Origin of the sequence: Pigmentiphaga litoralis (assembly GCF_014651835.1) — a bacterium.
GTDB classification, from domain to species: domain Bacteria; phylum Pseudomonadota; class Gammaproteobacteria; order Burkholderiales; family Burkholderiaceae_B; genus Pigmentiphaga; species Pigmentiphaga litoralis.
In genome coordinates this window covers 1,653,566-1,711,236 of the sequence record NZ_BMXQ01000001.1, presented here as the reverse complement: position 1 = coordinate 1,711,236, position 57,671 = coordinate 1,653,566, and the positions used below count along the sequence as shown (strand labels likewise).

At 65.3% G+C, this 57,671-nt stretch carries 47 protein-coding genes (2 of these 47 running past the window's edge); 34 read left to right on the top strand and 13 right to left on the bottom strand.

From position 1 onward, the window contains the following. On the top strand, positions 1 to 655 hold the end of the coding sequence (locus IE116_RS07565) for an HDOD domain-containing protein (protein ID WP_189611212.1). 821 nt of this gene lie to the left of the window's left edge; only the last 655 of its 1,476 coding nucleotides appear in the window; the start codon falls outside the window, past its left edge; its stop codon occupies positions 653 to 655. 69 nt (positions 656 to 724) lie between these two features. Here IE116_RS07565 and IE116_RS07560 read toward each other — a convergent pair whose 3' ends face one another. Together IE116_RS07560 and IE116_RS07555 are read right to left on the bottom strand one after the other, a co-directional pair. Further along, entirely contained in the window at positions 725 to 1,732 is a 1,008-nt protein-coding gene (locus IE116_RS07560) for a response regulator (RefSeq protein ID WP_189611211.1), read from the bottom strand. Continuing rightward, positions 1,732 to 5,448, bottom strand: a complete 3,717-nt coding sequence (locus IE116_RS07555) for a PAS domain S-box protein (protein WP_189611209.1) — start codon at positions 5,446 to 5,448, stop codon at positions 1,732 to 1,734. Before IE116_RS07555 ends, IE116_RS07560 begins: the two co-directional genes overlap by 1 nt. Before the next feature lie 333 nt (positions 5,449 to 5,781). On the opposite strand from IE116_RS07555, the gene IE116_RS07550 reads away from it, so the two are divergent. From IE116_RS07550 to IE116_RS07525, 6 genes are all read left to right on the top strand, one after another. Beyond that, positions 5,782 to 6,933 (top strand): ABC transporter substrate-binding protein, encoded by a 1,152-nt coding sequence (locus IE116_RS07550; RefSeq protein WP_189611207.1) that lies wholly within the window; start codon positions 5,782 to 5,784, stop codon positions 6,931 to 6,933. 131 nt (positions 6,934 to 7,064) lie between these two features. Beyond that, positions 7,065 to 7,946 carry a branched-chain amino acid ABC transporter permease gene (locus tag IE116_RS07545; protein ID WP_189611205.1) on the top strand — a complete coding sequence of 294 codons (882 nt, stop codon included), beginning with the start codon at positions 7,065 to 7,067 and terminating at the stop codon, positions 7,944 to 7,946. Positions 7,947 to 7,961: 15 nt separating this feature from the next. Further along, positions 7,962 to 8,831, top strand: coding sequence for a branched-chain amino acid ABC transporter permease (locus IE116_RS07540; RefSeq protein WP_189611203.1), 870 nt, complete (start codon positions 7,962 to 7,964; stop codon positions 8,829 to 8,831). Position 8,832: 1 nt separating this feature from the next. After that, entirely contained in the window at positions 8,833 to 9,621 is a 789-nt protein-coding gene (locus IE116_RS07535; RefSeq protein ID WP_189611201.1) for an ABC transporter ATP-binding protein, read from the top strand. Then, positions 9,618 to 10,331 carry an ABC transporter ATP-binding protein gene (locus IE116_RS07530; protein WP_189611199.1) on the top strand — a complete coding sequence of 238 codons (714 nt, stop codon included), beginning with the start codon at positions 9,618 to 9,620 and terminating at the stop codon, positions 10,329 to 10,331. Before IE116_RS07535 ends, IE116_RS07530 begins: the two co-directional genes overlap by 4 nt. 241 nt (positions 10,332 to 10,572) lie before the next feature. Beyond that, complete coding sequence (locus IE116_RS07525; RefSeq protein ID WP_229828044.1) at positions 10,573 to 11,250, top strand: histone; 678 nt, start codon at positions 10,573 to 10,575, stop codon at positions 11,248 to 11,250. 76 nt (positions 11,251 to 11,326) lie between these two features. Here the strand turns inward: IE116_RS07525 and IE116_RS07520 are convergent, their stop codons facing one another. Then, a complete protein-coding gene (locus IE116_RS07520) occupies positions 11,327 to 12,226 on the bottom strand; it encodes a LysR family transcriptional regulator (protein ID WP_189611197.1) in 900 nt (299 codons plus the stop codon). Between the two features lie 117 nt (positions 12,227 to 12,343). On the opposite strand from IE116_RS07520, the gene IE116_RS07515 reads away from it, so the two are divergent. From IE116_RS07515 to IE116_RS07480, 8 genes are all read left to right on the top strand, one after another. Beyond that, positions 12,344 to 13,207 (top strand): HTD2 family dehydratase, encoded by an 864-nt coding sequence (locus IE116_RS07515; RefSeq protein ID WP_229828043.1) that lies wholly within the window; start codon positions 12,344 to 12,346, stop codon positions 13,205 to 13,207. Positions 13,208 to 13,217: 10 nt separating this feature from the next. Continuing rightward, the gene (locus IE116_RS07510; protein WP_189611195.1) at positions 13,218 to 14,381 is read left to right on the top strand and encodes an acyl-CoA dehydrogenase family protein; all 1,164 of its coding nucleotides are present in this window, start codon (positions 13,218 to 13,220) and stop codon (positions 14,379 to 14,381) included. Between the two features lie 15 nt (positions 14,382 to 14,396). Next, positions 14,397 to 15,797 (top strand): MmgE/PrpD family protein, encoded by a 1,401-nt coding sequence (locus tag IE116_RS07505; RefSeq protein WP_189611193.1) that lies wholly within the window; start codon positions 14,397 to 14,399, stop codon positions 15,795 to 15,797. Beyond that, complete coding sequence (locus tag IE116_RS07500) at positions 15,794 to 17,122, top strand: CaiB/BaiF CoA transferase family protein (protein ID WP_373302963.1); 1,329 nt, start codon at positions 15,794 to 15,796, stop codon at positions 17,120 to 17,122. Before IE116_RS07505 ends, IE116_RS07500 begins: the two co-directional genes overlap by 4 nt. Positions 17,123 to 17,126: 4 nt before the next feature. Next, entirely contained in the window at positions 17,127 to 18,008 is an 882-nt protein-coding gene (locus IE116_RS07495) for an HpcH/HpaI aldolase/citrate lyase family protein (protein WP_189611191.1), read from the top strand. A 184-nt stretch (positions 18,009 to 18,192) separates the two neighbouring features. Beyond that, positions 18,193 to 19,164: a tripartite tricarboxylate transporter substrate-binding protein gene (locus IE116_RS07490; protein WP_189611189.1), complete on the top strand. Its 972-nt coding sequence runs from the start codon at positions 18,193 to 18,195 to the stop codon at positions 19,162 to 19,164. Between the two features lie 386 nt (positions 19,165 to 19,550). After that, on the top strand, positions 19,551 to 20,279 hold the full coding sequence (locus IE116_RS07485) for a TerC family protein (protein WP_189611187.1): 729 nt from the start codon (positions 19,551 to 19,553) through the stop codon (positions 20,277 to 20,279). Between the two features lie 511 nt (positions 20,280 to 20,790). Continuing rightward, positions 20,791 to 22,200, top strand: coding sequence for an MFS transporter (locus IE116_RS07480; RefSeq protein WP_189611185.1), 1,410 nt, complete (start codon positions 20,791 to 20,793; stop codon positions 22,198 to 22,200). Between the two features lie 190 nt (positions 22,201 to 22,390). Here the strand turns inward: IE116_RS07480 and IE116_RS07475 are convergent, their stop codons facing one another. The 3 genes from IE116_RS07475 to IE116_RS07465 form a co-directional block, all read right to left on the bottom strand. After that, positions 22,391 to 23,290: a recombination-associated protein RdgC gene (locus IE116_RS07475; protein ID WP_189611184.1), complete on the bottom strand. Its 900-nt coding sequence runs from the start codon at positions 23,288 to 23,290 to the stop codon at positions 22,391 to 22,393. Between the two features lie 135 nt (positions 23,291 to 23,425). After that, positions 23,426 to 24,472, bottom strand: coding sequence for a nickel/cobalt transporter (locus tag IE116_RS07470; RefSeq protein ID WP_189611182.1), 1,047 nt, complete (start codon positions 24,470 to 24,472; stop codon positions 23,426 to 23,428). Beyond that, positions 24,463 to 25,113 carry a DUF1007 family protein gene (locus tag IE116_RS07465; protein ID WP_189611180.1) on the bottom strand — a complete coding sequence of 217 codons (651 nt, stop codon included), beginning with the start codon at positions 25,111 to 25,113 and terminating at the stop codon, positions 24,463 to 24,465. Before IE116_RS07465 ends, IE116_RS07470 begins: the two co-directional genes overlap by 10 nt. A 320-nt stretch (positions 25,114 to 25,433) precedes the next feature. On the opposite strand from IE116_RS07465, the gene IE116_RS07460 reads away from it, so the two are divergent. From IE116_RS07460 to IE116_RS07450, 3 genes are all read left to right on the top strand, one after another. Further along, entirely contained in the window at positions 25,434 to 26,135 is a 702-nt protein-coding gene (locus IE116_RS07460) for a metal ABC transporter ATP-binding protein (RefSeq protein ID WP_189611178.1), read from the top strand. Beyond that, positions 26,132 to 26,986 (top strand): metal ABC transporter permease, encoded by an 855-nt coding sequence (locus IE116_RS07455; protein WP_189611176.1) that lies wholly within the window; start codon positions 26,132 to 26,134, stop codon positions 26,984 to 26,986. Before IE116_RS07460 ends, IE116_RS07455 begins: the two co-directional genes overlap by 4 nt. 65 nt (positions 26,987 to 27,051) lie before the next feature. Further along, on the top strand, positions 27,052 to 28,032 hold the full coding sequence (locus tag IE116_RS07450; protein ID WP_189611174.1) for a metal ABC transporter solute-binding protein, Zn/Mn family: 981 nt from the start codon (positions 27,052 to 27,054) through the stop codon (positions 28,030 to 28,032). Positions 28,033 to 28,039: 7 nt separating this feature from the next. Here IE116_RS07450 and IE116_RS07445 read toward each other — a convergent pair whose 3' ends face one another. Beyond that, positions 28,040 to 28,759 carry a lytic transglycosylase domain-containing protein gene (locus IE116_RS07445; protein ID WP_189611172.1) on the bottom strand — a complete coding sequence of 240 codons (720 nt, stop codon included), beginning with the start codon at positions 28,757 to 28,759 and terminating at the stop codon, positions 28,040 to 28,042. Between the two features lie 307 nt (positions 28,760 to 29,066). Then, positions 29,067 to 30,155: an extracellular catalytic domain type 1 short-chain-length polyhydroxyalkanoate depolymerase gene (locus IE116_RS07440; RefSeq protein WP_229828042.1), complete on the bottom strand. Its 1,089-nt coding sequence runs from the start codon at positions 30,153 to 30,155 to the stop codon at positions 29,067 to 29,069. A 271-nt stretch (positions 30,156 to 30,426) separates the two neighbouring features. Between IE116_RS07440 and IE116_RS07435 the strand changes: the two genes are divergently transcribed. The 7 genes from IE116_RS07435 to IE116_RS07405 all read left to right on the top strand — a co-directional run bounded on the left by IE116_RS07435 (position 30,427) and on the right by IE116_RS07405 (position 36,358). Then, positions 30,427 to 30,642, top strand: a complete 216-nt coding sequence (locus tag IE116_RS07435; RefSeq protein WP_189611170.1) for a dodecin — start codon at positions 30,427 to 30,429, stop codon at positions 30,640 to 30,642. Positions 30,643 to 30,772: 130 nt separating this feature from the next. After that, positions 30,773 to 31,192 carry a response regulator gene (locus tag IE116_RS07430; protein WP_189611168.1) on the top strand — a complete coding sequence of 140 codons (420 nt, stop codon included), beginning with the start codon at positions 30,773 to 30,775 and terminating at the stop codon, positions 31,190 to 31,192. 188 nt (positions 31,193 to 31,380) lie between these two features. After that, complete coding sequence (locus IE116_RS07425) at positions 31,381 to 32,019, top strand: PepSY-associated TM helix domain-containing protein (protein ID WP_189611167.1); 639 nt, start codon at positions 31,381 to 31,383, stop codon at positions 32,017 to 32,019. Positions 32,020 to 32,029: 10 nt separating this feature from the next. Further along, a complete protein-coding gene (locus IE116_RS07420; RefSeq protein ID WP_189611165.1) occupies positions 32,030 to 32,542 on the top strand; it encodes a DUF2271 domain-containing protein in 513 nt (170 codons plus the stop codon). Between the two features lie 91 nt (positions 32,543 to 32,633). Beyond that, positions 32,634 to 33,455: a DUF4198 domain-containing protein gene (locus IE116_RS07415; RefSeq protein WP_189611162.1), complete on the top strand. Its 822-nt coding sequence runs from the start codon at positions 32,634 to 32,636 to the stop codon at positions 33,453 to 33,455. A 57-nt stretch (positions 33,456 to 33,512) separates the two neighbouring features. Continuing rightward, complete coding sequence (locus IE116_RS07410) at positions 33,513 to 34,595, top strand: FAD:protein FMN transferase (RefSeq protein ID WP_189611160.1); 1,083 nt, start codon at positions 33,513 to 33,515, stop codon at positions 34,593 to 34,595. Positions 34,596 to 34,765: 170 nt separating this feature from the next. Beyond that, entirely contained in the window at positions 34,766 to 36,358 is a 1,593-nt protein-coding gene (locus tag IE116_RS07405; protein ID WP_229828041.1) for a sulfite reductase subunit alpha, read from the top strand. A gap of 37 nt (positions 36,359 to 36,395) precedes the next feature. Here IE116_RS07405 and IE116_RS07400 read toward each other — a convergent pair whose 3' ends face one another. From IE116_RS07400 to IE116_RS07385, 4 genes are all read right to left on the bottom strand, one after another. Then, the gene (locus tag IE116_RS07400; RefSeq protein ID WP_189611156.1) at positions 36,396 to 36,842 is read right to left on the bottom strand and encodes a hypothetical protein; all 447 of its coding nucleotides are present in this window, start codon (positions 36,840 to 36,842) and stop codon (positions 36,396 to 36,398) included. 102 nt (positions 36,843 to 36,944) lie between these two features. Beyond that, the gene (locus tag IE116_RS07395) at positions 36,945 to 37,664 is read right to left on the bottom strand and encodes a GntR family transcriptional regulator (RefSeq protein ID WP_189611153.1); all 720 of its coding nucleotides are present in this window, start codon (positions 37,662 to 37,664) and stop codon (positions 36,945 to 36,947) included. A 5-nt stretch (positions 37,665 to 37,669) separates the two neighbouring features. Next, entirely contained in the window at positions 37,670 to 39,061 is a 1,392-nt protein-coding gene (locus tag IE116_RS07390; RefSeq protein ID WP_189611151.1) for an AtzE family amidohydrolase, read from the bottom strand. After that, on the bottom strand, positions 39,058 to 39,237 hold the full coding sequence (locus IE116_RS07385) for a DUF4089 domain-containing protein (RefSeq protein WP_179586592.1): 180 nt from the start codon (positions 39,235 to 39,237) through the stop codon (positions 39,058 to 39,060). The genes IE116_RS07390 and IE116_RS07385 overlap by 4 nt, the downstream gene beginning before the upstream one ends. A gap of 348 nt (positions 39,238 to 39,585) precedes the next feature. Here IE116_RS07385 and IE116_RS07380 point away from each other — a divergent pair, with 348 nt between their 5' ends. Further along, a complete protein-coding gene (locus IE116_RS07380; protein WP_179586594.1) occupies positions 39,586 to 39,741 on the top strand; it encodes a DUF3309 family protein in 156 nt (51 codons plus the stop codon). Positions 39,742 to 39,880: 139 nt separating this feature from the next. Here the strand turns inward: IE116_RS07380 and IE116_RS07375 are convergent, their stop codons facing one another. Next, positions 39,881 to 40,279 carry an ankyrin repeat domain-containing protein gene (locus tag IE116_RS07375; RefSeq protein ID WP_189611149.1) on the bottom strand — a complete coding sequence of 133 codons (399 nt, stop codon included), beginning with the start codon at positions 40,277 to 40,279 and terminating at the stop codon, positions 39,881 to 39,883. Between the two features lie 304 nt (positions 40,280 to 40,583). Between IE116_RS07375 and IE116_RS07370 the strand changes: the two genes are divergently transcribed. The 8 genes from IE116_RS07370 to malQ all read left to right on the top strand — a co-directional run. Beyond that, a complete protein-coding gene (locus IE116_RS07370; protein ID WP_189611146.1) occupies positions 40,584 to 42,755 on the top strand; it encodes a VTT domain-containing protein in 2,172 nt (723 codons plus the stop codon). Between the two features lie 478 nt (positions 42,756 to 43,233). Further along, positions 43,234 to 44,796 carry a glycogen synthase GlgA gene (gene glgA / locus IE116_RS07365; RefSeq protein WP_229828040.1) on the top strand — a complete coding sequence of 521 codons (1,563 nt, stop codon included), beginning with the start codon at positions 43,234 to 43,236 and terminating at the stop codon, positions 44,794 to 44,796. A 38-nt stretch (positions 44,797 to 44,834) separates the two neighbouring features. Then, entirely contained in the window at positions 44,835 to 48,038 is a 3,204-nt protein-coding gene (locus tag IE116_RS07360; protein WP_229828039.1) for an alpha-1,4-glucan--maltose-1-phosphate maltosyltransferase, read from the top strand. 80 nt (positions 48,039 to 48,118) lie between these two features. Further along, positions 48,119 to 51,478: a maltose alpha-D-glucosyltransferase gene (treS, locus tag IE116_RS07355; RefSeq protein WP_189611140.1), complete on the top strand. Its 3,360-nt coding sequence runs from the start codon at positions 48,119 to 48,121 to the stop codon at positions 51,476 to 51,478. Further along, entirely contained in the window at positions 51,465 to 53,672 is a 2,208-nt protein-coding gene (gene glgB, locus IE116_RS07350) for a 1,4-alpha-glucan branching protein GlgB (protein ID WP_189611138.1), read from the top strand. The genes treS and glgB overlap by 14 nt, the downstream gene beginning before the upstream one ends. 4 nt (positions 53,673 to 53,676) lie before the next feature. Then, positions 53,677 to 55,779, top strand: a complete 2,103-nt coding sequence (gene glgX, locus IE116_RS07345; RefSeq protein ID WP_189611136.1) for a glycogen debranching protein GlgX — start codon at positions 53,677 to 53,679, stop codon at positions 55,777 to 55,779. 10 nt (positions 55,780 to 55,789) lie between these two features. After that, positions 55,790 to 57,622 carry a malto-oligosyltrehalose trehalohydrolase gene (gene treZ / locus IE116_RS07340; protein ID WP_189611133.1) on the top strand — a complete coding sequence of 611 codons (1,833 nt, stop codon included), beginning with the start codon at positions 55,790 to 55,792 and terminating at the stop codon, positions 57,620 to 57,622. Continuing rightward, positions 57,619 to 57,671 carry the start of a 4-alpha-glucanotransferase gene (gene malQ, locus IE116_RS07335; protein ID WP_189611131.1) on the top strand. The gene runs 2,083 nt beyond the window's last position, so only the first 53 of its 2,136 coding nucleotides appear in the window; the start codon lies at positions 57,619 to 57,621; its stop codon lies beyond the right edge, outside the window. The genes treZ and malQ overlap by 4 nt, the downstream gene beginning before the upstream one ends.

Sequence of the window (57,671 nt, the reverse complement as noted above, 5' to 3'; positions counted from 1 at the left end):
GTCGGTGCCGCCGTCGGTGCTGATGGACATCGTCACCGGCATGGAACGCGAGCAGGAAAGCCAGCAGTTCATCAAGGAAATCGACGAACTGCGCATGCAGTCGGCGCTGGCCGAAGGCGACGCCGAGCAGAATATTCGCTTTGGCCTGGACGACCTGCGCTCGCTGCCGTCTGAAAACGCGCTGGCGCCGGTATTGAGCATGGCGTCCGAAACGGTGCTGGCCAGCCTGCGGCTGTCACGCACCATCGTGTTCGTACGTGATGCCCGCAGCAATGTGTTCCAGGCCAGGATGGGCCTGGGCCCGCATACCAACGATCTGCTGCCCGCCCTGCGCTTTGATGAATCGTTTTCGGTGGATGTGTTCCACCTGGCAATCAGCAATTCGATCGGGATCTTCATCGAGAACGCGCGCGACCCGAAATTCAGCGCGCACATTCCGCCCTGGTTCAAGCGCCTGCTGCCCGACGCCGAAGCCTTCGTGCTGTTGCCGGTCGTGACCGACAACCATCCGGTGGCGCTGATCTACGGTGACTGGAACAAGGTGGACGAGGTCCGCAAGATCCTGCCGCATGAAATGAAGGCGCTCAACGAACTGGCCAATGAGTTGGGCCGGTTTTTCCGACACGCATCGACGGGCGTGGTGGCGCCGCTCTAATTCCTGCACCGCTGCGATGGCGACGCAGCCGTGATGACTGCGCCGCCGTGATCGCCGTGCCTTGGCCGATCACGCCACCGGCGACGGCTCCGGCCACTGCCGCATCACTTCCCTGACCTGATCCAGACAGCCGATGAACAGGTCGACCAGCGCCGGGTCGAAATGCCTGCCGCGCTGGTCCATTAGATACGCCACCGCATCCGCCTCGCTCCACGCTGCCTTGTACGGCCGTACTGTCGTCAGGGCATCGAACACATCCGCAATGGCCGCAATGCGTCCTTCCAGGGGAATCGCCTCGCCCTGCAGGCCGGCCGGATAGCCGCTGCCATCCCATTTTTCATGGTGCGTCAGTGCAATGCGCGCGGCGGTGGCCAGCAGTCCGTGTGTGTGTTCGCCGATGATCTGGCCCCCGATGCGCACGTGGTCGCGCATCACCTTCAGTTCATCCGGATTCAAGGGGCCGGGTTTCTGCAGGATCGCATCCGGAATCCCGATCTTGCCGACGTCGTGCATCGGCGCGGCGTGCAGGATATCTTCGGCCTGTTGCGCGTCGAGTCCGGCGGCCAGCGCCAGGAGGCGTGAATAGTGGCTCATGCGGATCACGTGCATGCCGGTCTCGTTGTCCTTGTATTCGGCGGCCAGGCCCAGGCGCTGCACGATCTGCAGGCGCGTGTCCTTCAATTGCTGGACCTGCACCAGGGACAGGTGCGTGCGCACGCGGGCTTTCAGGATGGGCGCGCTGACCGGCTTGGTGATGTAGTCGACCGCCCCTGCGTCAAAGCCTTCCAGCTCGTCGTCGGAATCGGCCAGCGCGGTCACGAAGATGACCGGCACGTCTTTCAACGCGGGCAACGCCTTCAGCTGGCGGCAGACGGCGTAGCCGGTCACGCCAGGCATCATCACGTCGAGCAGGATCAGGTCGGGCCGCTGTTGCTGCGCCAGTTCCAGGGCGCGCACCCCGTCTTTCGCGAACACGAGCCGGTAGTCGGCCTGCAGGATCTGCCGCAGCAGATGCAGGTTGGTGGCCTCGTCGTCGACGGCCAGAATCAACGGCGCATGGCTTGCAGGAGCGGGCATCAGGAGGCGTCCTCGTGCGGAGCGGAAAGGCGTTCAAGCAGTGCGTCCAGTTCTGCGGCTGCCGATGCAAAGTCGAAGTTGTCGGTCAGGTAATGCAGCCGTGCCAGCGCGTCGCGGTCCACGTGCCCGGCGATCAGTGTCATCAGGCCCTCCAGATGCGCGGCGTCGAGCTGGCCGCGCCGCATGCCGGCCGACAGGGTCTTGACCAGACCGGTCACGCGCGGCAGGTCGAGCGGCGCGGCGGGGTCGGCAGGAACAGACTTCCGCGCGCGTTCGGCCTCGGCAAGTGTGTCCTGAATTGCCAGCAGGGCGGCATCGAGTTGCGTGGGCAGGTCGGCAAGCGCCGCGCTGGCCCGGGCCTCGTCGCCATCGGCAATGGCTTCATCGATGCCCTGCAGCAGCGCCGCCAGGCGATCCAGACCCAGGTTGGCCGCCAGGCCGCGTATGCGGTGAGCGAGGGCGCGCAGGCCAGGCCGATCCTGCCGCTGGTGCAGGTCGGCAAGCGTCGTGGCAAGGCCGCGCTGTTCGTTGGCAAAGCGGCGCAGCGTACGGCGGTAGAAGGCTTCCTGGCCGGTCCAGCGGGCGATGCCGGCGGAGGTGTCGAGCACCGCAGGTTCGGGCGAGCGTGGCGGCAGCGCGGCGACGCGTGCCGGGTTCAGGCGCAGCAGGCGGGCGATTTCCATCGATAGCGTGTGGAAATCGATGGGCTTGGATGCAAAGCCGTCCATGCCCGCCTTGCGTGCCGCGTCGCGGTCGGCGTCCATGACGCTGGCGGTCAGCGCGATCACCGGGGTGGCAGGTTCGCCTGCCAGCGCCTGCTCGATCCGGAGCCGCCGCGTGGCTTCCAGGCCATCCATGCCAGGCATCTGCACGTCCATCAGGATGACGTCGTAGTGCTCGCGGGTTGCGAGCCGCACGGCCTCCAGGCCGTCGCTGGCAGTGGCGACCGTGTGGCCCTGGTCTTCCAGCAGCAGGGCCAGCAATTCCAGGTTCTGCGGTACGTCGTCGGCCAGCAGGATACGCAAGGCCGGCAGGGCCACCGCGCGCCGGGGCGCGCTGAAGGGCGTCGCGTCTTCCGCCACGGCGGTCAGCGGCAGCCAGACGTGAAAGGTGCTGCCGATATCGACCGTGCTGTCGACCGAGATCCTGCCGCCCATGAGTTCCACCAGTTGTTTACTGATCGTCGTGCCCAGCCCCGTGCCGCCAAAGCGCCGGCTCATGGACGCATCGGCCTGCGTGAACGGATCGAAAATGGCGTCGAGCCGGTGGGCGGGAATGCCGATGCCCGTGTCCTTCACCTGAAAATGCAGCATGTCGCCTGCGGCTTGCACCGACAGCGTGACGCTTCCCCTGGCAGTAAATTTGATCGCGTTGCCAAGCAGATTGGTCAGCACCTGCCGCACCCGCAGTTCGTCGCCCAGGAAAACGCCGGGCAGGCTGTCGTCATAGCGAATGTGCAGCGACAGGCCCTTGTCGCGCGCCGATGCGCCCATGGTGGACGACAGCTCGTCGATCAGGCTGAGCAGGTTGAATTCGTTCGATTCCAGATCGACCAGGCCGCGATCGAGCTTGGCGGTGTCCAGGATTTCGTTCAGCAGCCGCAGCAGCGATCGCGCCGAATTGCGCACCGTGTCCAGGTGACGCCGCTGTTCGGCGTCCAGGCGTCCCTGCAGCAGCACGTCGGTAAAGCCCAGCACCGCGTTCATGGGGGTGCGGATTTCGTGACTCATGTTGGCCAGGAAAGCGGTGCGCGCCGCGGCCGCCAGCTCGGCCTGTTCCTTGGCGTCGCGCAGCGCGGCTTCCATCCGTTTGCGTTCACTGATGTCGCGCGAGATCTTGGACGCACCGATGATGCGGTTGCGGTCGTCCAGAATCGGCGAAATGGTCGCCGACACATCGATCAGGTGGCCGTTTTTGTGCCGCCGCACGGTCTCAAAATGATGCACGCGCTCGCCGCGCGCGATGCGGGCCAGGATCAGCGGCTCTTCGTCCAGGCGATCCGGTGGAAACAGGATCTGCATGGACTGGCCGATCACTTCGTCGGCCGTGAAACCGAACAGCAGTTGCGCGCCGCGATTCCACGTCGTGATGATGCCGCTCAAGTCCTTGCTCATGATGGCGTCTTCGGACGACGCCACGATCGCGCGGAAGCGGTGCACATCGAAATCGGCCGCCTTGCGCGCGGTCACGTCCAGGATCACGCCATCGAGCCGCCGTGGCGCGCCCGGGATATCGTCCGGCACGGCGCTGCCGTTTTCCCACATCCAGCGCCATTCGCCATTGCGGTGGCGCAGGCGGTATTCCACCTGAAAGGGCTGCCCGTCGGCCACGGCGCGCCTGACGTCGGCATCCACGTGCGCAACGTCGTCCGGATGGATCAGGTCGCCGAAACGCACGCGCGGCGGGGTCGACAGAAAGTCGGCCGCCGCGTACCCGGTCAGGCGTTCCACACTTTCGCTGATGAACACCATCGGGTAGCTCGCGGTGGCCAGGCTGCGGTACGCGATGCCAGGCAGATTGCCGATCAGGGACCGGAACTGCTGCTCGCTGGAGCGCAACGCGCGTTCGATGTCCTTGCGGGCGGAAATGTCGGTCACGAAGGCCACGAACAGATCACGACCGCCCACGTGGGTGTGCCCGATCGCCAGCCGGATCGGCAGGCGCGAGCCGTCCTTGCGTTCGGCCATCACCTCGCGGCCGTTCACGCTTTCTGGCAGCCGCCCGCGCAGCGCGCGCCCCAGGTAGTCGGCCAGTTCGGCGCGGTAGGGACCGGCGATCAGGCGTTCGGCTGGCTGGCCAAGGATCTCGTCGCGGGTCCACAGGAACAGGCGTTCGGCCGACGGGTTGAAGGCGTCGATCGTGCCGTCGGCGGCAATGGTAATGACACCGTCGATGGCGGTGTCGAGCAGGGCGCGCTGGCGCGCTTCGTTGTCGCGCAGTTCGTTGAACAGCTCGCGGTAGCGCAGAAAGCCGTTGATCGCGATGACCAGCGACGTAAAGGCGAGGGTGGCCAGCGCGACGGCAACGGCCAGGAAGGCCGCGTTGGACGGGCCGCCGGCGCCGACCGCGTGGGCGGGCATCCCGATCCGCGCCGCGCCCATGCCCAGGTAGTGGGTGACCGACACCGTGATTCCCATGGCGACCGCGCTGACCAGGCGCCGCCAGCCCGTTGGCAGCTGCTTGGCCTGGCGCAGGCGGCCAGGCACCCACAGGGCGACCGTCGCCAATCCAACCGCAACCAGCGCGGACAGCGCGACCCCGCCCGGGTGGTAGTGCACGTCCCCTGCTACCTGCATGGCCGCCATGCCGGTGTAATGCATGCCGGCAATGCCCAGGCCGACCACGGCGCCGCCCAGCAGCAGCCGGACAGCACCCGGCCGTGGGATATGGACGATGGCCATCGCCGCAGCGGCCGCCACCAGGCCGGGCAGCAGGGACGCCGCCGTCATCCCTACGGAATAGGTGGCGGCGCTGCCGGTCTGCGATGCCAGCATGCCGACGAAGTGCATCGCCCAGATGCCGCCCCCGAGCGCAATGCTGCCGGCCGCAAAACCGAGCGCCCGCGTGACGGGTTCACGCGCCCGCTCGATGGATCCGGCATTGAGCAGCGCCGTCCACGCAGCAAAGACGGCCAGAAGTACCGACAGCAGGACAAGCGCGGGGTCGTAGTGGCCGAGGGAAACGTTCAGGGGAGCGACAAGGGCGGAAGAAGGCATGGCAGTGTGCACAGGCCGCGCAAGCTGGGGCCGTCGGAATTCGGTTGGTGAGCACACAGTGCCGTGTTCGCGCCGATTCTATCAGCGTCGGCTTGGCGAAAGCCTGCATTTTCCCTGGGGCGTCGGCCAGCGTGCCGAATGCGTGGCACAAGCGCCACGCCGCAGTGTCCGCGCAGACGCTTCGTGAACGGGATAGGGTCGTGCCGGTGGTGGCGCATCCGGACAGCCGCTAGAATATGCGGCCAGGCTGACGCCCCACGCATGGGCGGGTTGCGCAGGTGACACCAAGACACCTGGCAACGACGCAGCCGATGCCTACAAGGACAACAGAGCATGAATCCAATTTTCAACAAGTCGCTCGTGGCGCTGGCCGCCCTGGGCGTGGTGTCGTTTGCGCACGCAGCCGAAGTCAAGATCGGTGTCGCGGCGGCCCTGTCGGGCGGCGCCGGCCAGTACGGCAATGCCATCCGCAACGGCTTCCAGCTCGCCGCTGAAGAAGTCAACGCCAAGGGCGGCGTGAATGGCAACACCATCAAGCTGGTGATCGAAGACGAACAGGGCAAGAAAGAAGAAGCCATCAACGTCTTCAAGAAACTGATTTTCCAGGACAAGGTCCTGATGGTGTTTGGCCCGACGCTGTCCAATTCCGCCCAGGCCGCCGACCCGATCGCCCAGGGCGCCAAGACCCCGGTGTTCGGCACCTCGAATACGGCCGACGGCATCACGTCCATCGGTGACTACGTGTTCCGCAATTCGGTGACGGAAGCCGACGTGCTGCCGGAAACCATCAAGGTCGCCGCGCGCCATGCCAACATCAAGAAGGTCGCCGTGCTGTACGGCAATGACGACGTCTTCACCAAGAGCGGCTACGACAACTTCAAGAAGGCCCTGGAAGACCTGAAGATCCCGGTCACCACGACCGAAACCTTCGCCAAGGGCGACGTGGACTTCAAGGCCCAGCTCACCAAGATCAAGGCCTCGAACCCCGACGCCATCGTGCTGTCGGCGCTGATCGCCGAAGGCGGCCCGATCATGGTCGCCGCGCGCCAACTGGGCATCAACGTGCCCTTCATTGGCGGCAACGGCATGAACTCGGTCCGGATCTTCGATCTGGCCAAGGAAAAGTCGGATGGCCTGTGGGTCGGCAGCCCGTGGTCGATCGAAAACCAGACCGCCGAAAACACGCGTTTCATTGCCGCCTACAAGGCCAAGTACAATGCGGCGCCTGACCAGTTCGCCGCCCAGGCCTACGATGCGTTCTATATCGTGACCCAGGCGCTCGGCAAGGTCTCGCTGACCGGCAAGCTGGAAGCCGACCGCAAGGCGCTGCACGACGCGCTGCCGGCCGTGAAGTGGAGCGGCGCGACCGGTTCCTTCAGCTTCCGCCAGGCGGCGGGCAAGGGCGGCAAGCCGGCTGGCTATGACGCCGTGCAGACCCCCATCGTGATGAGCACGAAGGGCGGCAAGTACGTGATCGAGAAGTAAAACCGAAAGACGCACTACACGCTGTCGCGGCGCTGCCGCGGTATTCCCAGGGGCGTGGAGCCTGGCTCCGCGCCCCTGACGTTTTCTGACGGCACGTTGTGTCGCCGTCCCTTTCAGGCTGGAAATTTGTCATGCTGGAACAGCAACTCGTCAACGCGCTTTCGCTTGGCTGCGTTTACGCCCTGTTCGCGCTCGGCTTCACCCTTGTCTTCGGGGTGCTGGGCGTCATCAACCTGTCGCACGGCGCGGTCTTCATGGCCGGCGCCTATATCGCGCTGCAACTGGTGCTCAAGCTCGATGCACCGCTGTGGCTCGCGGTCGTGGCATCCGCCGTGGGCAGCGGGATCCTGGGCATGCTGATCGACGTGCTGGTGCTCAAGCGCCTGCGCAAGCGCAATGCGCCTCACCTGATTCCCATGATCGCCACCATCGGCGTGGCGATCGTCCTCAACAACGGCATGCAGGGCGTGTTCGGCGCCGAGACGATCCGCTTCCCGGCCGGCATCACGCCCGACGACGCGCTCGAAATCGGCGGCATGCACGTCACCGTCATGGAACTGACCATCATCTTCGTGTCCTTCGCGCTCATGGCGGCGCTGATGTACACGATGAAAAAGACGCAGCTGGGCCGCGCGCTGCGGGCGATCGCCGAGTCGCCCAAGGCAGCGTCGCTTCTGGGCATCAACGTCGAAGGCCTGTTCCTGCTGACGTCTTTCGTGGCGGCGGCGCTGGGCGGCATTGCCGGCGTGCTGATCGGCCTTTATTCGAACGCGGTGTTCCCGCTGATGGGCCAGCCCATGCTGCACAAGGGCATCGCGGTCATCATCCTGGGCGGCATGGGCGACATTCGCGGCGCGATGATCGGCGGTCTGTTCCTGGGTTTTGCCGAAGTGCTGTCGGTGGCGTACGTGGGATCCACGATGCGCGACGCCGTGGCTTTCGGTCTGTTGTTCCTGATCCTGCTCGTCCGTCCGCAAGGCCTGTTCGGCAAAGTGCTGGAACGCAAGGCATAAAAGGGTAAAGAAGACATGGAGTGGTTTGACAATTTCTGGTCGGTGTACAGCAACCTGGTGCTCAGCCTGGGGACCAACGCGTTGCTGGCGCTGTCCATCTGGCTGACGCTGGCCTGCGGCATGCTGGCAATGGCCAATGCGGCTTTCATGGGTATCGGCGCCTACACGGCCGCGATCCTGACGATGAACTACGAGGTGTCGTTCCCTGTTGCGCTGCTGGGCGGCATGGCGGCGCCCATGCTGGTGGCGTTCATCATCGGCAAGCCCACGCTAAGGCTGTCGGGCGTGTACCTGGCCATGGCCACGCTGGGCTTCGGTGAAGTCGTGCGCGTGTTCATCCTGAACACAGAATCCTGGACCGGCGGCGCGCTGGGCCTGAACGGCATTCCTCAGCAGACGCAGTGGTGGCATGTCGGCCTGGCCGTCCTGCTGACCCTGGTGCTGCTGTATCGCCTGCGCCGCTCCAAGATCGGCCGAGCGTTCGAGGCCATCAAGGAAGACGAGACGGCGGCGGGCCTGATGGGCGTCGACGTCAACAACACCAAGCTGCTGGCCTTCGTGCTGGGCGCGCTGCTGGCGGGCCTGGCGGGCGCGCTCAACGCGCACCTGACCTTCTTCATCGGTCCCAACGAATACGGCTTTGACCGCGGCGTGGAAATCCTGACCATGACCATCCTGGGCGGCATCGGCAGCATCGCCGGTCCGGTCGTCGGCAGCATGATTTTGACCGTGCTGCCCGAAATGCTTCGCGCCTTCAACGACTTCCGCCTCGTCATCAACGGCCTGATCCTGATCCTGATCGTGCTGTTCCTGCCCAAGGGCATCTGGGACCCGACGCGCATGCGCCGCTGGTTCGGACGCAGCCGGCAGCCGGGGGGACACTGACATGCTGCAACTTTCCTCCATCTCGAAAAGCTTCGGCGGACTGCACGTGCTGCAGGACGTCAACATCACCGTCCCGCAGGGCACGATCTTTGGCCTGATCGGCCCGAACGGCGCCGGCAAGACGACCGTGTTCAACCTGATCACCGGGCTGCTGCCGCCTACCGGGGGCAGCCTGACGTTCAACGGCGAGAGCCTGGTGGGCATCAAGCCGCACCAGATCACCCGCCGCGGCATCGCGCGCACCTTCCAGAACATCCGCATCTTCAAGGAGATGACGCTGCTGGAAAACGTGGTCGTGGGCATGCACCGTCATTTGAACTACGGACCGGCCGGCCTGATCCTGAGCCTGCCCGGCTTCCGTGCGCAGGAAAAGCGCGCGCGTGAACGGGCGCATGAACTGCTGTCGTGGGTCAAGCTGGACCACAAGGCCAACGACATTGCCGACAACCTGTCGTACGGCGATCAGCGCAAGCTGGAACTGGCGCGCGCGCTGGCGACCGAACCCAAGCTGCTGTTGCTCGACGAACCCGTGGCCGGCATGAACACCGGCGAAAAAGTCGATCTCATGAGCGAGATCGAGAACATCAAGGCACGTGGTTACACGATCTTCATGATCGAGCACGACATGCGTTTCGTGATGGGCCTGTGCGATCGCATCGCGGTGCTCAACTTCGGCCGCATCATTGCCGAAGGCGAACCGGACGAGATCCGCCGCAACCCCATGGTGATCGAAGCGTATCTCGGCACCGACGACGACGAGACACCCGCCAACGAAGAGGTGCTTCCATGAGTACGCTGATGAACGTGTCGGGCCTGAAGGTTGCCTATGGACACATCGAGGCGGTCAAGGGCATCGACTTCGAACTGCGCGAAGGCGAGATCACGACGCTGGTCGGCTCCAATGGCGCGGGCAAGTCGACCACGCTGCTCTCGCTCTCGGGCCTGGTCAAGAAAAGTGCCGGCAGCATCGTGTTCGACGGTGAAGACCTTGGCAAGCTGTCGCCCCACAAGATCGTGCAGCGCGGCGTCGTGCAGGTGGCCGAAGGCCGCGCAATCCTGACGACCATGACCGTGCGCGAGAACCTGGAGCTGGGTGCGTACACCCGCAAGGATCGCAGCTCGGTCGGCAGCGATCTCGAGCATGTGTTCCATCTGTTTCCGCGACTGAAAGAGCGGCTCGATGGCATGGCCGGCAATCTGTCGGGCGGCGAACAGCAGATGCTTGCGATCGGCCGCGCGCTCATGGCCAAGCCGCGTCTGCTGTTGCTCGATGAACCGTCGATGGGTCTGGCACCGATCATCGTGCAGGAGATCTTTCGCACCCTTCGCGAGATCAATCGTGAAGGTCTCACCATATTCCTCGTCGAGCAGAACGTGCGTCAGGCACTGAAGATCGCGCAGCGCGCGTATGTGCTCGAAAACGGCAGCATTGCCCTTAGCGGCAGCGGCCAGGAATTGCTCAAGGACGATCGTCTCGTCGAGGCTTACCTCGGCGGTTGAGCCGGCACGGCCGGGCCTTGGGGACCGGCTGTTGTCGGAGCGATCGCATCAAGGTGACACGCTTCACGCATCGCGAGATTTGTTCCAGCAATGCGCTGTTGCGATGTCGCTTCTTCTTTATTGACATAAGGGTTGACAGAGTAGCGTGTCGCATTAACACTGCGCGCTCGACTCTCTAGAGAAAGACATGGTCAAAAAACTGCAAACCGGTAAAGCATCCGCCAAACCAGCGGAAAAGAAAGTGACGACTGCAAAGGTCGCCCCGACAAAATCGGTAGCCAAGAAAGCGGCGCCTGCGAAGTCCGCCGGCTCGAACGTTCTGACGAAGCTCGAAGCCACGGCAACCCGTCTGGGTGATGCCGCCAAGAAAGCCATCGCGCGCGCCGATGCTGCTCGCAAGGATGCCTCGCAGCGTCTGAGCCTGGCCGAAAAAGCCATGAAGGCCGCGATGAAGGAAGCGAAGGCCGTCGTCGCCGCCGACAAGAAGTCGGCGTCGACGAAGCCCGCCGCTGCGGCTCAACCTGCTGCCGCCAAGCCGGCCGCAAAGAAAGCCGTCGCCAAGAAGGCGCCTGCCAAGTCGGTCAAGACTGCTGCTGCCAAACCAGCCGACGCCGCCAAGCCGGCAACGAAGGCCGTGCGCGCTTCGAAGGCATCGAAGAAGTCGGCTGCCAAGCCTGCTGCTGATGCTGCCAAGCCTGCCGCTCCGGTCAAGGCTGCAAAGTCGGCCAAGTCGACCAAGACCGCTGCCAAGTCTGCCGACGCCGCTCCTGCTGCAAAGAAGGCAGCCGCCAAGAAGCCAGCCGCGAAGCGCGCGCCGGCCAAGAAGGCCGCTGCACCTGCAGCCGCACCGGCGCCTGCTGCTGCGCCTGCATCGAACGACGCACCGGCTGCCGACGCAACGCCGACCAGCGCCGCGTAAGTACCGTAGCGACCGTCCCGCCGGCGTGCCGGTGGGACGATGAAAGCCCCGCTCTCTGCAAAGAGGCGGGGCTTTTTTACGCGCCGCTTCCCTGATGTGCCTTGATCGCCGCCACCAGCGCATGCACGCATCCGGGCAGGCCTTCCAGATCACGGATCAGGATGCTGCGCTCGCGCACGGCCCACGGTTCATCAAGCGCGATGATCTTGATGCCCATGGTCTGCCGATGGCGCAGGGCGGACGATTCGGGAATGACGCCGATGCCGACGTCGGCTTCGACCATGCGACACACGGCTTCGAAGCTCGACACCTGAATACGCAGCAGCAGGGACACGCCGTGCTGCTCGACCTGTTCGCGCAGGAACGCGAGCATGGTGCTCCCTTCATGCAGGGCAATGTGTTGATACTCAAGTATCTCTTCGAGCTTGATGGCATCGCGCGCCGCGAGGGCGTGGTCACTGGCCACCACCAGCACGAGGCGGTCGGTGCTGAAGTGGATCATCTGCAATTCGGGCGCAACGATGGGACCGGCGGTGATGCCGAGGTCGGTGGACCCGTCGACCACGCCGCGCACGATGTCGCGCGTCAGGCGTTCCTGCAGGTCGATGGTGACGCCGGGTCGGGTAGACAGGAAGCGGGCGAGGATCTCGGGCAGGAACTCGGTGGTGGCGGTCGTGTTTGCAAAGATGCGGATATGCCCGGCGCCATCGCCCCCGTAATCGGTGAATTCATTTTTCAGATAATCCACCTGCCGCATGACCAGCCGCGCATGCTGCAGCAGCCGCTGGCCTGCCGGCGTGAGTTCGACACCGCGGCTGTCGCGGTAGAGCAGGCGGGTATTGAGTTGACCTTCCAGGGCCTTGATGCGGGCGCTGGCTGCTGCGAGCGACAGGCTGGCCCGCCGCGCGCCCTGCGTCAGGCTCGGGCCCTGCGCTACCTGGATGAAGAGCCGAAGGTCGGCCAGATCGAAGTGCATGGCATCCTGGATTGGCGTTCGCGGCAGGCGAACGCCGGGTAAGAAAAATGTGAATTTACAGAAGGGTACTGCTTTCCGCATCCTAGCGCTCCGGATAGACGACAGGAATGCAGCGACATGGGTGCAGCGACGACCAACGACACCGCCGACGCGGCCAAGGGCATGGACACCAATCCCTGGCTGGGCCGTACCGAAACCTGCACCGACCAGATCAGCCACAACCTTGCCGTGCGTATCGCCGCGACCCTGGGCGAGCCGACACCGCCCCCCGGCGGCGCCTTGCCGCTGCTCTGGCACTGGGCCTATTTCCAGCAACCCGTGCAGCCCGATGGCATCGGTCAGGACGGCCACCCGGCCCGTGGGGGCTTCCTGCCTCCCGCCGAAGGCCGCAACCGCATGTGGGCGGGCAGCCGGCTGGAATTCCACGCGCCGCTGCGCGTTGGGGTCGACGCGCATCGCGTGTCGACCATCACCCGCATCGAAGAAAAGCACGGCCGCACCGGCTCGCTGCTGTTCGTGACCGTGCGCCACGAGATCTCGCAGCAAGGGCAGCTGGCCCTGCGCGACGATCACGACATCGTCTACCGCGAAGCCACGCCGCCCAAGCTGAAGGACGACACGCCGGTCGACGAGCCGCAGTGGCGCGAAGACGTGACGCCGACGCCCACGCTGCTGTTCCGCTATTCGGCCGTGACCTTCAATGGTCACCGCATCCATTACGACTTCCCGTATGTGACCGAGGTCGAGGGCTATGCCGGACTGGTGGTGCATGGCCCGCTGATCGCGACCCTTGCGCTGCGCTCCTTCGTGCGCGCGAACCCCGACGCCCGGGTCAAGACTTTTGCTTTTCGCGGCGTCCGTGCGCTGACCGTACCCGATGCGTTCCATGTCGGCGGTCGTATCACCGAACCGGGCCATGCACAGGTATGGGCCGCCAACCAACAGGGCGCCGCCCAGCGCGCCGACATCGAATTCGACTGACGAGGACTGTATGCCGTTGCAAACCACCGAAGATTTCCAGGACATCCGTGAAGGCGTGCGCGCCTTGTGTGCGTCCTATGACGCCGCCTACTGGCGCGAAGTGGACGAGCGCCGCGGGTTTCCCGAAACCTTCGTCAATGCGCTGACCGAAGCCGGCTGGCTGGCCGCCATGATCCCGTCGGAATACGGCGGCTCGGGCCTGGGCCTGTCCGAAGCATCGGTGATCCTGGAAGAGATCAACCGCTGCGGCGGCAATTCCGGCAGCGTGCACGGTCAGATGTACAACATGTTCACGCTGGTGCGTCATGGATCGGAAGCGCAGAAGCGCGACTTGCTGCCGCGCCTGGCATCGGGCCAGACCCGCCTGCAGGCCATGGGCGTGACCGAGCCGACGACCGGCACCGACACGACCAAGCTCAAGACCACGGCCGTCAGGAAGGGTGACAAGTACGTCATCAACGGCCAGAAGGTGTGGATCTCGCGCGTGCAGCACTCGGACTACATGATCCTGCTGGCCCGCACGACGCCGCTGGCCGACGTCAAGAAGAAGTCCGAAGGCCTGTCGATTTTCCTGGTCGACCTGGAAAAGGCGATCGGCAACGGCATGAGCGTCCGGCCGATCCTGAACATGGTCAACCACGAGACCAACGAACTGTTCTTCGACAATCTTGAACTGCCGCTGCACAGCCTGATCGGCGAAGAAGGCAAGGGCTTCAAGTACATCCTGGATGGCCTGAACGCGGAACGCACGCTGATCGCCGCCGAATGTATTGGCGATGGCCGCTGGTTCGTTGAGAAGGCGCGCAACTACGCCAACGAACGGATCGTGTTCGACCGCCCGATCGGCAAGAACCAGGGCGTGCAGTTTCCAATCGCCGAAGCGCACATCGAAGTGGAAGCGGCCGACCTGATGCGCTGGCGCGCCTGCCAGCAGTACGACGCGGGCGAGCCTGCCGGCGCCAGCGCGAACATGGCCAAGTATCTGGCGGCCAAGGCCTCGTGGGAAGCGGCCAACACCTGCCTGCAGACGCATGGCGGCTTCGGCTTTGCGTGCGAATACGACGTCGAGCGCAAATTCCGCGAGACGCGCCTGTATCAGGTTGCGCCGATCTCGACCAACTTGATCCTGGCTTACGTGGCCGAGCACCTGCTGGATCTTCCGCGTTCTTATTGAGTACCGAGGCAGCCCATGACCGATCCCCGTTCCGAGCTGAGCACGCCCGCCAGCCATCCGACCGCCGAGCTGTGCGCCTTTCTGAGCACGCTCGAATTTTCCGACCTGCCCGATGAAGTGGTCGCCCGGACCGAGGAACTGTTCCTCGATTGGGTGGCCTCGGCCCTGGCCGCAAAGGGCGCGCATCCGATTCCGGTGTTCGAGCGGTATGCCAGCAAGATGGGGCCATCCGACGGTCCGTGCACGGTGCTGGTCAACCGCAGCCGCACGTCGCCTTACTTTGCAGCCTTCGTCAACGGGGCGTCGTCGCATCTGGTGGAGCAGGACGACCTGCACAACAGCTCGGTGCTGCATCCGGCCACGGTCGTATTCCCCGCCGTGTTTGCCGCGGCGCAGGACCTGGGCAAGTCAGGCGCCGAACTGCTGCTGGCATCGGCGGCGGGGTACGAGGCGGGCGTGCGGATCGGCGAATTCATGGGCCGCTCGCACTACAAGGTCTTTCATACCACCGGTACTGTCGGCACCCTGGCGGCCGCCGTGGGTGTGGGCAAGCTGCTGGGGCTGGATGCCGACACACTGCTGCACGCGGTGGGGTCCGCCGGCACGCAGGCGTCCGGCTTGTGGGAATTCCTGCGCGACGCCGCTGACTCCAAGCAGCTGCACACGGCCAAGGCCGCGGCGGATGGCTTGCTGGCGGCCTATATGGCGGCGGATGGCCTGACAGGCGCCCGCCGCATTCTGGATGGTGAGAAGGGCATGGCGGCCGGCATGTCGACCGATGCCAATCCCGCTTTCCTGACGGACCGTCTGGGCACGCGCTGGGCGCTGCTTGAAACGTCTTTCAAATTCCACGCCTCGTGCCGCCATACCCATCCGGCGGCCGATGCCCTGCATGTGCTGATGCAGCGCGAAGGGCTGCGCCATGAAGATATTGGCGCGATCACCGCGCGGGTCCATCAGGCCGCCATCGACGTGCTGGGAGGCGTGACCACGCCGACGACCGTCCATCAGGCCAAGTTCTCGATGGGTACCGTGCTGGGCCTGATCGCCGTGCACGGCGATGCCAGCATTGCGGGCGTCGAAGCCCATGCCTTGACCGACCCGCGAGTGTCCGCGCTGCGCGAGAAAGTGCAGATGGTGCTGGACCCCGAAGTCGACGCCGCCTACCCGAAACGCTGGCTGGGCCGGATCGAACTCGATACGCAGGACGGCCGCCATTTCAGTTGCGCCGTGGATGCTCCGAAGGGCGATCCCGACAACACGCTGAGCCGTCCGGAACTCGAAGACAAGTTCCGCCGGCTGACGCAGTTTTCGAAGGCGACCGACGATACCGAGGCGACCGAGCTGATTGCGCGCGTGTGGTCGCTGCGCGACCGGCCGTCGGTCGCGGGCCTGTTCGACAAGGTGGCACGATGAGCGCCGTGCCAGACGGAAGGCACGCGATGGCCGGTACGACACCCGCGTCGGGCGCGCCACGCCCTCTGGACGGCATCACCGTCGTCAGCCTGGAACACGCCATTGCGGCGCCGTTCTGCACCCGCCAGCTGGCGGACCAGGGCGCCCGCGTCATCAAGATCGAACGACCCGGCTCGGGCGACTTCGCACGCGGCTACGACAGCCGGGTGAAGGGCATGTCGTCGCACTTCGTGTGGACCAACCGTTCCAAGGAAAGCCTGGCGCTGGACGTCAAGGCGCCCGACTCGGCCGAGGTCATGGACCGCCTGCTTTCCCGCACCGACGTACTGGTGCAGAACCTGGCGCCGGGTGCGGCGGCGCGCCTGGGCCTGTCGTTCGAGGCTCTGCATGAGAAGTTTCCGCGCCTGATCGTCTGCGACATTTCCGGCTATGGCATGGGCGGACCGTTCCAGGACAAAAAGGCCTATGACCTGCTGATCCAGAGCGAGAGCGGCTTTCTGTCAGTGACCGGCACGCCCGACGAACCGTCCAAGGCCGGCGCCTCCATCGCTGACATCTCCGCCGGGATGTACGCCTATTCGAGCATCCTGTCGGCGCTGCTGCTGCGCGCAACGACAGGCAAGGGCAGCCGCATCGACGTGTCCATGCTGGAAAGCATGGTGGAGTGGATGGGCTATCCGATGTATTACGCATTTGACGGCGCCACGCCGCCTGCCCGGTCGGGCGCCGCGCACGCGACCATCTATCCCTACGGACCGTTCCCCTCGGGCGACGGCGGCACGGTCATGCTGGGCCTGCAGAACGACCGCGAATGGACGGTGTTCTGCGACAAGGTGCTGGGTCGGCCCGAGCTGGCCCAAGACGAACGTTTTTCGAGCAATGGCGCGCGCACTGCGCATCGCACCGAATTGCGCGCCTTGATTGTCGAGATATTCGGGGGCCTGACGCGCGACCGCATCATCGACCTGCTGGAAGGCGCGCAGATCGCCAATGCCAGCGTCAATGACATGCAGGGCGTGTGGGACCATGCACAGCTGCAGGCGCGCGCCCGGTGGACGGAAGTCGACAGCCCGGTGGGACGCCTGCCTGCCTTGTTGCCGCCCGCGTCCAATGAGGCCTACACGGCCCGCATGGACGCTATCCCGGCGGTGGGCGAGCATACCGACGCGATCCTGGCGGAGCTGGGGCTGGCGACATCAGGTTCGGCGACATTCGGCTCGACGACAGCGGGCTTGGCGACAGCGGACTTCACTACAGCAGCCTCGACCGCTGCGGGCTCCACTACCGCCTCAACCACAGCGGCCCTGCACGGCGCCAAGGACTGAGCCCATGAGCGATCTCTCCACATTGGCCAATGCCGCCGCGACAGGCAAGGCCTTCACGGCCTTCGACCTGGCGCGTTCGGCGCTGTTCGTTCCGGCGTCGCGGCCTGACCGTTTCGACAAGGCGCTCGCCACCGCTGCGGATGCCGTCATCATTGACCTGGAAGACGCTGTCCTGCCCGACGACAAGGCCACGGCGCGCGACGCCTTGGCGGCCTGGCTGGCCGCGTCGCCCGATCGCAAGGTGGTGGTGCGCGTGAACGCCGTCGACACCGACTGGGCCGAGGCCGACCTGGCCATGTGCCAACGCCACGAGGGCGTGGCCGCCGTGCTGCTGCCCAAGGCCGACAGCGCCGAGATCGTGGCGCATGCGGCGGGCTTCGGCAAGCCGCTGTGGCCCATCATCGAAAGCGCGGCGGCCCTGGTCCATCTGGCTGCCGTTGCAGCGTCGCCCGGCGTGCGCCGCCTGGCATTCGGCAGCCTGGACCTGGGCCTGGATCTTGATCTGGACCCCGATAGCACGGCGGCGGCCACGATTCTGGATCAGGGCCGGTACGCGGTCCTGCTGCATGGACGCGTTGCCGGTCTGGCCGCGCCGCTGGACGGCGTGCACCCGGCCATCCGCGATCTTGAAGGTCTGGCCGCATCGGCAGGCCGTGCGCGCGACATGGGCTTCGGTGGCGCCTTGTGCATCCACCCGACTCACGTGCCCGTGCTGAACCAGAGCTTTCTGCCGACGCCCGCGCAACGGGAATGGGCCCGCCGCGTGCTGGAGCGTGCCGAGGCAGAAAGCGGCGCCTTCCAGCTGGACGGCAAGATGGTCGACGCGCCGGTCATCAAGCGGGCGCAGCGGCTTGCGCAGCGCGGCGCGCGGGCAGCTGCGGCCTGACGTATACCCCTTACCTGAAGTTTCCCGCTTCATCTCGTTCTTTTGCTGTATCGGTCTGTCAGTGCTTCGCCCAATGGCGGGGTGGTGGCAAGCCGCCCACCATGATTGTTTCTACGTTCCCGGCAACAACAAACAGGCCAGAGCCTGACCGGGGCGCTTATGTCCACCTCGAGGAGACTTTCTCATGCTGCATCGTCTGATCCTGGCTACCGTCCTGAGCGCCGCGTCGCTGAGCGCCTTTGCCCAGAACTATCCCGCCCGTCCCGTCCAGCTGATCATCCCGTTTGCCGCTGGCGGCCCGACCGACGTCGTTGCCCGGCGGCTGGCCGAAGCCATGGGGCAGAACCTGGGCGTCACGGTCGTGGCCGAGAACAAGACCGGCGCGGGCGGCACCATCGCGTCCGACACCGTGGCCCGCGCCGCCCCCGACGGCTACACGGCCCTGATCCACCACACCGGCATGTCGACTGCGCCGGCCCTGTACAAGAAGCTGCGCTTCAATCCGCTGACCGACTTCGAATACGTCGGTCAGGTCGTGGATGTGCCAATGACGCTGGTCGGCCGCAAGGACCTGCCGCCCAACAACTACAAAGAGCTGTACGCCTATCTGCAGGCCAACCGCGGCAAGGTCAACCTGGCCAACGCCGGCATGGGCGCGGTCTCGCAGTTGTGCGGCGTGCTGTTCCTGAGCCGCATCAACATGATGGACGTGACCACCATTCCCTACAGCGGCACGGGCCCGGCCATGACCGACCTGCAGGGCGGCCAGGTGGACCTGCTATGCGACCAGACCACCCAAACCACGCAGCTGATTCAGTCCGGCCGCGTGAAGGCCTATGGCGCGACCACCAAGCAGCGCCTGGCGGTGCTGCCTGACCTGCCCACGCTGGCCGAGCAGGGCCTGGACAACTTCGAGATGGTGGTGTGGCACGGCATCTACCTGCCCAAGGGCACGCCCAAGCCCATCGTGGACCGCCTGAACGCCGCGCTGCTGGCCGGCCTGGCCGATCCGAAATTCAAGGACGCCATGGCCAAGCTGGGCGCCATCATCGCCACCCCGGAGAAGGCATCGACCGAAGGGTTGCGCACGCACCTGAAGGCCGAAGTGGAAAAATGGGGTCCGGTCATGAAGGCGGCCGGCGTCAACCCGGAATAACTGATTGCCACACGTATCTGACCGCGTGTTGTCGGCGCCCCCTTTCAGGGGCGTCGACGTCGGCCGATTGGGGCGTGTCAGGGTATCTCCCTGTATGCCCGAACCGTAACAATCCGCCCGTTCTGGTTGACATTGTGCGGCGGATCCGGAAAATGCAGTCCAGCAGCGGAATTCGCTGCCCCTCCAAAGGGGAGTAGTTCGAGAGCGAAAGCTCTTTTGTACGATCGTCAATACGTAGGGGCTTGCCTCCTTCCGGTCGTACAGGTCACTCACGGTGACTGGACAAGACCTTTGCAGCCTGGTGTCAGGGTATGCAATGGGCTCCCAACCTCCCACGTCATTCCTGCGCCAGCTGAGGTCACTCAACCTTGTCTGGAGATCCGTTCATGGAATGGCTCAGTGCGCTTGCCGCCGAAACTTTCACCATGCAGTTCCTTATGGCCCTCGGCGCGATCATCGTGATCGACATCGTGCTGGCCGGCGACAACGCGATCGTCATCGCGCTTGCAGCACGCAATCTACCAAAACACCTGCAGAAAAAAGCCGTCGTCTGGGGCACGGTGGGCGCCATCGTCGTCCGTACCCTCATGACGCTGGTCGTGGTCTGGCTGCTCCAGATTCCGGGCCTGCTGCTGGTCGGCGGACTTGCGCTGCTGTGGATTGCCTACCGACTGCTGACGGCAGGCGAGGGCGGTCATGACGAACATGGCGGCACCGTCACGTTCGCCGCGGCGCTCAAGACCATCATCATCGCCGACGCCGTCATGGGCGTGGACAATGTGCTGGCCGTGGCCGGCGCCGCGCACGGCAACTTCCTGCTCGTGATCCTGGGCCTCCTGATCAGCGTGCCGATCATGGTCTGGGGTAGCCGCCTGATCCTGGCGCTGCTCGGCAAGTATCCGCAGATCATGTACATCGGCGCAGGCGTGCTTGTCATCACCTCGGTCAAGATGGTGTCGGGCGAGCCGCTGGTGGCTCCCTTCGTGGCCGAGAACCCCTGGATCGTCTGGGTCGCCTATCCCCTTGCGCTGATTGGCGTGCTGGGCGGCGCCCGCATGGTGAACCAGGCGCGTATCGCCAAACCGCTTTCGCATTCGCCTTCCGAGGCGGTCTGAACGGCCGGCGCCGCGCCCGGACGGGCGGCGCCGGCTGGTAGGGCCTGGTCATCGACTCCTGCGGGAGCGACGCAGCGACACGTCTGCGCGATGACCTGGTCCCCGAACGTGCCTTCTGGTGGCGCGGCGGATCCTCCGCCCGACCACCTCCCCGCAGCTGGCACGCTCGGGATCGTCTGGCGAACCTGCTCGGGTCCGCTTCCCGGTTCGACTCCCCCTCCGGCTCACGCCGGCTGTCGAACCGGGCAACGGACCCGATTTTTATTTGGGGTCCGGGTGTCGGAACCAAACGGTTCGATCTTCCGCGATTGCCTTCAATTCCCTTGAATTCCCCTGAATCCCCCCACGCGGTGATGCACCTTGCAGGTGCGTGGCCGGCCTTTCAGGTATCGTGGCGCCTCGCTCACAATGACACGCGGCGCCGACGCGCCGGTTTCTTCCCCACCCAGGCCTGGCCTGTGTCGCGAGGACGATGCCGGTCCAGCCGATCGGACGCTGCCCGCTTCACGCAATGGCCCCTGATCACGAATCTTCTTCGCTGCTGGAACTGATGACCGGCCGCAACGGACTGCGCTCGCTTGCGCTGGCCGGTGGTGTGGCGCTGCATGCCATCAACGTCTATGTGGTGACGACGGTGATGCCGTCGATCGTCAAGGATATCGGTGGGCTGGAGGTCTATGCGTGGAGCACGACGCTGTTCGTGATCGCATCCATCCTGGGCTCGGCCCTGTCGTCGCGGCTGATCGGCCGGCTGGGGCCGCGCAAGGCCTACCTGTCGGCGTTGGTGGTGTTCTGCCTGGGCACCGTGGTGTGCGCGATCGCGCCCGCCATGACGGTGCTGCTGGCCGGGCGCACGCTGCAGGGGCTGGCGGGCGGGCTGCTGCTGGCGCTGTCCTACGCCCTGATCCGGCTGGTCTATGAGTCGCGGCTGTGGTCGCGGGCCTTGGCCTTCGTATCGGCCATGTGGGGCGTGGCCACCCTGTCGGGACCGGCCATCGGCGGCATGTTCGCGCAGTCCGGGCATTGGCGGCTCGCCTTCTGGGCGTTGTTGCCCGTGGCGGCGCTGCTGGCGGTGATCGTCAGTTCGCTGGTGCCGGCGCAGGACGCGCGCGGACCCACCAAAGTCACGGTCGCCTGGGGCCGCCTGGGCTTGCTGGCCGGTTCGGTCCTGGCGTTTTCGGTGGGCAGCCTGTTCGACGACAATGCCACCCGTATCGCGTGTGTGGCGCTGGGTGTGGTCATGGGCGGCCTGATCGCGTGGCTGGACGGCCGCAGCGCGGTGCGGCTGCTGCCTAGCGGCGCCTATTCGGTCCGCACGGTGCTGGGGGCCTGCTATGCCACGATGGCGCTGCTCATGCTGGGCGTGACGACCGAGATCTTTGCGCCGTACTTCCTGCAGGTGATCCATGACCGCAGTCCGCTTGAAGCAGGCTACCTGACGGCGGTGATGGCGGGTGGCTGGACGGTGGCGGCCTTGCTGTTTTCCGGTCGGACCGGTCCGTCGGCCGTCAGGCTGGTCGGGCTGGGGCCCATCGTGATGACGGCGGCCTTGCTGGCGCTGGCCGTGCTGCTGCCGCAGCCGACGTGGGTCGACAGCGCCGCCGGGTTCGGGGTGCTGTGTATTGCCCTGGGCGGGGTCGGCTTTGGTGTTGGCCTCTGCTGGCCCCACCTGGTCACGCGGGTGTTCCGATCGGCGCAGCCGGAAGAGGCCAACCTGGCGTCGTCGGCCGTCACTACCGTGCAGCTGTATGCGATGGCGATCGGCGCGGCGCTGGCAGGGTGGGTGGCGAACGCGGCCGGGCTGACGACCCCGGGCGGAGTCGAAGGCGCGAAGCACGCCGCGATTGCAGTGTTCGCGCTGTTTGCCGTGTTTCCGGCGCTGGGGATCCTGACGGCGCGGGCCGCGATGCGGCCACGCTAGCCTGAGGGCTCGGGCGGCAGAGGCCTGGCAGGGTCGTCCAGGAACCGAGTCGCCCGGTACGGCAGACAGCGGCCCAACCCAGGCACGCAGCCCTTTGCAAACTGACTGCGGTGGCAGCCACCGGCAGGAAGCGCTCAGCCGGCAGCCACAGGCCGGCCAGCCGAGGCCGCCGTCCCCTGCACCCGCTCGTTCAGTCCTTCTTTTCGCCGCCCAGCGCTTCGACCACGTCGGCCAGCAGCTTGCCGATTTCACCGGTCATCATCGTGAAGTCGCTGTCGAAACGTTCGTCGTCGTTGACGCCGGTCGAGTCGGTGTTCTCCTTGATGACGTCCAGCGGGGCGACGCGCTTGATGGCCAGGGATTCGGTCAGGACGAACGAGATCCGGTCGGTCCAGGTCATGGCCAGACGGGTCACCTGCTTGCCGGCGTCGATGTGGCGGCGCACGTCGTCGGCTTCGATCGACTGGCGCACGTAGCGCACGGTCGCGCGGCCTTCGCCCGACGAGCGCAGTTCGGTGTCCTGGTCGATCGTGAAATTGGCTGGCGCTTCGTCGCGGGCCAGCCATTCGGTCATGGCCGTGGCAGGAGAGATCTCGACGTGCAGATTGGCCATCGGCATGCGTTCAACCGACTTGTTCAGCAGCTGCAGGAATTCGTCAGCCTTGGTCGGCGACGACGCATCCAGCACCAGCCAGCCGTTCATGGTGTCGATCCAGGCGCGGGTGTCGCGCTGGATGCTGAAGGCGCGCGGCATCAAGGTTTCGGTGACGTTTTCCTTGATTTCCTTCATCTGCTTGCGGCCGGGCTTGAAACCCTGCTGCTCTTCGATCTCTTGCGCCTTGGCCTTGGCGACCTGATTCACGACGCTGGCCGGCAGCAGCTTCTTTTCGGTGCGCAGGTTCAGCAGCAGGTTGCCGCCGAGGCCATACACCAGGCCGCCGTTTTCACGGGGAGGCGCCCAGCCCTGGGTTTGCATTTCCTGGCTCGAGCCCGACGTAAAGGCTTGTTCGGCCAGCAGTTCCTCAAGTTGTTCGGACGTCATGGCCCAGGGGGCGGGAAGGCGGTAAATCAGCAGGTTCTTGAACCACATGGCGTCTTGATCGCAGGCAAAGGATCGATTTTACCCGACCATGCCGCCGAATGCGTCGGGCAGGGTGGACGGCTTTAGCCTCGCGTCCCGGCATTGCCTGACGGCCCCGCCAGGGATCGTTATTCGAGACAGGTATCAGAAAAGGGGGTGCGCAGGCGCGGCAAGGGTGGCGCCCAGCAAGGCAAGGCCCATGACGCAGATGGCTGCGCCGCCAAGGACGCCCACGCCCGACAGCGCCATATTGGCCCAGGCGGCGCGGGTATTGCCGCCGATCAGCCGCAGCGCAATGCGGCGGGCCAGCACCGACACGACCGCCAGCATCGATACCGTCAGGGCCGTGCCCAGCGACATGGCGACCACCGCGGCGATGCCCGCCCAGCGCAGGTCCAGCGCGTGCGCAACCAGCAGCACCAGCACCGCCCCCGAGCAGGGCCGCAGGCCGATGGCCAGCACCACGCCGACCAGATGCCGGGCGCTGAGCGGCTGCCGCAGATGCTCGGCGGTGGGCGCATGGAAGGATCCGCAGTCGTCGCACACCGCTTTCCACTGCCCGCCCGATGCAAACATCGAGGGCGCCGCGGCCATAGGGATAGAGGGCGCCGCGGCCTGGCTCGCTTTGCCTGCCTGGCGCTGCCGCAGCAGGCGGCGGCCGTGCGTCACCATCAGCATCACGCCCAGCAGCACCAGCAGGCCGAAGCTGACGGCTTCGAATTGCACGCTGGTGGCCTGGGCCCGGCGCATCGACATGCCGACCACGCCCAGCACCGTTTCGATCAGGACGATGGCGACCGCCCCCTGGAAGAGCGACGACACGACCGACAGCACGATGCCGCGGCCCAGGTGGGCGTCCTGCGTCGTCAGGTAGGTTGCCATGACCGCCTTGCCGTGACCCGGGCCGGCGGCATGGAACACGCCATAGAGCCCGCTCAGCATGATCAGCGGCCACGCGGCCGGGATGCCTGCGCGGGACACCTCGCGCAGGGCTGCGGCCAGGTCGCGATGCAGGTCGCGCTGCACGCCCTGGATGCCGGCCAGCCATTCCTGCAGGCGGGTGCCTGTCGTTGCGGTCGTGATGCCGGATGGGTCCGCCAGCAGGATGGACGCCGCGCACGCCAGGATCAGCAGGCCAACTGCCGCCAGGCCGATGCCCGGACGCGTCCATCGCGAGACCGTCACCGGCATGTCAGCACCACCTTTTGCGCGAACTGGCGGCCAAGGGTGTCGTCCGCCGGGGCGCCGGCATCCATCGAGAACGCGCGGGCCAGCACACTGGGGGCCGGCGTCGTTCGTTCCAAAGCGGGTCGGCAGGCGGTGGGCGGGGCGCCGGTCAGGCTGACGGCGCGCAAATCGGCATGTTCCATGGCGATGTAGTAGGTCGGGTCGTAGACGCTGAAGGCGGTGGCTTGCCGCCGGGGGTCGATCGGGGTCGCAAGCGGCAAGACAAACCGCAGCCATAGCCGCTGGCCGCGCATTTCGCTGGCGTACTGGGTGACGCGCGCAGGCTTGACGGGCTTGCCGTCGACGGTCACATCGACAAAATAACGGAAAGGCTCGAGATTGGCGATGACCTTGGAGGCAAATTGGGCGACCACCTTGGGCGAGGGTTTCCTGCCGCCGCCCATTTCTTCGACGACGTAGCTGGTATAGAGCTCGTCGAAGGTCCATTGCTGTTCGATCCCGGTAACGCGGCCGTCGTCGGCGAACAGGACAGCGCTGCGCACGTCGATCCAGGAATGAGGGTGCGCGCCGGCCGGCGTGGCGGTGGACAGGGCGGCAAGCAGGCTGACGGCCAGAGCGGCGAACCGGGTCATGAGCGGAGTCACGGAAGTGCCTGGGCAAAAAGCGCCAAGGCATCGGCCGGCAAGCCGCCTGGCAGGCCTAGGGGTGTCATGGGGTCCGGACGGGGCCATCGTTTCTCCTGGGATCCGGTTAATGATACTCTGTTGCATTAACGATTCAATACCCGGTCATGGCGTTCATTTCTTTCGGTGCAAGGCCAGGCTTCGGCCAGCCGCACACTGCCCCCGTTGCCACGCGACCCAGCATGCTCGCATTGTCCGCCACGTCCCGCCTGCTTGCCATCCTGCCCATCCTGCTGCTGCTCTGGGCGGCGGTGGCCTGGGCGATGGCAGACTGATAGCCGATGCTTCGACTGCATGACGTGTCGGTGGGCTACGGGTCGCACCTGGCCTTGGCGCCGGTATCCGGAGCGTTCAAGGCGGGCGCCCTGACGGCCATCGTGGGTGCGAATGGCGCCGGCAAGAGTTCGCTGCTCAAGGCCATGGTGGGCTTGGTGCCATGCGCCTCCGGTCACGTGGATCGGGGGTCTCTGCGCGCGGCGCAGGTGGCGTATCTGCCGCAGCAAGCCGCGCTCGACCGCAGCTTTCCCATTTCGGTGGGCGATCTGGTCGGCATGGGGGATTGGGCCCGCAGCGGCTGGGCCGGCGCCTTGTTTCCGCGTTTGCGGGGGCGCATCGACGCGGCATTGGCGTCGGTCGGCATGGCCGGCATGGCGGGCCGGTCGATCGCGGCGCTGTCGGTCGGGCAGTTCCAACGCGTGCTGTTTGCGCGGCTGTGCGTGCAAGACGCGCCCGTGCTGCTGCTGGACGAGCCCTTCGCGGCCGTGGACGAGGCCACCACGCGGATCCTGCTGGACCTGATGCTGGCCTGGGGACGTGACGGGCGAACGGTCATTGCCGTACTGCACGACCTGGCCATGGTCCGCGCGCATTTTCCCCAGACGCTGTTGCTGGCGGGGGGACCGGTGGCGTGGAACGCAACAACTGACGTGCTGCCCGCCGCGGGCCTGCCCGCGTCCTTGGCCTTGCCCTGGGACGCGTCATGACCGCCGCCGAACTGCTCTGGCAACCCTTTACCGAATTTGCGTTCATGCGCCATGCGCTGGCGGCCTGCCTGGCGCTGGCGATTGGCTGCGCGCCGGTGGGCGTCTTCCTGGTCTTGCGGCGCATGAGCCTGGTCGGCGATGCGCTGAGCCACGCCATTCTGCCTGGCGCGGCGCTGGGCTTCATTCTGTTCGGGCTGTCGTTGACGGCAATGAGCCTGGGCGGCCTGGCCGTGGGACTGGCTGTCATGATCGGCGCAGGCGCCGTGACACGGGCCGGCGCTTTGCGCGAAGACGCCAGTTTTGCCGCCTTCTATCTGATTTCGCTGTCTTTGGGGGTCCTGCTGGTGTCGAAGTGGGGCAGCAATCTGGACCTGATGCACATTCTGTTCGGGTCGGTGCTGGCGGTCGATGACGGAGCCTTGCTGTTCCTGGCGGGGGTCACGAGCCTGACACTGATCATGCTGGCCCTGTTCTACCGGATGTGGGTGGTCGACAGCTTCGACCCGGATTACCTGCGCAGCCTCGGCAAGAGCGGCGCGATTGGCCACGGCGTGTTCCTGGGGCTGGTCGTGCTGAATCTGGTCGCCGGATTTCAGGCGCTGGGCACGCTGATGGCGGTGGGCCTGATGATGCTGCCGGCCGTCAGCGCAAAGCTCTGGGCGCGCAGCCTGCCGGGCCAGATCGTTGCGGCCATGGTGATTGCGGCGGCGTCGGCCTATATCGGCTTGCTGGCGTCGTACCACGGCAATCTGCCGTCCGGGCCGGCCATCGTGCTCACGGCGGGCTCGGTCTACCTGCTGTCGCTGCTCGGGTCGCTGGTCTTGCGGCGCGGCGCGACCTGTCGCGTCTGATCGGCCCGGCGGGCCCCCTGGATCCCGACGCGACGCATATCCAACCTCATCGACAAGGAAAACCCATGTACAAGAAATGGATGGCGCTGGCCGTCGCTGCGATCGTGCCGCTGAGCATGCTGCCGGGGCAGGCGCCTGCCCAGACCCCCACACCGACTCCCACTCCTATTCCTGTCGTCGCCAGCTTCAGCATTCTTGGCGACCTCGTCACCGAAGTGGGAGGCGATCGCGTCGCCGTCAGCACGCTGGTGGGTCGCGACAGCGACGCCCACGTGTTCCAGCCGGCCCCCAAGGATGTGAAGACGGTGGCGTCGGCCCGAGTGCTGGTGATCAATGGTCTGGGTTTCGATGGCTGGATGAACCGGCTTGCCAGCACCGGCGGAGCGGGGGCAGGGCGCATCGTGGTGGAAGCGTCGCAAGGTCTGGCGGGGCGTCCGCAAGCGGCGGAAAAAGCGGGCCATGACCACGGCGGCCACAGCCACGGCCACGGCCACAAGAAGGGCCACGATCACGGGCCGGTCGATCCCCATGCCTGGCAGGATCCCCGCAATGTGGTCACGTACGTGCGCAACATCGCGGCTGGGCTGACGCGGGCAGATCCGGCCGGCGCCGCCTACTACGCGCAGCGCGCTACGGCCTACACGGCAAGGCTGACGGAACTGGATGGATGGGCTGCGCAGCGCATTGCCCAGGTGCCGCCCGCCAAACGCAAGGTCATCACATCCCACGACGCGTTCGGGTATTTTGCGGCGCGTTATGGCATCACGATGGTGGCGGTGGCAGGGGTGAGCACCAACGCCGACGCAGGGGCGCGCGACATGGCCGACATCATCCGGCTGATCCGGCGTGAAAACGTCAAGGCGCTGTTCCTGGAGAACATTGCCAATCCCCGCCTGATCGAGCAGATCGCAAGCGAGACCGGCGCGCAGGTGGGCGGCAGCCTGTACTCGGACGCCCTGTCGGCGACCGGTGGCCCCGCGCCCACCTATCTGGCCATGATGCGCCACAACGTCGAGACGCTGGTGGCGGGCATGCAGCGCAATTGAGCGCGCCCTAGCGCACGTCCGCCGAGGTCACTACCTGGATCGAACGCGCCCAGGCGGACGGTTGGGCGGCGGACCCCCGCGACGCAGTGGCGCGGCCCGGCTTTTGCGCCGGCGGATGCGTCGCGGCATAGGCCGCTTCATACAACTGATACAGCGCCATCACGTTGCGCACATACGCCTGCGTTTCGGCAAACGGCGGAATGCCGGCGTACTTGGCAACCGACCCTTCGCCCGCGTTGTACGCCGCCAGGGCCAGGTCAAGGCGCCCCGGGTACATGTTGATGAGGCGCTTCAGGTGACGCGCCCCGGCGCCCACATTGGTGGCCGGGTCGACCAGCGCCGTTTCGATATTGTTCTTGACGCTGACCAAGGAAACCGCCGTTTGCGGCATCAACTGCATCAGGCCGAGCGCGCCTTTGGGCGAACGCGCATCTTTCTGGAAGCCCGATTCAATGGCGATCACGGCGCTGATCAGGAAGCGGTCCACGCCCGTGACGGTCGCGGCCTGTCCGATCACATCCTTGAGGGTATGCAGTCCCGGATGGTCCTGAAGACGCGCCACCTTGGGTGCATTCGTGCCCGGGGCTTCCACCTTGACCGGCGTGCTGGTGCACGGCGGGCAGGCCGTCGTCGGTACAAGCACGGCGACCTTGGCCTTCGGTTCTTCCGGAGGTTTGCGGTTCTGTGCCGAGTAGTAATACTTGGCCATGCCGGCCGGGACCGTCATGGTCCGCCAGTTGCCGAAAGGATCTTGGTACTTGTAGGTCTCGGTCGGGGCCGAAGGACCCGCGGCCAATGTGGCCGGAGACCAGATTGCAAGGGTTACGACAGTGAGAGCGAATCCGGCGATGAGCCGGACTGGCGCAGGTCGCCGCGAAGAGGGTCGCGTAGTCATTGATACGGGCCGCCTTTGAAGGACTGTGACGCTGAGGCCGTATCGTGCGGGGATTTGGACGGTCTGGCGATCCACCGCGAGGACTACATCGTTTACGTGAGTTTGCTCGCAACATCAGCCTATGTTGCGGCAACTCCCGTCAAGCCGCTGCTTTTTCAAGTTTTTTCGGATGAGCCAGGAAGAAACGGATCATCTCTTGTGTCGCATCCGGGCCCAGGTCATCGGTGTAGGTGCCCCCCGGATCGCCGCCAAACCAGGCGTGTCCGCCGCCATGGACCAGCCAGCGTTCGGCCAGCACGCCCCGTCGCCCGTTACGGTAGACGGTGCGAGTGTAGGCATGCCCGCCAGTCACCTGACCGGTTTCGCTGACGATGTGATCGGGCTTGCCGATTTCCGCCGTCACGTCGGACAGCAGCCATTCGACATTCTGCGGATGAACCGTTTCGTCCGCATCACCCTGAAAGGCGATCAAGGGCAGGCGCGGCCTGGGGGGAACGGTGGCGGCGGGCCGCTTGGCATCGCTGCGGCCTCGCATGACGGACAAGGCGGACGACACGCTGTTGGCCGCCCCGTAGGCCAGGCCCGAATGGACGCCGACAGCGGCATACAGCTCGGGATACGCATGTCCCATAATCGCGGCCATGGCGCCCCCGGCCGACAGCCCGGCAATGAACACGCGCGTCGGATCGATCGCATGCGACGCCATGACTTCGCGTGTAATGCCAGCGATCAAGGAAGGCTCGCCCGACTCGCGCTGCTGGTCCTCCGGATTGAACCAGTTCCAGCACTTGGCCATGTTGGCGACCCGCGGCTGCTCGGGGTAGGCCACGATGAAACCCTCGCGCTCGGCCGCCGCATTCATGCGGGTGCCGGTGCCGAAGTCGGACGACAGCTGGGTACAGCCGTGCAGCATGACGATCAGCGGCACGGTCTGACCGTGATAGCTGCTCGGCACGTACAGCAGGTACCGGCGCCGGCCCGAAGCATTGGCAAAGATATGCTCTTCGGGCGCATGCACCGGAAGCGGCGCGGCGGGCGTGTTTTGGCTCTTGACTGACGCCTTGGCGTCGGTCTGGCCCACTGTCGTCCGGGAAGGAACGCGTTTGACGGCGGACGGGCGGGAAATCATCGGGACGATCGGAATCGCAACGTCCTGGACGACGGCCTTCACGCGTTTTCCCGCGTGATCGAGTGTGGTGCGCAGTGCAGCAAAAAGACCTCTGGACATGATGAATGGCTCCTGCGGCGTCATGGTGCGCCGCAACATGCATTCACCTTAACCAAGTCGGCACCAACGCGTCAACTCCACCGAGTGATCTGCGCAACCGGTTCAGGCAGGCGTCAGACTGTCGGTAATTCTTGCGTAGAATCGCCCGAAAGTGCCGGTTCCGTTCATGCAGGAAGGGCGCCGGACGCGTGCAAATGGATCGCATTCCCGCCTGGCGCTGTTGGGCACGAGGCTTGCTGTTGTGACTGGACACACATCAATGGAGGTGGTTATGTCAGAGCACGTCTACAAGCAGATCGAACTCGTCGGGTCGTCCACCGAATCCATCGAAGATGCCATCAACAATGCCATCAGTCGCGCCTCGCAGACGCTGCGCCATCTGGCCTGGTTCGAAGTGACGGAGACACGCGGCCACATCGAGGACGGCAAGGTCGCCCATTATCAGGTGAGTCTCAAAGTGGGTCTTCGCCTTGAAGGCGATGAGTAAACCTGGCTCCTTCGCGCCGGCCCGCCCGGCGCATTGGAACGCATCGGGCTCCGGGGCACGCGCCGCGGGTCCGGTGCCGCTTCGAGACGCACACCGTGCTGGCGCACGGCATGATTTCCCAGGATTTGCCATGACAACAAGCTCGGGCCCCGGTGTTGGCGCACCAGAGGCGCTGTCCGGCCTGCGTGTCCTGCTCGTGGATGATTCCGTCGATGCCCTTGATGCATTTTCGGAACTCCTTGAACTCGAAGGCGCCGATGTCGTTACCGCGTCCAGCGGCGAACAGGCGTTGGCGCATATTGAACACCATCGTTTTGACCTGTTGATTTCCGACATCGCCATGCCGGGGATGGACGGTTATGAGTTGCTGATGCAACTGCGTGACGATCCCCGCACGGCTGCCCTGCCGGCGATCGCCTTGTCGGGCTACGGGTGGGGCAAGGAAGAAAATCTGCGCGCGGGCGCCCGAGGGTTCGACGCCCATCTGGCCAAGCCCGTGCTGTTCGACCATCTCCTCGACGTCATCGAAAAAATCCGCCGCGCTGCCTAGCGAGCGGTTTGCAGCCTTTATTGGCTGACGCCCTGCTGAACTGCAAGTACTGATTGCGCCCGCCGTGTCCTGTATGGATCCACGCAACGGGCGCTTTTGTTCGTGCGCGCTTGCGGCGGAACATGGCAAAGGTGATTGAGAATTGTTATCATGACGGCCTTTCGATACTCACGTAGCCTCCGGCGTCCATGGACACACCGTCTGACCGATTTGCGGGGCAACAACGCCGGTCGTTCTGGCTCAAGCATCTTCATCAGTGGCATTGGATCAGCTCGGCCATCTGCCTGGTCGCCATGATTGCCTTTTCAGTCACGGGCATCACGCTGAATCATGCCGCCCAGATCGAAGCCCGGCCTCAAGTCACGACACGGGAAGGACAGCTGCCGGGACCCTTGCTGGCGCTGCTGCCGCCCGCGCCGTCAGCGGCCAGGGCGCCGCTGCCCGGCGCGGTGGCCGACTGGCTCAGCGGCCAGCTGCCTGCGTCGGTCGACGTGCAGGTAGGGGAATGGACCGATGACGAGGTGTATGTCGCGCTGCCGCGGCCAGGTGGCGACGCCTGGGTGAGCATCGACCGTGTCGACGGCGCCTACAGCTTCGAGAAAACCGACCGCGGCTGGGTCTCGTATTTCAATGACCTGCACAAGGGACGCAGCACCGGCGAAGCGTGGAAATGGTTCATCGACGTGTTCGCCGTCGCCTGTCTGGTCTTTTGCGTGACCGGACTCTTCCTGCTCCAGCTTCATGCGCGCAACCGCCCCGTCACCTGGCCCATGGTGGCGTTGGGGGTGGCGATACCGGTGGTGCTGGCGATCGTTTTCATCCATTGACGAGGTTTGCATGCGTATTCTGATCCCCGCCGCCGTGACCACGCTGCTTGTCGGCCACGTGCAGGCGGCCGACCTGACCGTCAAGGTCGAGATTCCCCGGCTGAATGTGGCCGAGTACCACCGCCCCTATGTGGCCGTGTGGATCGAAGGTCCCGACCAGACCGTCGCAAGCAATCTTGCGGTCTGGTACGACATGAAGCTGAAAGAGAACGAAGGCACCAAGTGGCTCAAGGACATGCGCCAGTGGTGGCGCCGTACCGGCCGCGAACTGACCCTGCCGGTCGATGGCGTCAGTGGCGCGACCCGGGCCGCGGGCGAACACCGCCTGACCTTTACGGAAGGCAAGGCGCCGTTGGCGAAATTGCCGGCGGGACAGTATCAGCTGGTCGTGGAAGCCGCGCGCGAAGTGGGTGGGCGCGAACTGCTGCGCCTGCCTTTCCAGTGGCCCCCCAAATCGGCCGAGACGCTCGCCGTCAAGGGCGAGCATGAACTGGGCGCCATCGCGCTCGATCTGAAACCCTGACGTCGACACATTCACGCCCCGACCCCCTGCGCCTCGACCTCCTGCATCTGGACTTCATTACGCAGCGTCTTTCCCCCAAGGATCCCCGATCATGAAACGCCCTGCCAAGAATTCAATGAAATGGGCCGCGCTTGCGCTGGCCTTTTGCCTTCCCTTTTCGGCCGCCCAGGCCCACCGCGCCTGGATGCTGCCGTCGGCCACCGTGCTGTCGGGCCAGGACCCGTGGGTGACGGTCGACGCCGCCATCTCGAATGACCTGTTCTACTTCGAACACTTTCCGATGCAATTGACCAACCTGTCGGTGACCGGCCCGGACGGCGCGCCCGTCAAGGCCGAAAACCCGTCGACCGGCCGGTATCGCAGTACCTTCGACGTGCACCTGACCCAGCCCGGCACCTACAAGCTGGCCGTGGCCAACAACGGCATGTTCGCCAGCTACAAGGAAGACGGCAAACCCAAGCGGTGGCGGGGCACCCCCGAAGCGTTCGCCAGAGAAGTGCCGGCCAATGCCGAAGGCCTGGTCGTGACGCAGACAGCGGGCCGCACCGAAGTGTTCGTGACCGCGGGCAAACCGTCAGACAAGGCGCTGGCCATCACGGGCAAGGGCCTGGAACTGGCGCCCATCACCCATCCGAACGACCTGGTGTCGGGCGATACCGCGAACTTCCGCTTCATGCTGGATGGCAAGCCCGCCCCCAACCTTGAGGTCGAGATCGTTCCAGGCGGCGTGCGCTACCGCGACCAGCTCAAGGACACCAAGACGACGACCGATGCCGAAGGCAAGTTTTCGATCAAGTGGCCTGGCCCCGGCATGTACTGGATCGAAGCCTCGGTCAAGGACGACAAGGCTGCCGCCCCGGCCAAGGAACGCCGCGCGACCTATGCCGCCACGTTCGAAGTGCTGCCCGAGTGATCGGCAACGATTGCTTCCAATCCTGACTCACCTCCTGGTAGGAAGGCCGTCGTACCGATGACGCGAATCCTGATTCCCCTGGCCATCTCGCCAGCCGATCTTCCCCCGCCCGCCGCCGACGCCGCGCCGGTGGTGCTGTCGGGCGACACCATGGGCACCACCTGGTCGGTCACGGTGGTGCTTTCCCTGGATGATGCGCTGCCTGCGGCCAAGGCCGTCTTGTGGGGCGCGATCCAGGCCACGCTGGACGAAGTGGTCCTGCAAATGAGTACCTGGGACCCGGAATCCGACCTGAGCCGCTTCAACGACGCACCTGCCGGAACCTGGCACGTCCTGCCCGAACCGTTATATACCGTGCTGGATTACGCGCTGAGCGTGGCGCGCAACAGTGGGGGCGCCTTCGATCCGACGGTGGGGCCGCTGGTGGACGTGTGGGGTTTCGGCCCGGCCGGTGCGGTGGCGACGCCGCCCGACGATGCGGCGATCGACCGCGCGCGGCGCCAGCAGGGTTGGGAGGCCATCCGGCTCGATCCCGCCAGCCGTCGGGCCTTTCAGCCGGGTGGCGTCGGGGTGGATCTGTCGGGCGTGGCCAAGGGCTATGGCGTGGACCATGTCGTCAGGCTGCTGCGGCGGCTGGGGCATGCACATGCCCTGGTCGAGGTCGGCGGTGAATTGCGCGGCGTCGGCGCCAAGCCGGGCGGGGAGCCCTGGTGGGTCGAGCTCGAAGCGCCGGTTGACGCGTCTGATGCGAGTGCGAATGTCGCTGGCGTTGCAGAGGTGTTGCTGGATGCCAGCGGCGCCGCAACGTCCCGCTTGCCCAGGACATTGGTGGCCTTGCATGGGTTGGCCGTCGCCACGTCCGGCGACTACCGCCGCTGTTTCGAGGTGGACGGCGAGCGCTACAGCCACACCATCGATCCGCGCACCGGCCGCCCGGTTCCGTCGCGCCTGGCTTCGGTGACTGTCCTGCATCCGGAATGCATGGTGGCCGACGCCCTGGCCACCGCGTTGACGGTGCTGGGCGAAACAGAGGGTCCGGCGTGGGCCGGGCGCAACGGGCTGGCCGCGCGCTTCGTGTTGCGCGACGGCCAAGGGTGGCAGGAAGTGCTGACGCCGGCCTTTTTGGCGATGGCGTCCTGACCGTGGCGGCGCTGCCGTCGCCTGCGCCGCAGGCGGGACTGGTGGGACCAGCGGGACCGAACCCGCCGATGCGGCCGCGCCGACGTGCGCCGCGTGTCGCGTATCTTGCTTGTGGTGTAAATACCGTACTGGCTGCCTTGGTCGCTGGTGCATGGGCCGTGGCGGCAGGCATGGCGCCGCTGGCCGACCCGACGCGCCGCGTCGTGGCCGCCGCGTTGGTGGTGCTGGCCTATGCGGTGTTCTGCATGGCGGTCGCGCTGCGCCGGCGCGCGGCTGCGCAGATGCATGGGTTGGCCAGGCCGGAGGGGCCGGCGCACACTGCGGCCGGCAACCCGGCGCAGGCTTTGTCGGCAGCCCCGCCCTTGCTGATTGCCTACGCCAGCCAGACCGGCTTTGCGGAACAGCTTGCGTGGCAGACCGCCGAGACCCTGCAAGCTGCGGGCATGGCGGTCACGGTATCGCCCTTATCGGCACTTGATGCGGCGCGGCTTGCGGCCACCCCCCGGGCCCTGTTCATCGTGAGCACGACGGGCGAGGGCGATGCACCGGACACCGCCTTGGGTTTTGCGCGCTGCGTGATGCGGGCCGAGGTGGACCTGAGCGGCCTGTCGTACGGCGTACTGTCCCTGGGCGATCGCAGTTATGCGCACTATGGCGCGTTCGGCAGCGCGCTTGATGGGTGGCTGCATCGTCACGGCGCGCAGCCCTTGTTCGACACCGTCCAGGTCGACAACGGGAGCGCCGACGACCTGCGCCGCTGGCAACAGTATCTGGGCGTCCTCAGCGGCAATGCCGAGATGGCCGACTGGACCACGCCGGCCTACGCCAGTTGGCGCCTGGCCGCGCGGCGGCATCTGAACCCCGGCAGTCCGGGGGGGCCTGCCTATCTGGTCAACCTGGTGGCGATGGAGGCCATGCCGTCGTGGCAGGCGGGCGACATCGCCGAAATCGGGCCGCGCCAGTCGGACGCCGACGTGCTCCGCGTGATGGCGGCGCTGGGGCTGGATCCGGAGGCGCGCCTGTCGGGCGAACGCGTGGCGGACCTGCTGGCCGGGCGCCTGCTGCCGCACGACGCCAAGGCGCTCGCTGCGCTGACTGATCTGGCCGGCAAGGATCCGAACACGCTGCCCGACGTGCTGGATCAGCTGGTGCCGCTGCCGCATCGGGAATATTCGATCGCGTCACTGCCCGCCGACGGCGCGTTGCAATTGCTGGTGCGCCAGACCCGCTACCCCGACGGCCGCCTGGGCCTGGGGTCGGGCTGGCTGACGGCGCACGCGCCCGTGGGTGCGACGATCGCGCTGCGGATTCGCGAAAACCGCGGCTTCCATTCGCCGCCCGATGACCGCCCGATGATCCTGATCGGCAATGGCACGGGCCTGGCCGGCCTGCGCGCGCATCTGAAAGCGCGAGAACGCGCCGGGCATCATCGCAACTGGCTGCTGTTCGGCGAACGCACCTCAGCCCACGACCAGTTCTTTGCCGACGAGCTGGCCGCATGGCAACGGGCCGGTGTGCTGACGCGGGTCGACAAGGTGTTCTCGCGGGACGGTGGCGCGGATGGCACACGCCATGTACAGGAACGGCTCGCGCAGGTGGCCGACGACATTCGCCAGTGGGTGGACGACGGCGCCGCCATCTACGTGTGCGGCAGCCTGCAGGGCATGGCGAGCGGCGTGGCCGACGTGCTGACACGCACCCTGGGCGACGATCGCCTGGAAGCACTGGCCGAAGCAGGGCGTTACCGGCGCGACGTGTACTGAGCCTGCCGGCGCGACGCCATCGGTTGCGCCGCCGCGCCTACACCGATTTCTTCAGCCGGGTCAGCGCTTCCGCATACAGGTGGATGGGGTCATCCGACGCCGCCACCGGTGTCGAGTCGGACATGATGATCAGCATGCCATTGAGCAATTCCGATGTCTGCAGGGGTTGCAGCTGCTGGTCGGGCACGCCCGCCTGCCGGGCGATGATGCGGAACGCATCGTTCAAGGTCTGTCGCTGCTCGGCGGGATAGCGCGGCGTGAAGGTCCTGCAGTGCTGTCGCACGTCATCCTTCAGCTTTTCGATGCTGGATTCATACGCCTGTTCCATCCCGTACAACAACAGGCTGTACATCCCCCGGTCGTCTTGCATGACTTCGACGAGATCATGGGGAAGGCCTGCGCACAGGTCGGAGAGCAAGCGGTGAATTTCTGTCGCGGCGGCTTTCAGGTCGGCCGGGGACATGCTGCCGGTCTGGACGGACATCGTGAGTGCTCCACGCAATGAGTGAGATGAACGTGAGATCAAGCTGCTGGTGGTAGCCCGAGCATAGGCCAACCGGGCCGCCGTCACGTTACGCTTTGCATCTCACGCAGGGTGTATGCGGCGCGCCGCATACAGTCGATGCAGGGTGATCTTGCGCACTTCTGCCGCGCTGGCGGCAATGTGGGTGCCCATCAACGCCCGGGCTTCTTCGGGCTTGCGTTTCAGGATGGCCCGCAGCACCTGGGCGTGTTCGTCGTAGGTCTTCTCGACCCGCAGGGGCTGCGTGAAGTCCAGTTGCCGCACGATGCGGATGCGCTCCGTCACTTCCAGGTGGACCCGCGCCATTTCCGGATTGCCGGCGGCCAGCACCAGTTCACGATGAAACGCTTCGTCCAGTTCGGCCAGCCGCTTGCCATCGTTCAACCTGGCCGATTTCGCGACCAGCCAGATGTCCTTGAGCGCGAGCAGGGCGGGGCTGTCGAGACGGCCTTGTGGCAAATCTTTGTTGCACAGGCGGTCGATGGCCGCGCCTTCCAGCACCGTCCGCAGGTCATACAAGTAATCGAAGAGTTCGAAGTCGAAGGGCCGCACTGACCAGCCGCTTCGAAAGTGGACGTCCAGATAGCCTTCGTGCTGCAGGCGAAACAGCGCCTCGCGGACCGGGGTGCGGCTCACCCCCAGGCGCTCGGCGACTTCGGTCTCCGAAAAACGGTCGCCCGGGATCAGCCGGAAATCGAACAGTTCTTCTTTCAGGCGCGCGTAGACGCCGTCCGCCAGCGTGGCGGGCGACGTCTTGCGGCGGCCGGCGGCAACGGCGCGCACGGGGGTCACACGTCCCGCACGGCGGAAATGCCCGCCAGTTCCAGGGTCCGCGCGGCAGCCATGGCATCGGCCTCGCGCCACGCGCCCGAGATCAACTGCACGCCCAGCGGCAGGTGCGGGTCGTCGCCCATGCCCGGCCACAAAGGCGCCGTGCAGACCGGCAGTCCGATGCACGAGATGGGCTGGGTGAGCAGGCCCATGCTGGCGCGGCAGGGCAGCTTCTGGCCGTTGATCATGACCCATTCCGCGCCGATCGGCGTGGCCGCGACAGGCGTTGCCGGGGCGATCAGGACGTCGTAGTCCTGCAGCAGGCGGCTGGCTTCCTCGAAAAATTTCTGGCGGATGCGCTGGGCCTGCACGACCCAGTTGGCCGGGATCAATGTGCCGGCGACCAGGCGATCGCGTGAGGCGGGTTCGTAGTCGGCGTAATGGGTCAGCAGGCGCTGGCGGTGCAGGGCGCCGCCTTCTGCACCAGTGATGATGAACGCCGCGGCGCGCGCTTGTTCCGCACCGGGCAGGTCCACCACGGTGGACGCGCCCAGGGCCTCGGCGGCCAGCCGCACGGCTTCGCGCGCGGGCGCGTTGGCCCAGTCATGGAAATAGCCGCCCAGCACCGCGACACGAGCGCCGGCTTTCAAGCCATTGGCAACCGCGGCCGATACCGGTTCGGCGGCGCGTTGCGCGCAGGCATGGTCCGCCGGATCGGGGCCCTGCATGGCGTCGTAGGCGGCGGCCAGGTCGGCGACGTTGCCGGCAAAGCAGCCCAGGTGATCCAGGCTGCCCACGAAAGGAAAACTGCCCCGGCGCGATAGACGGCCAAAGGTGGGCTTCAGGCCGAAGATGCCGCACAAGGATGCCGGCACGCGAATGGATCCGTTGGTGTCCGATCCCAAGGTGATCGGCACGAGCCCACCGGCCACGGCCGCGCCGCTGCCGCCTGACGATCCGCCCGCGATCCGGCTCAGGTCGTGCGGATTGTGGGCGGCGCCGTAATGCGTGTTTTCGGTCGTGAAGCCGTAAGCGTGTTCGTCCATGTTCAGGGCGCCCAGCAGCACCGCGCCGGCGTCTTTGAGCCGGGCCACCAGCACGGCGTCGGCCTCGGCGGGCGGGTTGCCCTGGTTGACCTTGGCGCCGGCAGTGGTCACGACCTGATCGATGTCGAACAGGTTCTTGACGGCAAACGGCACGCCGGCCAGCGGCGGCAGGGTCTCGCCCCGGGCGCGCCGCGCGTCGATCTCGGCGGCGTCGCGGCGGGCGCGGTCCAGGGTCAATTCGGTAAAGGCATTGAAGTCGCCATCGCGCGCTTCGATACGGGCAATGGTTTCTTCAAGGAAGGAGGCGGCCGTGCGGGATCCGTCACGGACCTGGGCGGCGATGGCGAGCGCGGAGATCGTCATGGACGGAACACCGCCGCCGATTCGAGCGACACGGGCAGTTCCTTGTCGATGAAGGTGGACGCGATCGCCTGGATGCGCGAGAACTGCAGCGCGATTTCGTCGGTGGTCGCGGCATCGAGACGGAAGCCCTGAAGGGCCAGACCCGCGTCGACATACGCCTTGAGGGCATCATCCATGCACGTACTCCGTAAGAGGTAAAGGAACAAGCTTGTATACCGCGGCGTTCAAGCAGTAAGCGTGCCAAAACATCACGATGCGGGCAAGGGCGGCGTGGCGCCTTGAATCTGCAAGGGTATCGGCCGCTGACCCCGCCTGCCGTCAACGGCGGGCATTCGCGCGTGGTCCGTCTTGGTGCGGGCGGGCACCAGGGCAGCGGGCGCATGCCCCGCCAAGGCGCACCGAGGAACGCTCCGAAATGAACCGGGAAAACGCCCGGGAACGATTAATGCTGAGCAACAGACAGCTGTACCCACACGCCACTGCCGTTCACGTCCCGGACATGACGGCGCCCAAGGAGAACAAAAATGCTCGGTACCATCCTTCTGGTCATACTCGTACTGTTGTTGATCGGCGCCATTCCCAGCTGGGGCCATAGCCGTAGCTGGGGTTACGGCCCCAGCGGTGGTATCGGGCTGGTGCTGGTGATCGTTTTGATCCTGGTCCTCATGGGTCGGATATGACCCCGGGCCGCTGACGGAACACCCGCTGTCAGCGGCCACCGCGCCAACCAACGACAATGCCCGGTTTCTCACCGGGCATTGTCATTTTGTAATTCGTGCAGGCATTCTCATGCCTCAGCAGTTTTTACCGTTGCCGAGATCAGTGGGACGTCGTGTTCAGCATGTCGGTCCGGGCAAACATCCGCGCGGTTTCCAGCGCCGACGGATGGCCGAATGACGGGTCGGCGCCCGCGTCCAGCAGCACCCTCACCACATCCGCCGCGTTCTTGAACACGGCGCCGGCCAGGGGGCTCTGCCCCCGGTCGTTGATGCGGTTGGGATCGCCGCCGTGGTCCAGCAGCGCCTTAACGGTGCTCGCGTGGCCGTGATAGGCCGCCAGCATGACCAGGCTGTCGCCCTTGTCGTTGGTCAGGTCGGCTGGCGCACCGGCGTCCAGGTAGGCGGTCAGGGTCGCGGTGTCGCCCTGGCGCGCCAGGTCGAAGAGTTTGGAAGCAAGCGCCAGAAGCGCGTCGCTGGGCTGATGGCTGGAAGACGTCATGAAACACTCATTAGGCGATGCGCGGCAGGGCAGCGCAATGTCGGGTAGGGACCGCGGGACTGCGGGACCGCGCCCCGGGGCGCGGCATCTTTGCGTCAATGTACCCGAAGGTCAGCAGCGACGCCGGCCACGGCGGTCTTGCGGCGTCGCACAAATACCGCGGATTGAGGCGCGGATGTGTCGCAAGGCCCAATTCTGTTAGGGCTGTGACATAAGGTGAGCGTTTCGCGATGCTGGACGGTCGCAGCGCGTAAAGTAAGTGGTCAGAAGGCCTCTGGCCCTCGCCGCCATCCATCGAGCTCGTATGTCCGCCACCCTTCCCCATTCCGACAGTGCACCCCGGATGCTGATCCCTGACCGCAATTGCTGGCGCGTGGAAGAGGCCGACCGCTTTCGCCTGCTCGTCGACGGCGACGCATTCTTTCATGCCGTGCGGGAAGCGATCATCAACGCCCGCCATTCGCTGTTCATCGTGGGCTGGGATATCGACAGCGAACTGCGGCTGCGGCCGGGCGGTGCGGGCGACGGCTATCCGGAATCGTTGAACGCGCTGCTGCACGCCGCGGCCGATCAGAATCCGCAGTTGCATATCTATGTGCTGAGCTGGGATTTTTCCATGCTGTACGCCATGGAACGCGAATGGCGGCCCGTGTTCAAGTTGGGTTGGAAGGCCCATCGCCGCATCATTTTCGGCATGGACGGGCGCCATCCGCTGGGCGGCGCGCATCACCAGAAAATCATCGTGGTCGACGACGCTCTGGCGTTCGTGGGCGGCATGGACCTGACGCGCGGCCGGTGGGACACGTCCGACCATATTCCTGACTCCCCGCTGCGCCAGGATTCGCATGGCACTCAGTACGCGCCGCTGCATGACGTGCAGGCCATGTTCGATGGCGACGCGGCGCGCGCGATGGGCGACCTGGTGCGCGAGCGGTGGCGACGGGCGACCGGTCGCACCATCAGCCGTCGCCGGGCATCGCCACGCCAGCCCCTTGACCCGTGGCCTGATTCGTATCCGCCCGATATCGAGAAGGTGCATCTGGGGATCGCCCGGACTGAACCCGCTCATGGGGGCCGGCCCTCGGTGCAGGAACTGCTGCAGTTCCACCTCGATGCCATCGCCGCGGCGCGGCGCTCGATCTACATCGAAAGCCAGTACTTCACTTCCAGTATGGTGGGGCAGGCGCTGATCGACCGGCTGGGCGCCGACGACGCGCCGCAAACCGTGGTGGTGTCGCGCAAGACTGGCAGCGGGTGGCTGGAAGAGGCCAACGTGTCGGTGCTCCGCGCACGTCTGCACCACCGGCTGACCGCCGCCGATCGCGAAGGGCATTACCGCCTGTTCAGCGCCGAGCTGGGGGGCGCCAATGGCCAGAGCCTCAATATCCACAGCAAGCTGACGATCTTTGATGACGACCTGCTGTGCGTGGGCTCCGCGAACTTGAGCAACCGGTCGATGGCGCTCGATAGCGAGTGCAGCATCATTCTGGAGTCCCGCGGCGAGCCGCGCGTGCGCCAGGCCATCGCGCGCATGCGCAACTGCCTGCTGGCCGAACATCTGGGCTGTCCGGAAGCGCGGCTGGCCGAAGCGCCACCTGAACGTCTGCTCGAAACCATCGACGGGTTGCGGGGCGAGGGCAGGACCCTGGCGCTGCTCGACCCGGCGGTCGATGCGTCGCTGGACGCCAGCATCCCGCCGTCTGCACAGCTGGAGCCTGAACAGCCGCTGGAACCCGACGCGCTGGTTCGCCAATTCGTGCCGGTGGAGCCGGCCGTCTCCAAACGCAAGCGTTACATCGCCGTGGGCGGCCTGGCGCTCTTTTTCATCGCCTTGACGGTCATTTGGAAATGGACGCCGCTGGCCGACTACCTGGAAGTCAATGCGCTGACCCGCCTTGCCCGGGGCTTCAGCAAACTGCCCAGCGCGCCGCTGGTGGTGATGGGGGGCTACGTGCTGGCGGGTCTCTTCTCGATCCCGATCACGGTCCTGATCGTGGTGACCGGGGTTGTGTTCGGCGCCACCATGGGCGGGCTGTACGCGCTGGGCGGAACACTGCTCAGCGCCATCGTGACCTATTGGATAGGGCGGTGGCTGGGCCGGGATACCGTTCGGAAGCTCGCGGGGACCCGCATCAACAATATGAGCAAGCAGATCGCCAAGCGCGGACTGGTCGCCATGATCATCCTGCGGCTCTTGCCGGTCGCGCCGTTCACCTTGGTGAACGTCATTGCGGGGGCCTCGCAGATCAAGGTGAAGGACTACATGCTGGGAACCTTGATCGGCATGGGCCCGGGCATTGTGATCACCGTCATCTTTGCGCACAACGTGGCGTCGGCCATGCGCGATCCGAGTCCGGAATCCTTTGCAATGGTCGGCGGTGTCGCGATTGCGTTGATCGTGGTCTCGATCGTGCTGCAGCGGGTGTTCATGGCGCGAGACAACAAGAGCGCCGGCAAGCTGCGGCCCGCGGCGTAAGTCCCGCGTCACGGATGAGCAGGGCTTGTCTCTTCGCTAGTATTGCTGCATTGCAACATGCGTGTGTTTTCTCACCGTCGCGTGCGTTTGGCGCAAACTTTCCCGTGAGAATCCCGTTGCAATCGCTGGCATTTGTGGATGAGCCGCAAAGCCTTGTGGATCAACGAAAAGGCGCGATCTACATCGTTTTGCAGCGCAGCAATCCCTTCAATATCAAGGGTTTATCAAACGGCCTAAACCAGAAGAATGATATCTACGGGAAAACCTGGCACGTATATTGCAATTGAAGTTGGAAAGCCGGACGTTCTCGCATAACGCCTTCCCAGGCAGTGTAAGTCTTACCTTGCACGGTAATTTTTGACCGGGAAGAAGACGCAAATGGTGCAGTTGCACCATGACAAGCGCAGGAACGCACGGCATCGAAGACCGAATGCTGTCCCTACGCTGCCATCGTCAGGCGATTTTCCGGAGAAACATCTTGTTGCCTAGAGTCCTGCTAGTTACTTCCGAGGCGCTGCCTCTCGCCAAGACCGGTGGTCTGGGAGACGCGGTGAGTGGCCTGGCCCGTGCGCTGCGCGAAGCGCAGGTCGACGCAACGATCCTCATGCCTGCCTATCAGAGCGCCCTGGATCACGCGAGTGACCTCAAGGAAGTAGCCAAGTTGCCGGGACTGATTGGCGGCGATGCCACTGTCTTGTCCGGATGGATCACCGAATTCGAAGTGCCCGTCCTGCTGCTGCGCAACGATGCCATGTACGTCCGTGACGGCAGCCCTTACCTGGACGCCAATGGGCGCGAGTGGAGCGACAACGCCCAGCGTTTCGCTGCGCTGGCGCAGGCCGCGACGCGCATTTCTACCGGCGAGACGGCCATCCGTGTGCCGCACATCGTGCATGCCCATGACTGGCATGCCGGCATGACGCCGCTGTTTCTTCACGCAGCGGGGATCAAGCGTCCGAAAAGCATCATCACCATCCACAACCTGGCGTTCCAGGGTGTGTTTCCCATGGAAACCGCCGATGCCCTGGGCGTTCCGCATTCCTATCGTGGCAGCGATGGCGCGGAATTCTGGGGTCAGCTGAGCTTCCTGAAGGCAGGGCTGCGTTATGCCGACCGCATCACCACGGTCAGCGATACCTATGCCAAGGAAATCCTGACGCCGGAATTCGGCAACGGTCTGGACGGCCTCCTGAACTACCGCAAAGACGATCTGTCGGCCATCCCCAACGGTATCGACTCCGATATCTGGGATCCGGCAAGCGACCCCTTCCTGACCTCGCACTTCTCGGCCATGGACATGCGCGGCAAGATTCGCAACAAGCTCGAACTGCAGCAGATGTTCGGCCTGACCACCGATCCCGAAGCGCCGTTGATGGTCATGGGCAGCCGCCTGACCTCGCAGAAGATGGCCGATCTGACGGTCGACGCCTTCCCGCGCCTGCTGGATGCGCATCCCCGCATGCAGATCGCCGTGCTGGGCATGGGTGAAAAACATATCGAAGAGGCGCTGCGCGCCTTGCAGGAGCGTTACCCGTTCCGCTTTGCGATCAACGTGGGATACGACGAACGCAGCGCCCACCTGTTGCACGCCGGCGCGGACATCCTGTTGCATGGCAGTCGCTTCGAGCCGTTCGGCCTGACGCCGATCTATTCGATTCTGTACGGCACGATTCCAGTGGCGTCGCGCATTGGCGGGCTGGCCGATACGATCAAGGACGCCCCGCTGGCCGAAGATGCGCCAATAGGCGACGCCACGGGTGTCCTGTTCGATGGCGACACCGTCGATGCGATGGTGGCTGCGGTCGAACGCGCCGTGTCGCTGTACCGCAATCCCCAGGCATGGACCGCCATGCAGAAGAACGGCATGACAACCAACTTCGGTTGGGAATCGTCGGCCGCCAAGTACATCGAACTTTACCGCTCGCTGGCCCCGGTCGCCCCGGTGACCGCGCCTATCGTGACGCGCCGCACGTTCGAAGCCGCAATCGGCGAAGCGCCTGTGATTGCACCCGCCCTGGTCTCTGAAAGGAAACGCGCCTGATGATGGAACAACGGATGGATCCGCCGAGGATTTTTTATGTGCACTCTCGGCGGATTGGTCCGCTGTCCCAATCGGACGGGTCGCTGACAGCGGCCTGGAAGAGCGCACTTGACCGCGCCGCGCGCCTCGGCTTCTCACAGGTCTTGCTCGATCTGCCCGAGGACACCCTGTCGTCCCAGGCCCAGCAGCAACAGGCAGTCGAACAACTGGTGGCCACGGCCAAGCGGCTGCGGCTCCAGATCTGGCTCGATGTCTCGATCGGCGAGCTTCCGGCCACGGCTCCGCTTGCTGTGGCCCATCCCGAATGGTATCGCTCGGCCCTGGCCGATCGCCCGCTCGACCCCCGCCTGGCACCTGCACTGCGCAATCTCGTCGACGTGCAGATCGTCAACGGCCGCGTCCCGGCGGCATGCCTGGAATGCTGGGCCGACATGCTGGGCAGCTGGACCGAAGCCGGCGTGACCGGCCTGCGTTTCCACCTTCCCCACCGTATCCCCGCCGACGACTGGCGCGCCCTGTTCGGCCGCCTGTTGCACGCCGCTCCGGGCTTGCGCCTGGCCGCCTGGACCCCGGGCGTACCGGCCGATCGGCTCGGCGCCTTGCGCGACGCCGGTTTCAATGCCGCCTTTACCTCATTGGCCTGGTGGGATTTCCGCGCCGGCTGGTTTGCCGCCGAGCGGGACCGCCTGGCCGGCCTGGGCCAGCTGATTGCCTTTCCCCGCAGCCCGTTCGACGAAGCGGTCAGCCCGGGCGCCGACCCGGCGCTGTATCGCCGCGCGTTGTGGGCTGCCGCGATGGCGGGAGACGGCTGGCTGGTCGCCATGGAAGACACCGAGTTGGAGACGGCCGGTGACGTGACGGCCGATATCAAGGCTGCCAATGCCTTCATCGCCAAGCAGGGCGCCGCGCTGGCGTCCGACCTGCGCGTGTTGACCGGCGCTGATGCAGCCGTGACCGTGCTGTGGCGCGCAGGCCCGCCCGAAGATCCCAAACGCAAGGATCCGGGCGGCGTGGCCGTCCTGGTCAATCCCGACGCGGCGTTCCCATCGACCCTGTCGTGGTCGACGCTGCGCGCACGCCTGCCGGGTGGCTACAGCGAGCTGGTGCCCGTCGATGGGCTGCCCATCTCGGCGCCGCTGGCAGGTACGGAAATCACACTGCCGCCCGCGGGCGTGGCCGTGTTCCGCGCGCGCCGCACGGCCCCGGTCGTCACCTTGAACCGGCCGACGCGGTTTTCACAGAAGAAAGTATTGGGAGCCGCCATGGAAGCGCCGCGCGTAGCGATCGAGAACGTCACCCCCGTCATCGATGGTGGCCGCTTCGCCCTCAAGCGCGCACTGGGCGAGCCCATTCACGTCGAGGCCGACATTTTCATGGACGGCCACGACAAGATGGCCGCGGCATTGCTGTGGCGCGCGGTCGATACCGAGGTGTGGCAGCGCGTGCCCATGACCTTTATCGTCAATGACCGCTGGCAGGCCGACTTCACCCCCGAGCGGGTGGGCCGCCATGTGTTCATGATCGAGGCCTGGTACGACACCTTCGCCACCTATTACAACGAATTGTCCAAGAAGCATGCCGCCGGCATCGACGTGTCGCTGGAATTGCGCGAAGGCCGCCAGTTGCTTGCCGCCATGCTTGCCGAAGCCGAAGCGGAACGCGCCGTTGACGCCGACGTGCTGACGCAGGCGCGCCAGCTGGTGGATACGATCACCAACGACGCCGACACCGAGGCCCTGCAGCACCTGCTCGCCGCCAGCACGGGCGAATTGGTCGGCAAGCTCGGTATCCGCCACTTTGCGTCGCGCGGCGAATTTGAAGTGCCTGTGAATGTGGAACGTCCGGCCGCGGCATTCGCCAGCTGGTACGAGTTGTTCCCACGCTCGCAGAGCGGCGATGTGAACCGCCATGGCACGTTTGATGACGTGATCGAACGTCTGCCGGCGATCCGCGACATGGGCTTTGACGTCCTGTACTTCCCGCCCATCCATCCGATCGGCAAGAAGAACCGCAAGGGCCGCAACAACAGTCTGATTGCGACCGAAAACGATCCGGGCAGCCCCTATGCCATCGGGTCCGACGCGGGCGGTCACGACGCGATCCATCCGGAACTCGGTTCGCTCGAAGACTTCCGCAAGCTGGTGGCCGCTGCCAAAGACCACGGCCTTGAACTGGCGCTGGACTTCGCGATTCAATGCTCGCCCGATCACCCCTGGCTGCGCGACCATCCGGAATGGTTTGCCTACCGCGCCGACGGGTCGATCCGCTATGCCGAGAATCCACCCAAGAAATACGAAGACATCGTCAACGTCGACTTCTACGCGCCGGGCCCACGCGGCTCGCGCGAGTCGGCCTCGACGGGTCTGTGGATGGCGCTGCGCGATGCGGTGCTGTTCTGGTGCAAGGAAGGTGTGCGCACCTTCCGGGTCGACAACCCGCATACCAAGCCGCTGCCTTTCTGGGAGTGGATGATTGCCGAAGTGCAGGGCCGGTATCCCGACGCCCTGTTCCTGTCGGAAGCCTTCACGCGGCCCAAGGTCATGTACCGCCTGGCCAAGCTGGGCTTCTCGCAGTCGTACACCTACTTCACCTGGCGCAACGAAAAGAAGGAACTGACCGACTACCTGGTCGAGATCTCGCAACCGCCGGTATCGGATCTGTTCCGCCCGAACTTCTTCGTGAACACGCCCGACATCAACCCGCGTTTCCTGCAGACCGGCGGCCGTCCGGCGCATCTGATCCGCGCCGCGCTGGCTACCACCATGTCCGGCCTGTGGGGCATGTATAGCGGGTTCGAATTGTGCGAGGCGACCCCGGTGCCGGGCAAGGAGGACTATCTGGATTCAGAGAAGTACGAGATCCGCGCCTGGGACTGGAACCGTCCGGGCAACATCATTGGCGAGATCACGAAGCTGAACCAGATCCGTCGCAGCAACCCGGCCTTGCAGACCCAGAAGGGCATTACCTTTCAGTCCGCCAGCAACGACCAGGTGATCGCCTTTACCAAGGCGACACCCGAACGCGACAACGTCGTGCTGGTGGTGATCAACCTTGATCCGTACGCCAGCCAGGGCGCATGGATCGAACTGCCGCTGTGGGAATTTGGCCAACCCGATGACGGCGCCCTGCAGGCCGAAGACCTGTTCCATGGGCACCGATTCACCTGGCACGGCAAGCGGCAATTCGTACAACTGGAACTGGGCCAGCCGTTTGCGATGTGGCGCATTTCGGTCAGGAGCTGACACGATGGCTTGAACCCACCGTACAGCCCCACCGCGCGACCCCACCGCGACGCCCCGGATAACCGACGAGAAAACAAAACATGAACAAGCGCTCAAGTTTCATCCACGCGGCCAACCAGGGCGATCCGTCCTGGTACAAGGACGCCGTGATTTATCAGCTCCACATCAAGTCGTTCTTTGACGCGAACAATGACGGGGTGGGGGACTTTGCCGGGGTGATGGCCAAGCTCGACTACATCGTCGAGCTGGGCGTCGACACGATCTGGCTGTTGCCGTTCTACCCGTCGCCACGCCGCGACGACGGCTACGACATTGCCGAATACCGCGACGTGCACGAAGACTACGGCTCGCTGGCCGATGTCCGGCGTTTCATTGCTGCAGCCCATGAGCGCGGGCTGCGCATCATTACCGAACTCGTGGTGAACCATACGTCGGACCAGCATCCCTGGTTCCAGCGCGCCCGCGCCGCCAAACCCGGCTCGGCAGCCCGCAATTTCTATGTATGGTCGGATACCGACCAGGCCTATTCGGGCACCCGGATCATTTTCCTGGACACCGAAAAGTCGAACTGGACGTGGGACCCGGTGGCCGGCGCGTACTTCTGGCACCGCTTTTATTCGCACCAGCCCGACCTGAACTACGACAACCCGCAGGTGCTCAAGGCCGTGCTGTCGGTCATGCACTTCTGGCTGGACCTGGGCGTGGACGGCCTGCGGCTCGACGCCGTGCCGTACCTGGTCGAACGCGAAGGCACGAACAACGAGAACCTGCCCGAGACGCACGACATTCTGCGCAAGATCCGCGAAGACCTGGACGAGCATTACGAAGGCAAGCTGCTGTTGGCCGAAGCCAACCAGTGGCCCGAAGATGCGCAGGAATATTTCGGGACCGGCGACGAGTGCCACATGTCCTTCCACTTCCCGCTGATGCCGCGCATGTACATGGCGATCGCGCGTGAAGACCGCTTCCCGATCACCGACATCATGCGGCAGACCCCGGAAATTCCGGAAGGCTGCCAGTGGGCGATTTTCCTGCGCAACCACGACGAGCTTACGCTCGAAATGGTGACCAGCAGCGAACGCGATTACCTGTGGAACGTGTACGCGGCCGACCGCCGCGCGCGGATCAACCTGGGCATTCGCCGCCGCTTGGCGCCGCTGCTGGAACGCGACCGCCGCCGTATCGAACTCATGAACAGCCTGCTGCTGACCATGCCGGGCACGCCCGTGATCTATTACGGCGACGAAATCGGCATGGGCGACAACATCCACCTGGGCGACCGGGACGGCGTGCGCACGCCAATGCAGTGGTCGCCCGACCGCAACGGCGGCTTCTCGCGCGCCGACCCGCAAAGTCTGGTGCTGCCGCCGCTGCGCGACACCTTGTACGGCTATGAAGCGGTCAACGTCGAATCCCAGGCGCGCGATCCGCATTCGCTGCTGAACTGGATGCGCCGCATGCTGGCCAAGCGCCGTGAATACAACGCGTTTGGCCGCGGCAAGCTGCGCTTCATCTATCCGGGCAACCGTCAGATCCTGGCGTATCTGCGCGAGCACGACGACGACACCTTGCTGTGCGTGGCCAACCTGTCGCATGCACCGCAGGCCGTCGAGCTGGACCTGGCCGAATTCGAAGGCCGCGTGCCGGTGGAACTGACCGGCGGGAATTCCTTCCCGGCGGTTGGCAAGCTCACCTATCTGTTGACGCTGCCACCTTATGGCTTCTACTGGTTCTCGCTCAGTGCAACGGCGTCGCCGCCTTCGTGGCACGCGGCCGCCGCCGAACAGCAGATGGAATTCCACACGCTGGTGATCCGCGGAAAGACCGGCTATCAACTGATGGAAAGTTCGCGCCGGGTGCTCGATCACGAAGCCTTGCCGACCTATCTGCGCCGCCGCCGCTGGTTCGCTTCGAAAGACGAAAAGGTGCAGTCGGCCACCATCGTCTACGGCGCACGCTTGCCCAACCGCGAGCAGGAACTGTACATGGCCGAGATCGAAGTCGACCTCGGCTCGCGCAAGGAACGCTACGCACTGCCGCTGGCCCTGCTCTGGGTGGAACACCTGGAAGGCCTGCCCCTGCAACTGGCCCTGGCGCGCGTTCGCCGCACGTCCCTCGTGGGTATGGTGACGGACGCATTCAGTCAGCGTGAGTTTGCCCTGGCAATGGTCGAAGGCATCATGGGCAGCGCCGAACTGGCGAGCCCGGTCGGCGCCGACAACGGTGGCAAGACCACGATCAAGTTTGTTCGCCAGGCCGGATTGGAAGACCTGACCGTCAACGCCGACACGCAAGTGCGCTGGCTGTCGGCCGAGCAGTCGAACAGTTCGCTGATCATCGATTCGACCGCCGTGTTCAAGCTGGTCCGCCGTGTCACGCCGGGCATCCATCCGGAAGCGGAAATCACGCGCTACCTGACGTCGCTGGGTTTCGAGAACATTGCCTCGCTGATGGGCGAAGTGGTGCGCGTCGATGAAGACGGCACGCCGCACACCCTGGGTCTGCTGCAAAAGTACGTGACCAATCAGGGCGATGCCTGGGCCTGGACCATGGCCTATTTGTCGAAGGCGCTGGACAACGCCGTGCTGACCGACGAGAGCCTGGAAGACTACGACCAGGAACTGCTCGGCTATGCGGCCTTTGCCGGCATCATGGGCAAACGCCTGGCCGAACTGCATGCGGCGTTCTCGCGTCCGACCGACGACGAGGCCTTCTCGCCGGAACCTGCGTCCGAAGCCGACGTGGCGCAATGGACCGACGAAGTCACCACCATGTTGAACCGCGCCTTCGACCAGCTGGCTGCCAACACCCAATGGACGGATGGCGCCACGGAAGGCACGGCCAAGACCCTGGTGGCACGCCGCAAGGAAGTGCTGGCCGGTGTGGCTGGCCTGGCCAAGCGTGGCCCGGGCGCCTTGCGCACCCGCACCCATGGTGACTTCCACCTGGGTCAGGTGCTGGTCGCCCAGAGCGATGCCTACTTGATCGACTTCGAGGGTGAACCGGCCCGGTCGCTGGAAGAGCGCCGCCGCAAGACCAGTCCGCTGCGTGACGTGGCCGGCCTGCTGCGCTCGTTCGACTACGCCGCGGCCGCCATGAGCACCACGCCTGAAGCCCAGGTGCTGGGCACGGCGCCGTCGGTGCAGGCCACCAGCGGCAAGCAAAAGAAAGACTTGCTGCTGGCGCGTTTCCGCGAGCAGGCGTCCGCGGCCTTCCTGGACGGGTATCGCCAGGTTGCCGTGCTGGCCGAGAACAAGTGGTACGAGGGCAGCGCCGAGTCGGCACTGCTCGACCTCTTCCTGATCGAAAAGGCGGCCTACGAGATCTGCTACGAGGCGGCCAACCGCCCGACGTGGATCTGCATCCCGCTGCGTGGCCTCGACCAGCTGGCGCACCGCCTGACTCCGACTTCTTCCGAGGATCGCCATGACGCCGTATGAGTTCGCAACCGATACCGACCACCTGGCCGGTGACATCGATGCGCTGAAGGTGGCGCGGCACCGCGATCCGTTCGCCGTGCTGGGCCCCCATCAGGTCGACGGCGAGCACATCGTGCGCGCTTTCTACCCGGGCGCCGAAGGCGTCGAAGTCGTCTCCACCCAGACGGGTGAGGCCATTCCGCTGCTGCACGTGCGTGATGGGCTGTTCGCGGGCCGCGTGTCGGCCGTGCTGCCGCAAGGCGGTCCGGGCTATCAGCTGCGCATCCGGTGGCCGCACGCCGAGCAGGTGACCGAAGACCCCTACTCGTTCGGCGTGCTGCTGGGCGACCTGGACCTGCACCTGATTGCCGAAGGCCGGCACAGCGAGATCAGCGACTGCCTGGGCGCGCACGTGGTCACCCACGGCGGCGTGCAGGGCGTCCGGTTTGCCGTGTGGGCGCCCAACGCGCAACGCGTGTCGGTGGTCGGTGACTTCAATTCCTGGGATGGCAGGCGTCATCCGATGCGTCTGCGTTTCTCGGCGGGCGTGTGGGAAATCTTCCTGCCGCGCCTGAACGCCGGCGCGCGCTACAAGTTCGAAATCGTGGGCGTGGACGGCAATTTGGTTCCCCACAAGGCCGACCCGTATGCACGGCAGGCCGAGCTAGCGCCGGGGACGGCGTCGATCGTGACCGACCCCACGCCATTTACATGGACGGACGATGCCTGGATGGCCGAACGCGGCGCGCGCCAGACGGCGCAGTCGCCCATGTCGGTCTACGAAGTGCACGTCGGGTCGTGGCTGCGCGACGAGCACGGCGAGTCGTACAGCTGGTCCGGCCTGGCCGACCGCCTGGTGCCGTATGCCAAGGACATGGGCTTCACGCACCTTGAACTGCTGCCCATCATGGAGCACCCGTTCGGGGGATCATGGGGCTATCAGCCGCTGGGCCTGTTCGCGCCCACGGCGCGTTTTGGCGAGCCGCACGAATTTGCCCGCTTCGTGGATCGTTGCCACGAGGCAGGCATTGGCGTAATCCTGGACTGGGTGCCCGCGCACTTTCCGACCGATGCGCACGGCATGCAGCGTTTCGACGGCACTGCCCTGTACGAATACCAGGACCCGCGCGAAGGCTTCCACCAGGACTGGAACACCCTGATCTACAACCTGGGCCGCAACGAGGTTCGCAACTTCGTGATCGCCAGCGGGATCGAGTGGTTGCATCGCTTCCATGTGGACGGCCTGCGCGTGGATGCGGTCGCATCGATGCTGTATCGCGACTACAGCCGCAAGCACGATGAGTGGATACCGAATCACCTGGGCGGCCGCGAAAACCTGGAAGCCATCGCCTTTTTGCGCGACCTGAACAAGGAAGTCGCCAACCGCTGCCCGGGCGCCATTACCATTGCCGAAGAATCGACGGCATGGCCCGGCGTGACCGCGCCGGTGGACCAGGGCGGCCTGGGCTTCGACTTCAAGTGGAACATGGGGTGGATGCATGACACCCTCCACTATGTCGAGACAGATCCTCTGTACCGTCAGTACCACCATCACATGATGACCTTCGGGATGGTGTATGCCTTCTCCGAAAAGTTTGTGCTGCCGCTGTCGCACGACGAAGTGGTGCACGGCAAGGGCTCGCTGATCGGCAAGATGCCCGGTGATCGCTGGCAGAAGTTTGCGAACCTGCGGGCCTACTTTGGCTTCATGTGGTTGCATCCCGGCAAGAAGCTGCTGTTCATGGGCGGCGAACTGGGGCAGCAGAAAGAGTGGAATCACGACACGCAGCTGGATTGGGATTCCCTGAGCGATCCCTTGCCTGCCGGTCTGCAGAAGCTGGTGCGCGATCTGAACCATGCGCATGCGAAGCTGCCCGCCCTGCATGAGCGGGATGCCGACCCCGAGGGCTTTCGCTGGCTGATCGGTGACGACAACGCCAATGCGGTGTTCGCCTTCCTGCGCAGCAGCGGCGATGCGCACGTGCTCGCCGTCAGCAACATGACGCCGGTGCCGCGCGGCGGCTATCGGATCGGTGTGCCGCACGGCGGCCGCTGGCTGGAAGTCGTCAACAGCGACGCGGCGGTATACGGTGGGTCGGGCGTCGGCAACAGCGGTGCGGTCAACGCCGAAGATGTACCCGCCCATGGCATGCCGTGCTCGGTCGTGCTGACCCTGCCACCTCTTTCGACCTTGCTCCTCAAGCCGGAAGGATAAGCGGATGGCTGGGACGCTTTCGGACAAACTTTTGCCGGGGCGTGCTTATCCGCTCGGCGCCACATGGGATGGACTGGGCATCAACTTTGCCGTCTTTTCCGCCCATGCCACCAAGATCGAACTCTGCCTGTTCGATCCCACGGGCCGCAAAGAGCTGTCGCGCTTTGCGCTGCCCGAATGCACCGACGAGGTCTGGCATGGGTATCTTCCCCATGCCGGCTCAGGCCTGGTCTACGGCTATCGGGCCTATGGGCCCTACGAGCCGCATAACGGTCACCGCTTCAATCCCCACAAGCTCCTGCTCGACCCGTATGCCCGCAAGCTGGTGCGTCCGCTGCATTGGACCGACGCGCTCGCGGGTTACCGCGTGGGCCACGGCAAGGCCGACCTGAGCTTCGATCGGCGCGACAGTGCCGCCGCCATGCCCAAGGCCGTCGTGATCGATGACGCCTTCAACTGGGGCGACGATACGCGTCCCGACCGGCCCTGGTCCGACACGGTCATCTACGAAGCCCATCTGAAGGGCGTGTCCGCCTGCCGGCAGGACATGCGGGCCAACGAGCGCGGCAGCTTCTTTGCGCTGGCCGACCCGGCGTTCATCGAACATCTGCTGCGCCTGGGCGTGACCGCGATCGAACTGCTGCCGGTGCATGCCTTTGCGCAAGATCGTTTCCTTGTTCAGCGCGGTTTGCGCAACTATTGGGGCTACAGCACGATGGCGTTCTTTGCGCCCGAGCCGAGCTACCTGTCCAAGGGCATGCTGAACGAAATGCGGGTGGCGATCCGCCGCCTGCATGCGGCGGGCATCGAAGTGTTCCTGGATGTGGTCTACAACCACACCGCCGAGGGCAACGAGATGGGGCCGACACTGTCCTGGCGCGGCCTGGACAACAAGAGTTATTACTGCCTGGTGCCCGGCGACGAGCGCTACTACGTCAATCACACCGGCACCGGCAACACCCTGGATCTGACCCATCCGCGCGTGCTGCAGATGGTCATGGATTCGCTGCGCTACTGGGCCACGCACTTCCGTATCGATGGTTACCGCTTCGACCTGGGCGTGACCCTGGGGCGCGAAGCGCATGGCTTCGATCCGGGCGCGGGCTTTTTCGATGCCGTGCGGCAAGACCCCGTGCTGTCTCGCCTCAAGCTGATTTCCGAGCCCTGGGACATTGGGCCCGGCGGCTATCAGGTCGGCAATCATCCCCCCGGATGGGCCGAATGGAACGACAAGTTCCGGGATGGCGCCCGCCGCTTCTGGCGGGGGGATCCCGGCCAGCGGCCAGACCTGGCGACGCGCCTGGCCGGTTCGGGCGACCTGTTCAACCGCCGCGCGCGGCGTCCATGGGCATCGATCAATTTCGTCACGGCCCATGATGGCTTCACGCTGCGCGACGTGGTCAGCTACAACGCCAAGCACAACCACGCCAACAAGGAAGACGGGCGCGACGGCACCAACGACAACCACAGCTGCAACTGGGGCGTCGAAGGACCGAGCGATGATCCGGCCATCGAGGCCATCCGGCAACGCGTGGCACGCGCCTTGCTGGCTACGCTGATGTGTTCGCACGGAACGCCCATGCTGTTGGGCGGTGACGAGTTCGGACGCACGCAGAACGGGAACAACAATGCCTATTGCCAGGACAATAAAACGTCCTGGTTCGATTGGGGGCAGGCGCATTCGGCAGAAGGGGAGGCCATGACGGCGTTCCTTGCGCGACTGGCCGCTATCCGGCATTCGCATCCCTCTTTGCGCAGCGACCGCTACATGGTCAACGACCAGATGATCCTGCCCCACATGGCGGAGATTGCCTGGTTCGATGTCCGGGGCGAATACGTGTGGGACGAAGCCTGGAACGATCCTGAATGCCGCACGCTGGCGCTGAGACGCGCGACGCGCGGCGCAGAAGGGATCGAAGCGACGCTGGTACTGATCAACGGAAGCGCCGAGAGCGTGCGTTTCGTGATGCCGGCGCCGCATTTCAGCTGGCGGGTATTGGTAGACACGGCTGATCCCGCAAAGGACGAATGGCCCCTCGAGAGCAACGAGGTGGACGTGTCGGACCGGAGCGTGGTGGTGCTGGGTTGTCGATTGGTGTCGAACTAACGAGAGCAGCATGACGAAAGGGCTTTTACCGACAGGATATGGCGCGACCTTGACGCGCCCCGGTCAAACACGATTTGCCGTCTGGGCGCCGAATGCGGCCGCCGCGGTCAAGGTGCATCTGACGCCGCCGCAAGGCGAGCCAATGACGCTGGACATGCAGCCCGACGGTCAGGGCGGTTTTGTCGTGGAAGCGCCGGTCGGCGCGGGCACGCGCTACCGCTACCAGATCGGGGACGATCTCAAGTTCCCGGATCCGTTCTCGCGCCTGCAGGCGGGCGACGTGCACGACGACAGCATCGTGGTCGACCCGCAATCCTATGCGTGGCGAACCACCGAGTGGAAGGGCCGCCCCTGGTCCGAGGTCGTGCTCTACGAATTGCACCCCAAGGCCTTTGGTGGCTTCAAGGGCATCCAGGCCGCCTTGCCCAAGCTTGCCGAACTGGGCATCACGGCGGTCGAGCTGATGCCGATCGCCGACTTTCCCGGCGAGCGCAACTGGGGCTATGACGGCGTGCTGCCGTATGCGCCCGACACGGCCTACGGCACCCCCGACGACCTGAAGGCATTGGTCGATGCGGCGCATGAACAGGGAATGATGATTTTCCTGGACGTGGTCTACAACCACTTCGGCCCGGATGGCAACTACCTGCATGCGTATGCATCGGACTTTTTCCGTGAAGACCTGACCACGCCCTGGGGCCCGGCAATCGATTTTCGCCGGCCGCAGGTGCGCGACTTCTTCACGCGCAACGCCATGTACTGGGTCAACGAATTACGGTTCGACGGCCTGCGCTTTGATGCGGTCCATGCCATTTCGGAGCCGGACTGGCTCGACGAGATGGCCGCGGCCGTGCGCGCCTCGCTGCCATCCGATCGCCATGTGCATCTGGTGCTGGAGCATGATGGCAATATCGCCAGCCACCTTGCCAAGGATTTTGACGCGCAGTGGAACGATGACGGTCACCACATCCTTCACCGGATCATTGCCGGGGAAACCGATGGCTATTACACGGACTATGCCGACAAGCCTGCCGAGCAGCTGGCGCGCTGCCTGGCCGAGGGCTTCATCTATCAAGGCCAGCCATCGCCGCATCGCGATGGCGAACTGCGCGGCGAACCGTCGGGCGACCTGCCTCCGACCGCCTTCGTGCTGTTCCTGCAGAACCATGACCAGATCGGCAACCGGGCCCTGGGTGATCGACTGATCACCTTGGCCGAGAAGGGCGCAGGCATGGAAGCGCTGCGCGCAGGCGTGGCGCTGTGCATGCTGTCGCCGCAGATCCCGATGATCTTCATGGGCGAAGAGTGGGGTACGCGTACTCCGTTCCTGTACTTCACCAGCCACAACGACGAACTGGCCGAAGCGGTGCGCGAAGGCCGCCGCAAGGAATTCGCCAAGTTTCCGGCGTTTGCCGATCCGGCCGTGCGTGACAACATTCCCGACCCCAATGCGGCCAACACGTTCGAAGCATCGGTGCCGCCGCTGACCGAATCGCCCGGACGCGAAGGCATGTTGTGGTGGGACTACTACCGCGCCTTGCTGCGCGTGCGCCGCGAAGTGCTGGTGCCGCACCTTGATGGCGCGGTGTCGATCGGCGCCCAGGCCATTGGCGAGCTGGCCGTGGCTGCACGCTGGCGCCTGGCAAACGGACAGGTCTATGCGATGTATGTGAACTTCGCTGCCGACGCCGTCGACATCACGCCGGTCGTCGGGGGGCAGCTCGTGTTCGAGAGCGCCTCGGACACCGGCCGCCTGGCCGCGACCGGCAAGCTCAAGGCCGGCGCGACGCTGGTCATGCTCGAGGACGCGTTGGAGGCCGTTGCACAGGACAGCGCAGCATGAGCGACGATGACGTAAAGTCCCTTCATGCGCTGGCCGACGCGGCCGGCGT

Coding starts and splice junctions, on each gene's coding strand:
- IE116_RS07560 (WP_189611211.1), bottom strand. CDS start 1,732: ATGCCCGCTCCTGCAAGCCATGCGCCGTTGATTCTGGCCGTCGACGAC.
- IE116_RS07555 (WP_189611209.1), bottom strand. CDS start 5,448: ATGCCTTCTTCCGCCCTTGTCGCTCCCCTGAACGTTTCCCTCGGCCAC.
- IE116_RS07550 (WP_189611207.1), top strand. CDS start 5,782: ATGAATCCAATTTTCAACAAGTCGCTCGTGGCGCTGGCCGCCCTGGGC.
- IE116_RS07545 (WP_189611205.1), top strand. CDS start 7,065: ATGCTGGAACAGCAACTCGTCAACGCGCTTTCGCTTGGCTGCGTTTAC.
- IE116_RS07540 (WP_189611203.1), top strand. CDS start 7,962: ATGGAGTGGTTTGACAATTTCTGGTCGGTGTACAGCAACCTGGTGCTC.
- IE116_RS07535 (WP_189611201.1), top strand. CDS start 8,833: ATGCTGCAACTTTCCTCCATCTCGAAAAGCTTCGGCGGACTGCACGTG.
- IE116_RS07530 (WP_189611199.1), top strand. CDS start 9,618: ATGAGTACGCTGATGAACGTGTCGGGCCTGAAGGTTGCCTATGGACAC.
- IE116_RS07520 (WP_189611197.1), bottom strand. CDS start 12,226: ATGCACTTCGATCTGGCCGACCTTCGGCTCTTCATCCAGGTAGCGCAG.
- IE116_RS07515 (WP_229828043.1), top strand. CDS start 12,344: ATGGGTGCAGCGACGACCAACGACACCGCCGACGCGGCCAAGGGCATG.
- IE116_RS07510 (WP_189611195.1), top strand. CDS start 13,218: ATGCCGTTGCAAACCACCGAAGATTTCCAGGACATCCGTGAAGGCGTG.
- IE116_RS07505 (WP_189611193.1), top strand. CDS start 14,397: ATGACCGATCCCCGTTCCGAGCTGAGCACGCCCGCCAGCCATCCGACC.
- IE116_RS07500 (WP_373302963.1), top strand. CDS start 15,794: ATGAGCGCCGTGCCAGACGGAAGGCACGCGATGGCCGGTACGACACCC.
- IE116_RS07495 (WP_189611191.1), top strand. CDS start 17,127: ATGAGCGATCTCTCCACATTGGCCAATGCCGCCGCGACAGGCAAGGCC.
- IE116_RS07490 (WP_189611189.1), top strand. CDS start 18,193: ATGCTGCATCGTCTGATCCTGGCTACCGTCCTGAGCGCCGCGTCGCTG.
- IE116_RS07485 (WP_189611187.1), top strand. CDS start 19,551: ATGGAATGGCTCAGTGCGCTTGCCGCCGAAACTTTCACCATGCAGTTC.
- IE116_RS07480 (WP_189611185.1), top strand. CDS start 20,791: ATGGCCCCTGATCACGAATCTTCTTCGCTGCTGGAACTGATGACCGGC.
- IE116_RS07475 (WP_189611184.1), bottom strand. CDS start 23,290: ATGTGGTTCAAGAACCTGCTGATTTACCGCCTTCCCGCCCCCTGGGCC.
- IE116_RS07470 (WP_189611182.1), bottom strand. CDS start 24,472: ATGCCGGTGACGGTCTCGCGATGGACGCGTCCGGGCATCGGCCTGGCG.
- IE116_RS07460 (WP_189611178.1), top strand. CDS start 25,434: ATGCTTCGACTGCATGACGTGTCGGTGGGCTACGGGTCGCACCTGGCC.
- IE116_RS07455 (WP_189611176.1), top strand. CDS start 26,132: ATGACCGCCGCCGAACTGCTCTGGCAACCCTTTACCGAATTTGCGTTC.
- IE116_RS07450 (WP_189611174.1), top strand. CDS start 27,052: ATGTACAAGAAATGGATGGCGCTGGCCGTCGCTGCGATCGTGCCGCTG.
- IE116_RS07445 (WP_189611172.1), bottom strand. CDS start 28,759: ATGACGGTCCCGGCCGGCATGGCCAAGTATTACTACTCGGCACAGAAC.
- IE116_RS07440 (WP_229828042.1), bottom strand. CDS start 30,155: ATGTCCAGAGGTCTTTTTGCTGCACTGCGCACCACACTCGATCACGCG.
- IE116_RS07435 (WP_189611170.1), top strand. CDS start 30,427: ATGTCAGAGCACGTCTACAAGCAGATCGAACTCGTCGGGTCGTCCACC.
- IE116_RS07430 (WP_189611168.1), top strand. CDS start 30,773: ATGACAACAAGCTCGGGCCCCGGTGTTGGCGCACCAGAGGCGCTGTCC.
- IE116_RS07425 (WP_189611167.1), top strand. CDS start 31,381: ATGGACACACCGTCTGACCGATTTGCGGGGCAACAACGCCGGTCGTTC.
- IE116_RS07420 (WP_189611165.1), top strand. CDS start 32,030: ATGCGTATTCTGATCCCCGCCGCCGTGACCACGCTGCTTGTCGGCCAC.
- IE116_RS07415 (WP_189611162.1), top strand. CDS start 32,634: ATGAAACGCCCTGCCAAGAATTCAATGAAATGGGCCGCGCTTGCGCTG.
- IE116_RS07410 (WP_189611160.1), top strand. CDS start 33,513: ATGACGCGAATCCTGATTCCCCTGGCCATCTCGCCAGCCGATCTTCCC.
- IE116_RS07405 (WP_229828041.1), top strand. CDS start 34,766: ATGGCGCCGCTGGCCGACCCGACGCGCCGCGTCGTGGCCGCCGCGTTG.
- IE116_RS07400 (WP_189611156.1), bottom strand. CDS start 36,842: ATGTCCGTCCAGACCGGCAGCATGTCCCCGGCCGACCTGAAAGCCGCC.
- IE116_RS07390 (WP_189611151.1), bottom strand. CDS start 39,061: ATGACGATCTCCGCGCTCGCCATCGCCGCCCAGGTCCGTGACGGATCC.
- IE116_RS07385 (WP_179586592.1), bottom strand. CDS start 39,237: ATGGATGATGCCCTCAAGGCGTATGTCGACGCGGGTCTGGCCCTTCAG.
- IE116_RS07380 (WP_179586594.1), top strand. CDS start 39,586: ATGCTCGGTACCATCCTTCTGGTCATACTCGTACTGTTGTTGATCGGC.
- IE116_RS07375 (WP_189611149.1), bottom strand. CDS start 40,279: ATGACGTCTTCCAGCCATCAGCCCAGCGACGCGCTTCTGGCGCTTGCT.
- IE116_RS07370 (WP_189611146.1), top strand. CDS start 40,584: ATGTCCGCCACCCTTCCCCATTCCGACAGTGCACCCCGGATGCTGATC.
- treS (WP_189611140.1), top strand. CDS start 48,119: ATGAACAAGCGCTCAAGTTTCATCCACGCGGCCAACCAGGGCGATCCG.
- glgB (WP_189611138.1), top strand. CDS start 51,465: ATGACGCCGTATGAGTTCGCAACCGATACCGACCACCTGGCCGGTGAC.
- glgX (WP_189611136.1), top strand. CDS start 53,677: ATGGCTGGGACGCTTTCGGACAAACTTTTGCCGGGGCGTGCTTATCCG.
- treZ (WP_189611133.1), top strand. CDS start 55,790: ATGACGAAAGGGCTTTTACCGACAGGATATGGCGCGACCTTGACGCGC.